This window comes from Anaerospora hongkongensis (genome assembly GCF_004339805.1).
Lineage (GTDB): Bacteria > Bacillota > Negativicutes > Sporomusales > DSM-15969 > Anaerospora > Anaerospora hongkongensis.
The window spans coordinates 1-57,671 of record NZ_SLUI01000020.1 but is presented as its reverse complement, the minus strand read 5'-3'; the positions used below and the strand labels follow the sequence as shown (position 1 = coordinate 57,671).

Annotated in this window: 48 protein-coding genes and 1 other annotated feature (1 of these 49 running past the window's edge); of the genes, 36 read left to right on the top strand and 12 right to left on the bottom strand. The window is 45.0% G+C overall.

Translation table 11 applies throughout. From position 1 onward, the window contains the following. From EV210_RS20935 to EV210_RS20880, 12 genes are all read left to right on the top strand, one after another. Positions 1–660, top strand: partial view of an iron-containing alcohol dehydrogenase gene (locus tag EV210_RS20935; protein WP_132083311.1) — the 3' portion only. 495 nt of this gene lie to the left of the window's left edge; the window shows 660 of its 1,155 coding nt (coding positions 496–1,155); its start codon lies off the left edge, out of view; its stop codon occupies positions 658–660. Between the two features lie 24 nt (positions 661–684). Next, a complete protein-coding gene (locus tag EV210_RS20930) occupies positions 685–1,545 on the top strand; it encodes a class II fructose-bisphosphate aldolase (protein WP_132083310.1) in 861 nt (286 codons plus the stop codon). Next, positions 1,546–2,565 carry a 5-dehydro-2-deoxygluconokinase gene (gene iolC, locus EV210_RS20925; protein ID WP_132083309.1) on the top strand — a complete coding sequence of 340 codons (1,020 nt, stop codon included), beginning with the start codon at positions 1,546–1,548 and terminating at the stop codon, positions 2,563–2,565. Between the two features lie 23 nt (positions 2,566–2,588). Then, positions 2,589–3,398, top strand: a complete 810-nt coding sequence (locus EV210_RS20920) for a 5-deoxy-glucuronate isomerase (RefSeq protein ID WP_132083308.1) — start codon at positions 2,589–2,591, stop codon at positions 3,396–3,398. 14 nt (positions 3,399–3,412) lie between these two features. After that, positions 3,413–5,278 (top strand): 3D-(3,5/4)-trihydroxycyclohexane-1,2-dione acylhydrolase (decyclizing), encoded by a 1,866-nt coding sequence (gene iolD, locus EV210_RS20915; RefSeq protein WP_243650661.1) that lies wholly within the window; start codon positions 3,413–3,415, stop codon positions 5,276–5,278. A 16-nt stretch (positions 5,279–5,294) separates the two neighbouring features. Beyond that, positions 5,295–6,191, top strand: coding sequence for a myo-inosose-2 dehydratase (gene iolE, locus EV210_RS20910; protein WP_132083307.1), 897 nt, complete (start codon positions 5,295–5,297; stop codon positions 6,189–6,191). A 169-nt stretch (positions 6,192–6,360) separates the two neighbouring features. After that, positions 6,361–7,365 (top strand): inositol 2-dehydrogenase, encoded by a 1,005-nt coding sequence (iolG, locus tag EV210_RS20905; protein WP_132083306.1) that lies wholly within the window; start codon positions 6,361–6,363, stop codon positions 7,363–7,365. 310 nt (positions 7,366–7,675) lie between these two features. Continuing rightward, positions 7,676–9,058 (top strand): MFS transporter, encoded by a 1,383-nt coding sequence (locus tag EV210_RS20900; protein ID WP_132083305.1) that lies wholly within the window; start codon positions 7,676–7,678, stop codon positions 9,056–9,058. 136 nt (positions 9,059–9,194) lie between these two features. Beyond that, entirely contained in the window at positions 9,195–12,098 is a 2,904-nt protein-coding gene (locus EV210_RS20895; protein WP_132083304.1) for a metallophosphoesterase, read from the top strand. Positions 12,099–12,190: 92 nt separating this feature from the next. Beyond that, a complete protein-coding gene (locus tag EV210_RS20890) occupies positions 12,191–13,150 on the top strand; it encodes a protein-tyrosine phosphatase family protein (RefSeq protein ID WP_132083303.1) in 960 nt (319 codons plus the stop codon). 148 nt (positions 13,151–13,298) lie between these two features. Next, complete coding sequence (locus EV210_RS20885; protein WP_132083302.1) at positions 13,299–14,252, top strand: phosphatase domain-containing putative toxin; 954 nt, start codon at positions 13,299–13,301, stop codon at positions 14,250–14,252. Positions 14,253–14,396: 144 nt separating this feature from the next. Next, positions 14,397–16,400, top strand: coding sequence for a methyl-accepting chemotaxis protein (locus EV210_RS20880; RefSeq protein ID WP_243650660.1), 2,004 nt, complete (start codon positions 14,397–14,399; stop codon positions 16,398–16,400). A 119-nt stretch (positions 16,401–16,519) separates the two neighbouring features. Here EV210_RS20880 and EV210_RS20875 read toward each other — a convergent pair whose 3' ends face one another. From EV210_RS20875 to EV210_RS20865, 3 genes are all read right to left on the bottom strand, one after another. After that, positions 16,520–17,647, bottom strand: coding sequence for a phytase (locus EV210_RS20875; protein WP_132083301.1), 1,128 nt, complete (start codon positions 17,645–17,647; stop codon positions 16,520–16,522). A 63-nt stretch (positions 17,648–17,710) separates the two neighbouring features. Next, positions 17,711–18,667 carry a protein-tyrosine phosphatase family protein gene (locus EV210_RS20870; RefSeq protein WP_132083300.1) on the bottom strand — a complete coding sequence of 319 codons (957 nt, stop codon included), beginning with the start codon at positions 18,665–18,667 and terminating at the stop codon, positions 17,711–17,713. 57 nt (positions 18,668–18,724) lie between these two features. Next, on the bottom strand, positions 18,725–19,762 hold the full coding sequence (locus EV210_RS20865; protein WP_132083299.1) for a hypothetical protein: 1,038 nt from the start codon (positions 19,760–19,762) through the stop codon (positions 18,725–18,727). 601 nt (positions 19,763–20,363) lie between these two features. Between EV210_RS20865 and EV210_RS20860 the strand changes: the two genes are divergently transcribed. Beyond that, the gene (locus tag EV210_RS20860) at positions 20,364–21,902 is read left to right on the top strand and encodes a class I adenylate-forming enzyme family protein (protein ID WP_207900798.1); all 1,539 of its coding nucleotides are present in this window, start codon (positions 20,364–20,366) and stop codon (positions 21,900–21,902) included. Positions 21,903–21,970: 68 nt separating this feature from the next. On the opposite strand, the gene EV210_RS20855 is transcribed toward EV210_RS20860, so the two are convergent. After that, complete coding sequence (locus tag EV210_RS20855) at positions 21,971–22,459, bottom strand: methyltransferase domain-containing protein (protein WP_207900797.1); 489 nt, start codon at positions 22,457–22,459, stop codon at positions 21,971–21,973. 302 nt (positions 22,460–22,761) lie between these two features. On the opposite strand from EV210_RS20855, the gene EV210_RS20850 reads away from it, so the two are divergent. The 6 genes from EV210_RS20850 (at position 22,762) to EV210_RS20825 (ending at position 31,161) form a co-directional block, all read left to right on the top strand. After that, complete coding sequence (locus EV210_RS20850) at positions 22,762–25,761, top strand: BclA C-terminal domain-containing protein (RefSeq protein WP_132083340.1); 3,000 nt, start codon at positions 22,762–22,764, stop codon at positions 25,759–25,761. A gap of 163 nt (positions 25,762–25,924) precedes the next feature. Beyond that, positions 25,925–26,599, top strand: a complete 675-nt coding sequence (locus EV210_RS20845) for a response regulator transcription factor (protein WP_132083297.1) — start codon at positions 25,925–25,927, stop codon at positions 26,597–26,599. A 2-nt stretch (positions 26,600–26,601) separates the two neighbouring features. Beyond that, a complete protein-coding gene (locus EV210_RS20840; RefSeq protein ID WP_132083296.1) occupies positions 26,602–27,867 on the top strand; it encodes a sensor histidine kinase in 1,266 nt (421 codons plus the stop codon). A 246-nt stretch (positions 27,868–28,113) separates the two neighbouring features. Continuing rightward, the gene (locus EV210_RS20835; RefSeq protein ID WP_243650659.1) at positions 28,114–29,052 is read left to right on the top strand and encodes a substrate-binding domain-containing protein; all 939 of its coding nucleotides are present in this window, start codon (positions 28,114–28,116) and stop codon (positions 29,050–29,052) included. Beyond that, positions 29,049–30,497 carry a HAMP domain-containing sensor histidine kinase gene (locus EV210_RS20830; RefSeq protein WP_132083295.1) on the top strand — a complete coding sequence of 483 codons (1,449 nt, stop codon included), beginning with the start codon at positions 29,049–29,051 and terminating at the stop codon, positions 30,495–30,497. Before EV210_RS20835 ends, EV210_RS20830 begins: the two co-directional genes overlap by 4 nt. 4 nt (positions 30,498–30,501) lie before the next feature. Beyond that, positions 30,502–31,161 carry a response regulator gene (locus EV210_RS20825; RefSeq protein ID WP_132083294.1) on the top strand — a complete coding sequence of 220 codons (660 nt, stop codon included), beginning with the start codon at positions 30,502–30,504 and terminating at the stop codon, positions 31,159–31,161. A gap of 66 nt (positions 31,162–31,227) precedes the next feature. On the opposite strand, the gene EV210_RS20820 is transcribed toward EV210_RS20825, so the two are convergent. Next, complete coding sequence (locus EV210_RS20820; RefSeq protein ID WP_132083293.1) at positions 31,228–32,130, bottom strand: RluA family pseudouridine synthase; 903 nt, start codon at positions 32,128–32,130, stop codon at positions 31,228–31,230. Positions 32,131–32,349: 219 nt separating this feature from the next. Between EV210_RS20820 and EV210_RS20815 the strand changes: the two genes are divergently transcribed. Further along, on the top strand, positions 32,350–35,211 hold the full coding sequence (locus EV210_RS20815; protein WP_132083292.1) for an FAD-binding and (Fe-S)-binding domain-containing protein: 2,862 nt from the start codon (positions 32,350–32,352) through the stop codon (positions 35,209–35,211). Between the two features lie 71 nt (positions 35,212–35,282). Here EV210_RS20815 and EV210_RS20810 read toward each other — a convergent pair whose 3' ends face one another. The 4 genes from EV210_RS20810 to EV210_RS20795 all read right to left on the bottom strand — a co-directional run bounded on the left by EV210_RS20810 (position 35,283) and on the right by EV210_RS20795 (position 38,310). Further along, positions 35,283–36,200 carry a metal ABC transporter solute-binding protein, Zn/Mn family gene (locus EV210_RS20810; RefSeq protein ID WP_132083291.1) on the bottom strand — a complete coding sequence of 306 codons (918 nt, stop codon included), beginning with the start codon at positions 36,198–36,200 and terminating at the stop codon, positions 35,283–35,285. A 103-nt stretch (positions 36,201–36,303) separates the two neighbouring features. Then, entirely contained in the window at positions 36,304–37,152 is an 849-nt protein-coding gene (locus EV210_RS20805; RefSeq protein WP_132083290.1) for a metal ABC transporter permease, read from the bottom strand. A gap of 18 nt (positions 37,153–37,170) precedes the next feature. Continuing rightward, positions 37,171–37,872: a metal ABC transporter ATP-binding protein gene (locus EV210_RS20800; protein ID WP_132083289.1), complete on the bottom strand. Its 702-nt coding sequence runs from the start codon at positions 37,870–37,872 to the stop codon at positions 37,171–37,173. Between the two features lie 12 nt (positions 37,873–37,884). Further along, positions 37,885–38,310, bottom strand: a complete 426-nt coding sequence (locus EV210_RS20795; RefSeq protein WP_132083288.1) for a Fur family transcriptional regulator — start codon at positions 38,308–38,310, stop codon at positions 37,885–37,887. 344 nt (positions 38,311–38,654) lie between these two features. Here EV210_RS20795 and EV210_RS20790 point away from each other — a divergent pair, with 344 nt between their 5' ends. The 9 genes from EV210_RS20790 (at position 38,655) to EV210_RS20755 (ending at position 47,392) form a co-directional block, all read left to right on the top strand. Beyond that, positions 38,655–38,888, top strand: a complete 234-nt coding sequence (locus EV210_RS20790) for a FeoA family protein (RefSeq protein ID WP_132083287.1) — start codon at positions 38,655–38,657, stop codon at positions 38,886–38,888. A 28-nt stretch (positions 38,889–38,916) separates the two neighbouring features. Continuing rightward, entirely contained in the window at positions 38,917–41,262 is a 2,346-nt protein-coding gene (feoB, locus tag EV210_RS20785) for a ferrous iron transport protein B (RefSeq protein ID WP_132083286.1), read from the top strand. Positions 41,263–41,495: 233 nt separating this feature from the next. Then, on the top strand, positions 41,496–41,657 hold the full coding sequence (locus EV210_RS22785; RefSeq protein WP_165898986.1) for a hypothetical protein: 162 nt from the start codon (positions 41,496–41,498) through the stop codon (positions 41,655–41,657). Between the two features lie 21 nt (positions 41,658–41,678). After that, the gene (locus EV210_RS20780) at positions 41,679–42,647 is read left to right on the top strand and encodes a hypothetical protein (protein WP_132083285.1); all 969 of its coding nucleotides are present in this window, start codon (positions 41,679–41,681) and stop codon (positions 42,645–42,647) included. Between the two features lie 147 nt (positions 42,648–42,794). Beyond that, positions 42,795–43,061 (top strand) — a binding site (T-box leader). Between the two features lie 79 nt (positions 43,062–43,140). After that, entirely contained in the window at positions 43,141–44,844 is a 1,704-nt protein-coding gene (gene ilvB, locus EV210_RS20775; RefSeq protein WP_132083284.1) for a biosynthetic-type acetolactate synthase large subunit, read from the top strand. Further along, on the top strand, positions 44,841–45,341 hold the full coding sequence (gene ilvN / locus EV210_RS20770; RefSeq protein ID WP_132083283.1) for an acetolactate synthase small subunit: 501 nt from the start codon (positions 44,841–44,843) through the stop codon (positions 45,339–45,341). Before ilvB ends, ilvN begins: the two co-directional genes overlap by 4 nt. After that, entirely contained in the window at positions 45,341–46,339 is a 999-nt protein-coding gene (gene ilvA / locus EV210_RS20765; protein ID WP_132083282.1) for a threonine ammonia-lyase, read from the top strand. The genes ilvN and ilvA overlap by 1 nt, the downstream gene beginning before the upstream one ends. Positions 46,340–46,479: 140 nt before the next feature. Further along, the gene (locus tag EV210_RS20760) at positions 46,480–46,773 is read left to right on the top strand and encodes a DUF2325 domain-containing protein (RefSeq protein WP_132083281.1); all 294 of its coding nucleotides are present in this window, start codon (positions 46,480–46,482) and stop codon (positions 46,771–46,773) included. After that, entirely contained in the window at positions 46,766–47,392 is a 627-nt protein-coding gene (locus tag EV210_RS20755) for a DUF3793 family protein (RefSeq protein ID WP_132083280.1), read from the top strand. Before EV210_RS20760 ends, EV210_RS20755 begins: the two co-directional genes overlap by 8 nt. 163 nt (positions 47,393–47,555) lie before the next feature. Here the strand turns inward: EV210_RS20755 and EV210_RS20750 are convergent, their stop codons facing one another. Continuing rightward, a complete protein-coding gene (locus EV210_RS20750; RefSeq protein ID WP_132083279.1) occupies positions 47,556–48,743 on the bottom strand; it encodes an MFS transporter in 1,188 nt (395 codons plus the stop codon). Positions 48,744–48,967: 224 nt separating this feature from the next. Between EV210_RS20750 and pyrF the strand changes: the two genes are divergently transcribed. The 5 genes from pyrF (at position 48,968) to EV210_RS20725 (ending at position 54,085) form a co-directional block, all read left to right on the top strand. Beyond that, on the top strand, positions 48,968–49,708 hold the full coding sequence (gene pyrF / locus EV210_RS20745; protein WP_243650658.1) for an orotidine-5'-phosphate decarboxylase: 741 nt from the start codon (positions 48,968–48,970) through the stop codon (positions 49,706–49,708). A gap of 17 nt (positions 49,709–49,725) precedes the next feature. Next, on the top strand, positions 49,726–50,967 hold the full coding sequence (locus EV210_RS20740) for a dihydroorotase (RefSeq protein ID WP_165898985.1): 1,242 nt from the start codon (positions 49,726–49,728) through the stop codon (positions 50,965–50,967). A gap of 216 nt (positions 50,968–51,183) precedes the next feature. After that, positions 51,184–51,693, top strand: coding sequence for a hypothetical protein (locus EV210_RS23185; protein ID WP_243650657.1), 510 nt, complete (start codon positions 51,184–51,186; stop codon positions 51,691–51,693). Positions 51,694–51,826: 133 nt separating this feature from the next. Beyond that, on the top strand, positions 51,827–52,960 hold the full coding sequence (locus EV210_RS20730; RefSeq protein ID WP_132083277.1) for a glycosyltransferase: 1,134 nt from the start codon (positions 51,827–51,829) through the stop codon (positions 52,958–52,960). Further along, entirely contained in the window at positions 52,961–54,085 is a 1,125-nt protein-coding gene (locus tag EV210_RS20725) for a mannosyltransferase family protein (RefSeq protein ID WP_132083276.1), read from the top strand. Here EV210_RS20725 and EV210_RS20720 read toward each other — a convergent pair. After that, positions 54,060–55,046 carry a bile acid:sodium symporter family protein gene (locus EV210_RS20720; protein WP_132083275.1) on the bottom strand — a complete coding sequence of 329 codons (987 nt, stop codon included), beginning with the start codon at positions 55,044–55,046 and terminating at the stop codon, positions 54,060–54,062. The genes EV210_RS20725 and EV210_RS20720 overlap by 26 nt on opposite strands. Positions 55,047–55,133: 87 nt before the next feature. Then, the gene (locus EV210_RS20715) at positions 55,134–55,625 is read right to left on the bottom strand and encodes a rubrerythrin family protein (RefSeq protein WP_132083274.1); all 492 of its coding nucleotides are present in this window, start codon (positions 55,623–55,625) and stop codon (positions 55,134–55,136) included. A gap of 85 nt (positions 55,626–55,710) precedes the next feature. Between EV210_RS20715 and EV210_RS20710 the strand changes: the two genes are divergently transcribed. Next, complete coding sequence (locus tag EV210_RS20710; RefSeq protein ID WP_132083273.1) at positions 55,711–56,943, top strand: aminopeptidase; 1,233 nt, start codon at positions 55,711–55,713, stop codon at positions 56,941–56,943. A 30-nt stretch (positions 56,944–56,973) separates the two neighbouring features. Further along, positions 56,974–57,429: a hypothetical protein gene (locus EV210_RS20705; protein ID WP_132083272.1), complete on the top strand. Its 456-nt coding sequence runs from the start codon at positions 56,974–56,976 to the stop codon at positions 57,427–57,429. Positions 57,430–57,671: the final 242 nt, after the last annotated feature.

Genomic DNA, 57,671 nt, shown 5'->3' with positions numbered 1-57,671 from the left:
ATACCTGCCTTAGCTATCGTAGATCCCATACTTACAGTTTCTGCTCCCCCTAACGTTGTTGCAGCTACGGGCCTTGATGCATTAACGCATGCAATCGAAGCTTATACATCAAAAAAAGCCCAGCCGCTGTCTGATACATTTGCACTTTCTGCATGCCAAAGAATTTTTGAAAATTTGCGCAAATCTTATTATGATAGCGAAGATCTAAGTGCAAAAGAACAAATGTCACTGGCCTCTTTGGAAGCGGGGATTGCCTTTAATAATGCATCAGTTACCCTAGTCCACGGGATGAGTCGACCGATTGGTGCATTATTTCATGTTCCTCATGGAATTTCCAATGCAATTTTGTTAAAAGACTGCCTTGCTTTTGCAAAGGAGGGAGCGCCGCGGAGATTTGCCGATATTGCTAGAGCAGCAGGCTTTAGCCGCGGGAACGATGATGACCAGCAGGCAGCAGAGCAAGTGGTAACAGAGGTTGAAAAACTTTGCAAAGATTTGCGCATTCCAAATCTGGAGGAATTCGGTGTTGACAGACAGGAGTTTTTTCAAAATATTAATAAAATGACTGCCGATGCTTTGCAAAGTGGCAGCCCTCAGAATACCAGGCGGGGAGTAGATACAGCAGAAATTATTGCGATTTATAAGAAGTTATGGGCGTAAAAAGTTGCTCTAGGGGGAATCGATGTGCCGTTAGTAACAATGAAAGAAATTGTAGCCGAAGCGGATCGGGCTGGCTACGGAGTCGGGTCTTTTAATGTGGTAAGCATGCAAACGATAATGGGAGCCATAAAAGCGGCCGAAGATACCCAGTCACCAATTATTCTGCAGGCTGCAGAAGTCAGGTTAAAGCATTCTCCGTTGCATCTACTAGGGCCAATGATGATTACAGCAGCTCAGCAAGCTAGAGTACCGGTTGCGGTGCATTTGGATCATGGTTCAAAGCTGGAAACCATTAAAGAAGCGTTGTCAATGGGATTTACTTCTGTTATGTATGATGGTTCTCATTTGCCGATTGAACAAAATATTAAAAACACACTTGCGGTCATGCAGTTAGCCAAAGACTACGGCGCATCTACAGAAGGTGAAATTGGCAGGGTAGGAGGAAGTGAGGACAGTTCGAAAGACATTGAAATGGTTATTACGCAAGTAAAGGATGCTCGTAGTTTTTATCAGCAAACAGGTGTTGATGCTTTAGCAGTTGCAATTGGCAATGTTCATGGAATTTATAAAAACGAGCCCAAATTGCAATTCCAAAGATTGGAGGAAATAAAAAAGTCGGTAGGAATACCTCTGGTATTACATGGCGGTTCTGGATTAACATGCAGTGATTTCCGTAAATGTATCCAGTACGGTATAAAAAAAATTAACGTACAGACCGCAACTTTAACGAATGTAGTGAAAAGAGTCAGAAGCTTATTGGATTTAAATAAAAATGTTGACTATTTTACTTTTCACCAATGTGTAATTGATGCGACTTATGAAAGTGTAAGAAGTCATATTGAAGCGTTTCAAAGTGATAACCGAATTGAAGCGGGGGTCGATTAAATGAACATTATTCAATTCGATCAGTCAAAAAGTAAAGATATTGTGCCTATTGGCAGGATTGCAATAGATTTTAACCCAGTCGATTTTAATAAACCCTTGGATGAGTGTACTACATTTAAAAAGTATCTTGGTGGATCACCGGCTAATATTGCGGTTGGCATGGCCAGACTAGGTAAAAATGTAGGCTTTATCGGTAAAGTTTCTGATGATCAATTTGGCAGATTTGTTACAAATTACTTTCGCCGTGAAGGAATTGATACATCAAATATAGCGGTTGCCCGGCAGGGTGAATCATTAGGTCTCACGTTTACCGAAATATTGAGCCCTAGTGATAGCAGCATTCTGATGTATAGAAACGGCATAGCCGATTTATCACTAACAACCGGTGATATTAATGAGCAATACATACAGGATGCTAAAGCTATCATTATATCGGGAACGGCTTTGGCAGCCAGTCCTTCCCGGGAAGCAGCATTACTGGCAGTGGAATATGCAAAAAAACACAATACAATCGTTATATTTGATGTTGATTATCGTAGTTACACCTGGAGATCACAAGCGGAATTAGCCATTTATTATTCAAGTGTGGCGCGGCGAAGCGATATCATTTTGGGATCAAGAGAAGAGTTTAATTTGATGGAGAGCATAATTTCCCCGAAGGGCAGTGGTGACAGAGAGACTGCTGACAGGTGGATGGCTTATGGCAATAAAATTGTTGTCATTAAGCACGGCAAGGCTGGCTCAACTGCTTATACAAATGATGGAGGAGTCTATAAGATCAAGCCTTTTCCTGTACAGTCATTAAAATCCTTTGGCGGCGGCGATGCCTACGCGTCAGCGTTTCTTTATGGGTTAATGGAAGGCTGGGATATTGTTGATTGCCTCGAGTTTGGCAGCGGTGCCGCATCCATGCTGGTTTCCGCTCACAGCTGCTCTGATGCCATGCCGCAAGTAGAAGAAATCCGTGAATTTATTCGCAAGAAAAAAGAAGAATTTGGTGAAATGGTGGCCCGCGGCTAATCAACTATTTGAGGAGGCAAAAAATGCTTAGAATCAGGCAGGAAGGGCCATTTCAGTATGGCTATAATCCCATTACTGAAATGGAAGACACGGAGGACAACACATTGATGGATTTCGGAATATTGCGACTTGCCGCCGGGCAGACAGAGCAAATTCTTGATACCGGCAAGGAAAGTGCTATTCTGCTTATCTACGGTGAAATTACCTTAGGCTGGACCGATCAGGAAAGAACAATCAGGCGGTTGTCCTGTTTTGATGAGAATCCCTGGGTTTTGCATGTGCCCAAAAATGTGGCAGTAAGAATTCAAGGTGTAGCAGACGATTCCGAAATCAGCATAACTAAAACCACTCACGAGACCATGTTTGAACCGAAGCTGTATACGCAAGCCGAATGCCAGGCGGAAGAACGGGGGAAAGGAACGCTAAAAGAGACATCGACGCGAATTGTGCGTACTGTTTTTGACTACACGAATGCACCTTATTCGAATCTGGTGGTAGGTGAAGTCATCGATTTTCCTGGCAAATGGTCAAGTTATCCACCGCATCACCATCCTCAGCCGGAAATATATTTTTATAAATTTTATCCAGAACAGGGCTATGGATTTTCCGAGTTAGGCGAAGATGTCGTTAAGCTTCGTAATAATGATACGGTGAAAATACTGGATGATGTCACTCATCCCCAGACTACCGCCCCAGGCTATGCGATGTATTATAGCTGGGTAATCAGGCATCTTGCCGGCAATTCGTATAAAAGTCCGGAATATCCCGTGTTTAATCCGGAACATCTCTGGGTTACTGACAAAAATGCAAAAATATGGCCCGATAAAGAATGAGCTGAAAGGAGTACATGATGAAAACGATACGGCTTACCATGGGGCAAGCCCTACTCCGGTTTCTTGATAATCAATATGTGGAATTTGACGGCTTGGAAAACAAGTTCGTTAAGGGCGTATTCACAATCTTTGGTCATGGTATAGTAGTTGGTTTTGGTGAAGCCCTGGAACGGTATCAGGGCGATATTATCGCTTATCAGGGGAAAAACGAGCAAGGCATGGCCCATGCGGCAATTGGTTATGCCAAACAAAAAAATAGGCGAGAAATAATTGCCTGCACCTCCTCGATCGGACCGGGTGCCCTTAACATGATTACCGCCGCCGGGACTGCGACGGTAAACCGGATTCCGCTGCTACTTTTGCCGGGAGACACTTTCGCCTGCCGGCAGCCTGACCCCGTTCTACAGCAGTTGGAGAATCCCACTAGTATATCTATTACAGCCAATGATGCCTTTAAACCTGTTTCAAGGTATTGGGACAGAGTAGTGCGCCCTGAACAGCTGATGACAGCGATGATCAATGCTATGCGGGTATTGACTGACCCGGCCGATACCGGGGCAGTTACTATCTGCTTGCCTCAGGATGTCGAAGGCGAAGCGTATGAATATCCGGTAGAATTTTTCGCTAAGCGCGTTCATCATATAATCCGGCGAATTGCTTCACAGGGAGAAATTGAAAGGGCGGCAGCTGCAATTATAACTAAAAAGAAACCTATTATCATTTGCGGCGGTGGAGTGGTGTATTCGGAAGCGGGAAAACAGCTAAGCGACTTTGCCGAAAAATTTGGCATACCAATTGGGGAAACACAGGCTGGCAAAGGCGCTATTTCCTGGAACCATGCTTTGAATTTGGGGGGCATCGGTGTTACTGGCGGATATGCAGCCAATAAAATTGCAGCCCAGGCTGATTTGGTCATTGCAGTAGGTACAAGGCTTTCTGATTTTACCACAGCGTCCAAATGGCTATTCCAACATGCCGATGTTGAGTTCCTGTCGATTAATGTTAATTCTTTTGATGCTTATAAAATGAATTCGATGACGGTAATCGCCGATGCGAAGGAGGCGCTGCAGGCACTAACGGTTGTTTTAGAAAAAGCTGGCTATCAATCGCAGTATACGGATGAAATTTCCCGGGAAAAGGCTGTCTGGGATGAAGAAGTTGATCAGTTATTTGCCGCTGAATCAGCACAGGGGATTTCACAGACCCGGGCTCTGGGCGAGATAGCAAAACAAGTTGATCAAGATGCGGTTATTGTTGGCTCTTCAGGAAGCTTACCGGGGGATTTGCAAAGACTATGGCGTCCGGTTCATCCCAAAACGTACCATATGGAATACGGCTTTTCCTGCATGGGCTATGAAGTCAATGCCGCACTTGGCGTAAAAATGGCCGAGCCGCAGAAAGAAGTATATGCAATGGTCGGTGACGGCAGTTTCCAAATGCTGCATTCTGAATTAGTGACAAGTATTCAGGAGGGCTGCAAAATCAATGTACTGCTCTTTGATAATTGTGGCTTTGGCTGTATCGAGAATCTACAGAACTCTCAGGGAATACCGTCTTTCTGTACGCAAACGAAATTTCGTGATCCTCAAACAGGTCGGTTAACCGGTAAGAATGTGCCGGTTGATTATGCTAAATGCGCCAGAGGATATGGTGCCGAGGCTTATACCGTAACGACAGTTAAAGAATTGGCGGCAGCGCTGGAAAGTGCAAAAAAGGCGGTTGTATCTACACTTATTGATATAAAAGTGCTTCCCAAGACAATGACAGGCGGATATGAGTCCTGGTGGCGAGTCGGCGTTCCGGAAGTATCGGAGAATAGCCAGGTTATGAAGGCTTACGGACAGCTTGTAAAGGAAGTTGGTAAAGCGAAAAAATTCTAGCTCCGGAGGTTTGGATATGTTTGATAAAAATAAAGTATCTTTGGGGATAGCCCCTATAGCCTGGACAAATGATGATCTGCCTGAACTTGGTGGTGAAAATACCTTTGAACAATGTATAAGTGAAATGGCGCTTGCCGGCTTTATCGGCAGTGAAGTCGGCAATAAATATCCCCGTGATACAAACATTTTAAAAAGAGCCCTGTCTCTGCGCGGTATTTCAATAGCCAGTGCCTGGTTCAGTTCATTTCTAACTACCCGACCCTATGAGGAGACGGCTGAAGCGTTTATCGGCCACAGGGATTTTCTGCATGAAATGGGAGCTAAAGTTATTGTTGTTGCTGAGCAGGGCCATAGTATTCAGGGAATTACCGATGCCCCGGTCTTTGAAAAAAAACCATTTTTCACAGAAAGAGAATGGGAACAGCTGGCCAGGGGCCTGGAGAGTCTGGGAAAACTTGCCGCCGAGAAAAGAATGAAGCTTGTCTATCATCATCATATGGGGACCGGTGTCCAAACGGCAGCGGAAATTAACAAGCTGATGGATATGACAGATCCTAGCCTGGTATATCTGTTATTTGATACGGGTCACCTGACATTTTCCGGGGAAAACCCGGAAGAAGTTTTGCTTACCCATGCAGGACGGATCAAACATGTTCATTTAAAAGATATACGCCGCGATATTTTACAAAAGGTAAGCAAAGAGCAGCTTAGTTTCCTGCAAGCGGTAAAAGCAGGTGCGTTCACTGTGCCGGGAGATGGCATGATTGATTTTGAACCGTTATTTAACCTGCTCAGCAAAGCCAATTACCAGGGGTGGCTTATCGTTGAAGCAGAGCAAGACCCGGCTCTTGCCAATCCACTGGAGTATGCGATAAAGGCAAGAAAATATATCCGTGAGAAAACAGGCCTGTAAGCTGGAGCTACTATTGCCGCTAAGCAGTGGCCGATTTAGGTGACAAGCCTGTTGCCACATGAATAGCGAGTTGTATATAAATATCGAAGCTAGGAAATGGACAATTAGGAAGCTTGTTTTAAATACAGCGGCCACTCGAAGGTAAAGCAAATATTTAGGAGGTCACGAGATGGGACATAAGATTAAAGTAGGGGTTATTGGTGCGGGAAGGATTGGTAAGATTCACGCAAGCAATATTATTAAAAATTTTGCCGATGTTGAAGTGAAGGCAGTAGCGGATATTAATGCCGATACTATAAGGGATTGGGCAGCAGAGTTAGGCATTCAGCATGTATATGCCGATTATAAAAAAGTTATTGAAGATCAGGATATTGACGCTGTAATCATCTGTTCGTCAACTGATACACATTCGCAAATCACAATTGAAGCCGCTCAGGCCGGCAAGCACATATTCTGTGAAAAGCCAATTGATTATGATATTGACCGCATCCACCAGGCACTGGAAGCGGTAAACGTAGCTGGTGTTAAGTTTCAGGTTGGCTTTAACAGGCGTTTTGACCATAACTTTAAGAAAGTTAGAGAATTAATACAAAAAGGATCGATCGGTGATGTGCAGATTGTTAAAGTTATCTCCCGCGATCCCACTCCGCCGCCTGCAGAATATGTAAAAGTATCAGGTGGCATGTTTCTGGATATGACCATTCATGATTTTGATATGGTAAGATACCTGACTGGCAGCGAAGTAATTGAAGTATACGCTAATGCCGCAGTTCTTGTAGACAAAGCAATAGGCGAAGCAGGCGATGTTGACACTGCGCTTATCAGCCTGAAATTTGCCAACGGCGCTATTGGGATGATTGATAATTGTCGGCAGGCTGTATACGGTTATGATCAGCGGGTAGAGATACTTGGTACAAAAGGCAGTATCTCCGTAGCTAACGATACTCCTACGACAGTCATAGTAAGCACTGAGCGTTTTGTTTCGTCAGATAAACCTAAATATTTCTTCCTGGAAAGATACATGGAATCCTTTGAGGCAGAGCTTAAAGCATTTTTTAACTGTATAGTAAATGATACCGATCCTATAGTTACAGGTATTGATGGCTTGAAGCCTGTCCTGATCGGTTTGGCGGCTAAACAATCCTACCAGAAGGGAACTCCGATTCGCCTTTAGTACGTAATTAACCCAAATTACAACCGGTGCAGATTTACCGAATGGTAGCAAACCATCCGGCAGAACCGGTCACAGTTCAAATGAATTACATAACAACTTTTCATAATTTAAAAATAACAAAGATATGCGGTAATTGTACTCGAGGGTGGCTATATAAAATTAATTTTCCGAATCGTCAAATTAAAGCGAAGGCTAATTTTATATTTGTTAGCGGCAAAATTCTAAGAAGGAACTTATTTTAAAGCACAAGCAAATTCCTCATGGTCAGGGCGCACTAGTGTGCGGATACGATAAAGAAGGAGTGCGGAATATGAAGCTCTTAAAATGGTTTTTGACTGGTGAAGAAAAACCTCGAATTCAAGATCCTGAAACAATAAAACGAATGTTTACAAAAGCAAGATGGCAAGGTCTTAGTGCGATGATAATTGGCTATGGAATGTATTATGTAGTTCGTATGACACTGGGAGTCGTAAAAAAGCCAATGATCACGGAAGCCGGTTTTACCGCCTCCCAATTAGGAACGATTGGCGCATGTATGCTGATTGCAATCGCTTTTGGAAAATGCTTCAACGGTTTTATAGCAGACCGGTGCAATGTGAAAAAAATAGTACCTCTTGGGCTGCTGGGAGCAGCAGTAGTCAATATTATTTTAGGTTTTACGCCTTATTTCTGGGTATTTGCATTTTTATGGTTCGTTAATGGCTGGTTTCAATCCATGGGTTCAGCACCGTGTATTGTATCGCTGACCCAATGGTTTTCCAAACGCGAGGTAGCCACGCAATACGGTGTCTTCAGTATCGCCCATTATCTTGGAGAAGGTGCAACTTTTGTCGGTACTGCGCTGCTGGTTGTCCATTTTGGCTGGCGTTCTGCTTTTTTAATTCCCGGTCTGGTTTGTTTGTTCTTGGCATTTATTATGTATAAATTTATGTATGATCGCCCGGAAGCTTATGGATTACCATCTGCTAATGAATATAAAGGCGAAGCAATTGAAGTAAAAAAAGAAAAAACGAAGACTACAAGAGAGGCTCAGCTGGAGGTAATTAAAAACCCTTATATATGGCTAATTGCCTTAAGCGCCACCTTCCTGGGAATTGCCCGTTACTCGATGAATAGCTGGGGCGTAATCTTCCTGCAGGAAGCAAAATCGTATGATCTGGTAGCAGCGGGCAGCGTATTAGCAATAACGCCATTAATGGGAGGACTGGGGTCCTTTGTGTCGGGTTTTATTTCTGATAGACTTTTCAAGTCAAATCACGCTCTCACTACAATTGTTTTTGGATTGATGATGCTGGCGGGGATAGTTGGTTTTTGCTATACTCCCCCGGGACACCAGATTATAGATACAATCTGGGCAGCTGTTTTTGGTTTCGGCTTAGGCGTTATCTTATGCTTTATTGGTGGAATGTTGGCGGTTGACCTTTGCTCACAGAAAGCAGCCGGTGCTGCAATGGGGACGGTCGGTTTGTTATCCTATGGTGGTGCTGCTGCACAAGATTTTATCAACGGTTGGATGATGGACGCCAGTATTAAGGTAATAAACGGTAAGACAATTTATAATTTCGATAACATTATTCTGTTCTGGATGGGATCTGTTGCACTTATGGTGGTGCTGATTATACCTACTTTGTGGGCTAAAAAAGCAAGTGCCAAGCCCCTTGAAAAAGACGCATCGGTTAGCAATAACGGTTAATCACTGAGTATTCTGTTTTAGCATGAATTTTGCATGGATCTCACTTCGCTATCTCCCAATAGGTACGTTACATCGGTTGTGAGATCCTCATTTTTTCTAGATAAGCAATAGTTTTACATGACAGGAGGAACTCACTTTGATCGGTCCTTATTTGCTTGCACCTACATCAACGGGAATAACAATATGCTGGGAAACGGAACTGCCTGTTCAGGCTAAGGTCTGCTATGGAAGCCACAATATTTTGGCAGAAACTTTACTAGTACAATGTGTGCGGGGGGCTTCCTGGCAAACTAATACCGAGGGGATTTGTATCTATCGTGCTGTTCTTGCCAATCTGCAGTCAAATACTTTATATAATTACCGGGTGGAACTTGAGACCGGGGAATTTGAAGAAGGAACCTTTCGAACTCTCAAAGTGCAGCCTGAAGCAATCCACCTTTATACAATCAGCGACTCCCATGCTTTTGAAACCACCAATTATCTTACTGCAAGCGTACTGGCATCCCGTCCTGATTTTATTATCCACTCCGGCGATATCCCAATTGGTACAGGTTACCAAAAAGAAACATTTGACTCTCTGTGGTTTTATCCGGGAGCACAATTATTAAAGCATATTCCCGTCGTCTATATTGATGGTAATCATGATTCAGGCCCCTATTTTAACGATTATTTTATGGTAGCTCAGCGGAACATGTATAATGCATCGCCTGATGGGCTTCATTATTCCTTTCGATATGGCAATGTCCATATTGTTATGATGAATAGCAATCCTTGGGGGCTGGAGGAAATGAATGCTGTCATGTCCAACTTACCGGTAGAAGAAACGACTCGGATAAAAGTTAAAGAATCCCTGCAATGGCTTGACCATGAATTAAAATCAGCAGATGCAACACAGGCAAAATGGCGAATTGTGGTTATGCATCATCCTTATACAGATAATTTTTCCAATAAACATGTGACACAAATCGTTGAAAGTAACCACGTCCATCTTCTACTGGGAGGGCATCTTCATTTTTATCAGAAGGGTGTCTCAATTAATCCGGAAGTGGGCGCGAAGACACTCTATATAACGCAGGGAAGTGCTCAGGATTTGGCTGGTGAAATAGATTATGGTACACCTAAAGAGCGAATATTATCTGAGTATCCGGAAATAGTCGCGATGGGCAAAGCAATGTACAGCACGCTGGATATTACTGATGAAATGCTGGTTTATAAGGCTTATGGTATAGAAAAAGGAGAAGCATGGCCCAAGGTGATTGATGAAGCTACGCTGGTACAGGAAGAAAGTACTATTTTATTGTCCGACGTGGCTATACAGCCTGGAAGTGATCACATGACGATCCCTTTTACCGGAAGGGTTACGAATACCGGGAAAGGCTTAGCTGTTGTTACCGTAAAATTCAGAGATAACCATCAGGAGCGAATCATTAATTTGTTTGGGGCATTGGGCAAGGAGCGGGTAATCACATTAAATGCGGGAGAGGAGAAAGCAATTACAGGGACTATTATACTGGATACCGCCGGAAAACATATGATTCAAATTGGTAATATAACGAAAACTATCGAAGTGCCCGATAGTGCCGCTGATTTCCAGCTGAAGCATATGGCTGTCAGTACAGGGCAGGGAGAAAACAGTAATGTTATATTTGCGACGATAGAAGTGTACAATCTGCGAGCTGAACAACAAACAATTCAGCTTGATTTCTATATAAATGAGGCCAGCGTCAATTCGCAGCGAATCAGTCTGGATGCTTATGAGAATAAACTGGCGAATTTTGCTCATCGGGTTAGGGAAGCCGGAGAATATCAGGTAAGAATAAGCGATGAAATTAGCAAAAAAGTTCAGGTTGAAGGCAATATGAAGGTTACTCCGCTAGTTAAAGATATGTCCGGTAAGGGCAATCACGGTATTGTCAGAGGAAATCCCCGCTTCACAGTCAGAACGGATGGGACGATCGCAGTGGTTTTGGAACAATATGGCGATTATATAGAGATACCTGATCATCCCAGCCTGCATGTTTGTGATGGATTTACCGGGATGGTCTGGGCAAAAATGAATCATTTAGCGCGCGGTGAGGAAAGGGATCATAATCCACTCATGGTTAAAGGGCCTGCTGTTGGCTGGGGGGTTAACTATTTACTACGCATGGTTGTTAAAAAAATTGGTGTAGCAGCCTGGGGAACTTGTCATGGCATTACTGAATATGCCTGGGATGGAGGCAAGGTGCCGGTGGGGGAATGGGCGCAGTATACTTCAGGCTTTGACCGGAGAAGCGGTGGAACATCTTATATCAATAATGAGATAGTTGCAGAAATTGCTGGTATTGATACTACGGCTAAGCTGCGCTGCTGGGAAGGGTATCCGCTATTTGTTGGTTATGCAGGAATGGGACATGTAATTAAAGAGCTAAAGCGGCCTAAATATTTTACTCATTTTCCCGGCGAGGTGAGCCAGGTACGTTTCTATGCCTCTAAACTTTCGGCTGAAGAGAACGCATATGTTAATGAGCACCCGGCAGAGACGGGACCCAGGTCTGATGATCTTGTAGTTTGGCTCAATTTCAAAGAAGTTGAAACAAAGGGGATACATTGTACAGAATGGCGCCGGCCGGCTTATTTCACTCCTGCGTACCGGGCGGATAAACAAGTGTGGAGTTTCGTAACGTTGTTGGTTAGTACACAGATACCAGGTGCTTCATCCATAACAGCGACCATTGAAGTATCGGATGATCAGGAAATAATAAAGGGATTCAAGCAAGTGATACTAACTGACGGAGAGGCAAGCTTCGAACTTTCTGATCTGCCATCAGCCCAGTTTTTACGGATTACCAGTGAATTGGAGGCCGCCATTGGTCAAAATGGTTTGGATATACCTCAATTGCATTTGTATAAGGTACAGGCAATCTGTGGAAAAGAGAGAGTTCAATTGTATTGGGGAACCCGTGCCGATTGGGAAAAGGGGCAATTTACTGGCGCCATCGGATTTGAGCCCTTAAACCGCACAAAGGTGATTGAAGAGTATACCGATGTAATTCACTAGCACGCCCTTAAGGTAAACAGAAATGGCAAGGAGGGGGTAGATACAGCAGCGAGGGCTTTCCCGGGATACTCACTAAAATGAGGAGGAGTCTTATGCAAAGGATTTTATTGCGGAAAAAAGCCGGTCTTACCCTGTTTTTAACATTGCTGTTACTTTGTCAGATCTCATTCTTAGTAATGGCCAACGAAGCTCATAAAGGGCCGGTATTAAAGGTTGACCGGCAGGATATTTCCCAATTGCCAAGAAACTTTAGAATCTCCAATGATCCGTTTAAAGCAACCTTAAAAGATGGCAGCATACCATCACGCGTTGGCATGGATAAAGTCAGGGCATCTGCAAGCAGCATCTTTTCAGAAAAAGAATTTGAACAGATTTTGGCAAAACTCCCTGTCGCTAGTAATAAGGTTATTGTTGTAGATTTGCGTCAGGAATCGCATGGTTATCTGAACGGCACGGCAGTAAGCTGGTATGCCCCGAATAACTGGGGCAATGATGGTAAAACTCTTGCACAGGTAGAACCAATTGAAAGGGAACTGCTTAAGCATGCGTTAGCTAATTCACCGGTTACGCTCTATAATTTTGACGATGATAAAAATGTGCTTACTACGAGCTTCCAGATGACGGTTAATAGCGCACGTACGGAAGAGGAAATGGTTAGATCTCATGGCGCCAGTTATTACCGGCTGGCCTTATCGGACCATTTCCGCCCGGAAGATCAATATGTAGATGAGTTCGTTGAGTGGTACAAACAACTGCCAAAGGATGCCTGGCTGCACATTCACTGTTTTGCCGGAATGGGCCGGACCACTATCTTTATGGCAATGGTTGATATATTGCAGAATGCCAAAAAAGTCAGCTTTGACGATATTGTTGGACGGCAGGCCCTGATTGGTATTGTGGATCTTCGAGATATCGGAAATAAACAGAACTGGAAGCGCAAGGCATATATCGAACGTTTGCAGTTTACCAAGCATTTTTATGAATACGTGAAACAAAGTCCTAAAGAATTTCCGGTGAAATACTCGGAATGGGCTAAAAAGCACGACTATTAACCTAAAAATAAACTTCGTACAAGGTTGTCGCTTAGCGGATAAAAGTGGCGGAACTCTTTTGCTCAAGGAGTATCGCCATTTTTGTTCCATTAGGCTTAGGATCGCACTGTGTAAGGCCAGAGAAATAAAAAGGTAAGGGATGAATGGTATGAAAAAAGCAGTATTCAGTAAAAGATTAGGCGTGGTGATCCTGTTTGTTGTGCTGTTGCTTTGCCAGACTTCGCTGACAGTACTGGCTGACGAGCCGCAAAACGGTGAAGTTATTTTAAAACTCGATAGACCAGATGTTTTGCAGCTGCCCAAAGATTTTAGAACTTCCCATGATGCCTTTGCTAAGCCGGGAAAAGGAAAGATACCTGAACTGATACCCTCACGAGCAGGTATGGATAATTTAAATATTTCAGGAAGCAGTACCTTTTCGCAGCTGGAACTTGCCAAAATGCTTACGCAGCTACCGGCAGACCGCTTAATTATCGTAGACTTACGTCTGGAATCTCATGGCTATTTAGATGGCATGGCAGTTAGCTGGTATGGTGCATTTAACCGGGCTAATGTCGGCAAAAGTCCAGCCGAAGTAGAAACAATCGAAAGAGAACTATTAGATCAGACTTTGCTTGGTCCTGCTAAAGTAGCCCGGCTTAATCCGGATAAATCAATCGGTTCAACTATAGAGCTAAACGTTACCCATGCCTTAACTGAGGCAGAATTAACCAATATCTTTGGTGTAAAATATTTCCGGGTTCAATCGCCGGATTATGTGAAGCCGACAGATGAGAATGTAGACCAGTTTCTTGCTTTTTATAAAAAGCTGCCCAAAGATGCCTGGCTGCATTTTCACTGTCATGCGGGAGAAGGGCGGACCACTGTGTTCATGGCAATGATCGACATGCTGCGCAATGCCCGGCAAGTGAGCTACGACGATATTATGGCACGCCAATGGTTAATTGGCGGCCAGGATATTCGCACGGCAACGTCTGCTGATCCCTGGAAACAAGTTGTTTATGCGGAACGTGCTCAATTCACGAAGGATTTTTATACTTACGTAACACAAAGAGATAATGAGGCAATAACCTGGACGGAATGGAACAAGCAACATAAATAGCATGCCAACTGATCGCGAGTTATTGTGCAATAGTGACAGCAGAATAGCTCAGCAGCTTGCTTTTCTTGAATCAGGCATTGGAATTAGGCAGAATCCAATGCCTGATTTATTTGAAGAATTTAAATAAATTAAGTGGAGAAGGATATGATGACAAAATCATTACGGTTACGCACCAAGCTGTTACTTATGCTTATAGTTCCCATGCTGCTTATTCTTGGGGCGATGAGTTTTTATGCCTTTTATGGTTCGCGCAATATACTTAATGAGCAAATTGTTCAGACAGCAAGTTATATGGTTGAGAGTAAGAGCAGTACTATTAACGCTTCTTTAAAAGAAAAAGAAGCGTTAGTTGCTACAATTGCTAAAGTATTAGGGGAAAGATCAATGACGCAGGTCGAGGAAATTGCTTTTTTAAAACAGGTAAAAGCTTCACGCCCGGGAATTCAGTCGGCATATACAGGCTATGAAGATAAAAGCTGCGCCGATTCCCAGGGGGTTACGGAAAAGGAAAAACCAGCAGGTTATGATCCCCGTACAAGAGAGTGGTATAAGACCGCATTGCGAACCAGTGAAGTCGACTATACCGAAATCTATGAGTCCACCGCCAAACAACTGTCAGCCGGAGTTGTCAAGAAAATTGTACGGGATGGGAAGGCTATCGGTGTTGCCGGAATTGGCATAGATATTCAACCTATCCATCAACTAGCTAAAGAGTTTACAATAGGTAAAACCGGCTATGCCGCCATACTGGATGAAAAAGGGAATTTCGTCTATCATCCTAATTTCGGGCTAAAAGACAATATCCTAAAAGTTGAAAATGGTGCTATTGCCGAATATGGCAGAAGCCTGATGAAGCGAACGACAACGGTCCAAACTGGCAACATAAGCGGCGTGGAAATGCTGCTAGCATCTTCACCAATTGGCGATACGGGCTGGACATTTGCCGTTTTTGTTCCTAAGGCAGAAATGCTTGAACAGGTGTATGCGCTGGGAATGCATTCACTGGTTTCCGGTGTAGTTGGCCTTGTTTTATTAGGGAGCATTATTCTGCTCATCACCCTGCAAATTGTACGGCGGATCAAAGGGGTGGAGGATATGGCTGAAAAGGTGGCCCAAGGTGACTTGACGATGGATACGCAAAACACCGCCGGAATAATAGACGGAGATGAAATTGATAATTTAAAGCATAGCTTTCTTCGTATGACCGTAAATTTGCGCAATCTCATTGCACATGTCCATTCGTCGGCTGGTCAGGTCACTACTTCGGCGGAACAATTTAGTGAAAGCTCCCGCCAGTCTGCCGAAGCAGCCAGTACGATGGCAGCAGCAATCAGTACGGTGACGCAGGGCTCAGAAGCGCAGGTACATGTATTAGATCAGGTTTCTACTGTTGTTGCAGAAATGTCGGCAAATATGGAAGAGCTTGCCACAACAGCTAATCGTATGGCTAAAGTCGCAGAAAAAGCTACTTTGGCAACCGATGCCGGGCAGCAGGCGATCGGTAATGCTGCAAAACAGATGGATAGTATGGTTAGAGCGGCCGGCAAGGCGAAGGCTGCTTCCGGTGAGCTTGAAGACAGTTCCAAGCAGATTGGCGAGATTGTCCAACTCATTTCCAGTATTGCCGGGCAAACAAATCTGCTGGCACTGAATGCTGCTATTGAAGCAGCCCGGGCGGGAGCGCATGGCCGGGGCTTTGCTGTTGTGGCGGAAGAGGTAAGAAAACTGGCCGAACAATCGGAGCGGGCAGCGCAGCAAATTACCGGGCTTATTCAAAGAAATCATCATAATATAAACAATGTAGTTGAATCAATTGAAACAGCCATTGCTAATGTCGACCAAGGAGTTACTGTAGTGGGGGCGGCAGGTGTCGAATTCCAGCAAATCGCCTATTTTGTCAAAGAAGTGGTCAGTCAGGTACGGAGTATTTCTGGTTCGTTAGCCCAGTTGGCCGCAGGCAGTCAGCAGATTGTAGCTTCGGTAAATGAGGTTGAAAAAACTTGTCAGGAGGCCACCGGTGAATTGCAGACTGTTTCGGCAGCAGTACAGGAGCAATCCGCCTTCACTGAGGAAATTGCCTCAGCCTGCACGATGCTTTCACGTCTGGCAGAACAGCTGAAGGCGCAGGTAAGCATTTTCAGAATATAAACTAGCGGTTTTAAAGGAGGGCGGCAAGCTCATGAGTCTGCCGCCTGCTGTTTGTGTGAGGCTGCTTGTCAAAAAATAGTAAGCTCTCCTGAAGTACCTTCAGAAGAGCTTACTATTTTTTAGTGTTTCTTCAATTTGCGCGGATTAACGGTATTGTCCATTTCGAGGTTAAGGGCTTTGGCGATCTTGTCCCAGCGCACTATTTTGAAGTTTTGGTTTAGCTTTTTAGCGCCGTCCATGTTTTCACCGTCCTGGGCAATAAACAGCCCGTAAGGAAAGTCCTTGCCGAGATTAAGGCCAATCACGTCAATGCCATCAGTATCGTTGGTTCCGTCAATCAGGCCGTCGTCAATGGAAAATCTGCCAATAAAGGCATTGTTTCCACCCCGTTCATAAACGGTGTAGCTGTTGTTGCCCTGGCTGGAGGCCAGTAAGTAGCCCTTCCCGTTCTTAGCATAGTAAATTGTCAAACCTTCAACATCAGCAATTAAATTTCCTGGTCCGACAGAATCAATCAGGATACGGTTGGTGCCGGCAGTTGGTTCGGCACCATACTTCCAAATGCCCACATTTTCTTCCGATACATAGAAATTACCTAATTCATCATCTGCCACCATACCTTCGGAAATACTGCCGATTTCAAAGGAGCGTACCAGCTTGGCATCAATTTTGCCGCTGCCGTTATCGAAAAGCTCATATTGCTCAAATTCTCCCTTATGTCCGGAAACAAGAGCGTAAAATTTATCATTAATCAAACTGTGATATAAAGAGAAGCCGTAGACTACTTTCATCTTGGCGAAGATGTCCCGAGCCGCGATATTGGTCAGCTCTCCCGTGTCACGGTTAATGGCATAGATGAGAATACCATTGTTCTTGGCTCTGTCGGTAGCGGCTGCTATGTCAACTTTTTCCTTGCCAAGCAGAAAGTTGTAGCGTACATCGACGTTGTTGGGTTTGCCGACTTTGACGGAAGATAATTCTTTACCCTTCAAGTCATAAACCAGCAGACCGCCTTGCTTGTTGGTGGCAATGATCTTGCTCTGGGCAACATCCTTGGGATGGACCCAGAGTGCTGGATCATCGGCGGCATCTTTACCTGACACCACAACATCGGTTTCGTAATCAGCCTGAACGGCAACATCGTGATAGTGTTTAGCTGCTTCTGACAGCGAATAGCTTGCTGTCCAGCCGGCAGTTAAGAAAGATACCGTCAAAAAAGCTGCACATAGTTTTTTTGTCGATTTCATGAATGCAATCACCTCATAACAAATTTTACTGACTTTCACCGATTTGGTCAGCCTTTTTTGCTGTTAATCTTTATGCTCTTTCACCCATTGTGACCATTTAACAGGCAGATCATCGGGGCTCGTGGTTACATATTCATAAAATTTAGTTAGCAGCTTGGCTTTTTCTTTATATAGAGGAACTTTATAAGCGTCTTTTTCCTTAGAAGCAGTGACTTTCATAGCATCATTGCCGCCAAGCAAATATTGGCGTTTGACGATATCTTCAAAGCTGACCTTTTTCCCATTGCGGAGAATGTCATACATAACCATGGCCTGAGTGGTGCGGCCTTCGCCAGCGAAACAGTGAAAATGAAGCCAAGCGTTTTGAGGCAGATTTTTATAAAGCTTGACGAAATCATCTACCGCGTCATTGTCGAAAGAAGAGTGGTCGGTCCCTTGCATACGGAAGTAATTCACACCGCGGGAAGTAACAAATTCCAGTTCGGTAAGGGCGGTATCCACCATAATTTTATAGGTTTCAGAAGCCTTTTTATTGTCGTCAAGCACAGAAATCTCAATAGGGGCCTGTAATGCGGTCCGCAGCCAGGCTTTTTCATCTTTTTCAACCTGCGCAGTCGATTTGCCCTTGTTAATCCAGTTGCGATCAATATAGGAGCTGACTGCGATGCCATTTACAAAGCCGTGTGATTCCTGACGCAAGTCCAGTATATAAATGGGACCGGAAGTTAAGGTTTTGATCTGGGCAATCATTTTATCAAACTGGGCAGCTCCGAACATACCGCTGCCTGATATTTGTAACGTATCTAAACCCTCCCGGGAGGGTAAATCGCCTTTAAATTTCTTGTTTTGGAAGGGGTCTAGCGATGTTCTAAAGCTTGCAGGAAATTCGTTAATGTTTTTACCGTCAATTCGCCATACGGGTTCTTCCTGATTGGCTTGTGGTGAGACAGCAGCAAAAAGGCTTGTCTGACAGATCAGTACAATAGATAAGATCAAGAGCAACGATATTGCTTTTCTCATTATATGTCCTCCTTTAAAATTTAAATGTAAACATTATAAGTCAATATGCTTTATAAATTAAAATTTAGAAGTGACTTTAATTCCAGTGTTCTGCCAGCTTTCGCCGGTGGCTTTAAACTCGCCCCAGAAATGCTCCAGCTGAAGTACAACCGATTTACTGATTCGGTGATTTATAGTAGCGCCAATTCCCTTGAAACCAGTTTCTTCATTATAATTATCATCCCAGGCAGTATAGTCGGCTGATACGAAAACTCCAGGGTCGGAGTTCAGATAGGTTGCCACGAATTGTGTGTCGCCTGTTTTTTTGGTCTTGCCAAGTTTAAGCTCAGCAACTTTGGCCGTTGTATCTTTGCCATTGTAGGTAACGCCAATATTTTTTACATATTCAGTAGTGAATACTAAGTTTTTTGCGAGCGCATATGAGGCAAATGCTCCGCGGTATTTGCTGATATCTTGCCTGCCGATATAAAGACCGTAATTTCCTTTGCTGTATTCGTGTTCCCAGGCATAGGCCTGAAAATTAGAGGTGGAGCCTTCTGTTTCATAATTAAGTTTTGTTCCTGTAACTTTATCCGGGTTAGTCGGGTCACCGTAGACAGGTGATACTGATTTAATATTTTTCACAGTGTCTTCCTGACTGTCTTTACCTGCTACTACGTAGAAGGTATTTGACTGATCAGGTTTCCAGGTTGCCCCAAGGCCCGCTAAGCCGTCACCGTCCAGCCAAAGACCAGGCCCTATCGTTAAAGGCATGCTGCCTACACGGGCAGTAAGTGTATTACTCAAATTTCGCTCTAGCCACACATCTTCCAGCGTAATTTTATTTGATTCTGTACTCTTCTCGCGGTTATTGGATTGTTTAAATTTAAGTTGCATGCCAAACATAGTCTCTGGATCAGGCCTTGCCGTAATAAGCGTTTTGACTTCGGTTTTGCTTTTAGATTCATTCTCTTCAGTCCACTCATATTTTGTTTTTGTTGACCAGGTGACGTCAAAGATGTCATCTTTGATTTTAGCGGCGGACACATCAATCGCTGACAGGTTTACTACTGCAAAAGCAGCGGCCGCGATGGCAATGGTTTTCTTCTTCTTCACTTTCATTCCTCCAATATTTTATGACTTACTATGCTATTGCCAATAAATCTGGCTTGGCCATGGTTGGCTTGGCAATATACACCCCAGGAAGAGTATAATGAGAAAAAACTTCGTAGAATACCTGTTTATGGCACTTCGCGTGAATAAATACACAAATTATGATTAGGTTTTGATTATGTTTTAGTTAGTATTGTTAACTTATGGTCACATTATAATATGAAGATTAGAATTATTCAACAGAATATTGGTGATTTTAAAAATATTAGTAATATTTTGATAATATTCGAAGGGTTTGATGGTTAAGTCTTTGTGTTGTAGTTGTTATAGTGCTCCGAAAGTGATAGGAAAATAAAATGAGCAAATAAAAAAGCTATTGCATAAACCAGATCTATTTCTTCATCTAATACGCAGTAGGAAAAAAACTTGCCAGAGTAAACATTTTGATATATGATAAACCTATCATGAGCAATGGTGCTCCATAAACAACTGTTTATGGAGCTTTTGTTTAATTTTACATCGGGAAGCAAAGAAGCTTCGCAAACCTCTATTTAGGTATGCGGAGCTTCTTTTTTGGTTATAGAAAGGACTGATGATTTTGTTAATGCATCAATTATTGTTACACGGCGCCATGAAACAGCCTGATAAAACGGCTTTTCGCTGGGTAGATCGCAATACTGAATTAACCTATAGCCAGGCAGTAGAGAGAATGGAGCGCTTTGCCGGTGTACTTCATTATTTAGGAGTTGCTAAACGGGAAAGGGTAACTATTTTTGCGCAAAATAGTTTGGATTATCTGCTGGCAATGTTTGCTTGCTGGCGTATTGGTGCAATTGCTGCATTGGTTGATGTGCAGTTTGCCGATCAATTAGAATATTATTTAGATGATCATCAACCCAGTGTGGTGATCTATGGCCAGGAATGGGCTGAGCAGGTGAGCAGGTCTGCAGCTGAGGTGCGTAGTATACGCCATCTAGTTTGTATGGAGGGAGCTCAGATCGGCTCTGAAAGCCTGCCTGCGTTATTGGCAGCGGGATTCCCTACGCCGATTGATCCCGGCAATGAACTGGCAATTGCTCATCTATCCTATACCGCCGGAACAAGTGGTCAGCCTAAAGGGGTATGTCTGATGCACGAGCCGACGATGAAGGCTGCCAACTGCATTGCGGAGAGGCTGCAATTAACGTTAGATGATAGCTCATTGGGTGTGACTAATTTTGCCAGTTGGTATCAGTTGATTGGCAATTTGCTGCCGATGCTGCATCGCATGGCGACTATTAATATCATATCCGGCTGGACACCGAAGCTGGGCTGGCAAGCAATTGAAGATACAAAAGCGACGGTTTTGGTTGCTAACCCAGGCATATTATCGGATATAGCGGAAGAAGCAAAAGTACGCGGCCGGACACCCGGTGCATTACGAATGGGCCTTTCCGGCGGCTGGCCAGCTGCCAAGCAATTAAAAATAGCCTGGCGGGATGAACTGAAAGTACCACTGCTGGAAAGTTATGGGCAAAGTGAGCTAGGCGGTTTTGCCGCGATGGGCTATCCTCAATTCGAGCCCGATCGCCGCCTTAGTGCAATTGGGCCGGTTCAACCTGATAAAGAAGTGAGGATTCTGGATGCTGCAGGCAAGGAAGTTCCTGTCGGGCACATTGGGGAAATCTGCCTGCGCGGCGGCTATATGTATGGATATTGGGGAAAAGCGGATAAAACTGCAGAAGTTATGCGTGGCGAATGGCTGCATACCGGAGATGCCGGATGGATTGATCATGAGGGGTATATTACGGTCAGAGGACGCTTCACGGAAATCATTACTGTAGGAAATAAAACATGGTTCCCACGGGACATTGAAGAAGCTATTACCGTATTGCCGGAGATTAAGCAAGCTGCAGTTATCGGAATACCTGATCCGCAATTAGGGGAACGGCCGATTGCATATGTTGTATTACTGCAGCCTAAAGCAGATCTTTCTGCTATCAAAGCAGCGCTTAAAACAAGGGTAGATTATGACATATCTGTTTTGCGTATTGAAAAAATTGACCAGCTGCCTATAACTCCTAATGGTAATGTTGCGAAGGCACAGCTAAAAGCTTTGGCAATTCGAAAGCAAGCTTTATCAAATGTGGATAACAATAATTAAATTTTCTACTACGCTTGGAACTAAAGAAGTCTCTAACTTGGCACGAAGTTAGAGACTTCTTTTTTTAGTTAGACAAAGTTATACAGGATTTGGGGCGCCGTTTGCAACTCTATTTTTGCTTCCCGAGCCGGTTTGACAGCTGTCAATTCTACAGCCATTTCAAAGACAACATTTCGTAGAGTCATAATATCGGACATAATATCCTGGGTTAGGCGGCCGCTATGTTGACTGGCCGAGATGCTTAAAAAAATGGTATCAACCCGCCAATCACCACGATAACCATAATCAGCCCGCCAATAATAAGGTTGGGAAAAGTAGCCAAAGGAATTCAAAAAGTAGGGACGGACATGTGTTGGGTCTTCAAAAGCATCGTCACTTGATCCATAAGGCAGAAAGAAAGTTAGTTTCGCCTCCGGCTTAGCAACCCGATAGAGTTCCTGCAACATGGGCAAGGGATTTACAATGTGCTCCAGCAAATGGCTGGCCAAGATTTCTTCAATACTATTGTCTGGTAGAGGCAAGGGATTTGTACTGCATTTATCCAGATCAAATACCAAATCTACCCCAGGAGAGCTTACGCAATCAACATTTATCCAATCCGGTAATATTGTTTTACCGCAACCTAGGTGTAATTTATCAGATGTAGTAACGATTAGAATCACTCCCTTATACACGCACAATTTCAATACTCTATTCTATTCGCCAGTTCGTAGCTTTGTGTCAAAAAATAGACTGAAGCTGAGGCAAAAAAAAGCAACGAATTAACCTATCGGCAGTTCCCTCTTGCTAGGCAGCTACATATTCTATTATGTAATACTCCACGCAAAAAAGCGTACAATGGGGAGGTGTGGAAGCTTTAATGGATCGAACGGAATTAGATAATTCGAAGGATATAAAAAGATCGAAAAGAAGGCACCGGAGCCGTCGTTATCATCGCAGGCCTAAATATACATTTAAAGATATTTCCATTGAAGAACCGCAAAGTACAGGCTGGTCAGGAACAAACTGCTCCAATAAGGACTGGAAGGAAAAGGATTGTTCGCCGAAAGACTGGTCACAAAAAGAATGCGGTGATAAAGGCTGGAAGGGGACATCTTGCAAAAACAAGTGGATCGATAAAAAATGTGATAAATGGCCAGAAAAAGAATGCGAAGATAAGTGGCAGAATAAGAAATGCGACCATAAGTGGCCGGAAAAAGAATGCGAAGACAAGTGGCATTGTAAGAAGTGCGACCATAAGTGGCCGGAAAAAGAATGCGAAGACAAGTGGCATGATAAGAAATGCGACCATAAGTGGCCGGAAAAAGAATGCGAAGACAAGTGGCATGATAAGAAATGCGACCATAAGTGGCCTGAAAAGGAATGCGAAGACAAGTGGCATGATAAGAAGTGCGACCATAAGTGGCCGGAAAAAGAATGCGAAGACAAGTGGCATGATAAGAAGTGCGGCCATAAGTGGCCTGAAAAGGAATGCGAAGATAAGTGGCATGATAAAAAGTGCGGCCATAAGTGGCCTGAAAAAGAATATGAAGATAAGTGGCAGGAAAAGAAATGCGACCATAAGTGGCCTGAAAAGGAATGCAATCACAAGTGGCCGGAAAAGGAATGCAACTACAAGTGGCCTGAAAAGAAATGCAATCATAAGTGGCACGAAAAAGAATGTGGCCATAAGTGGCCCAAAAAGGAATGCAATCACAAGTGGCCTGAAAAAGAGTGTGATCATAACTGGCAGGACCAGGAGTGCTGCTGCGAACCTAACTGGCAGAAGCAGGAATGCTGCTGCGACCATAACTGGCAGGACCAGGAATGCTGCTGCGACCATAACTGGCAGAAGCAGGAATGCTGCTGCGACCATAACTGGCAGGACCAGGAATGCTGCTGCGACCATAACTGGCAGGACCAGGAATGCTGCTGCGACCATAACTGGCAGAAGCAGGAATGCTGCTGCGAACCTAACTGGCAGAAGCAGGAATGCTGCTGCGACCATAACTGGCAGGACCAGGAATGCTGCTGCGAACCTAACTGGCAGGACCAGGAATGCTGCTGCGACCATAACTGGCAGGACCAGGAATGCTGCTGTGACCACAGCTGTAATCATTCCTGCCAAACGGTTAGTGTCTGTATAGTTGGTCCGACCGGTGCGGTTGGCCCAACGGGAATAACCGGTACAACTGGAGCTACTGGCCTTCCTGGACCTACCGGACCAACAGGTGTGACAGGTGCAACCGGTCTAACAGGAATAACCGGAACTACAGGAGCTACTGGACCTACTGGACCTACTGGACCTACCGGAGCCACGGGGGCTTTGATTCCTGGAGAAGCACTGTTTAATGTGATTGGTCCTACTGGCAGTGCGACAGTTGGTTTTGGGGATAATTTAATATTCCAATCAACAACTCTGGATATTACGGTTACGCCGGGGTCGGCAATAGTAACGATAGAGGATCCTGAGGTGGGTGGCCCGACGGGAGCAACAGGAGCCACCGGAGCTACGGGGGCCACAGGAGCTACGGGAGCCGGAGCGACAGGCGCAACCGGAGACGCGGGAGCCACAGGAGCAACAGGAGCCACCGGAGCTACGGGGGCCACAGGAGCTACGGGAGCCGGAGCGACAGGCGCACCCGGAGACGCGGGAGCCACAGGAGCCACAGGAGCCACCGGAAATACGGGGGCCACAGGAGCCACGGGAGCGGGAGCGACAGGCGCAACCGGAGACGCGGGAGCCACAGGAGCAACGGGAGCCACAGGAGCGACAGGCGCAACCGGAGACGCGGGAGCCACAGGAGCAACCGGCGACACGGGAGCCATAGGAGCAACTGGCGATACGGGAGCCACGGGAGCAACCGGCGACGCGGGAGCCACGGGAGCAACCGGCGACGCGGGAGCGACAGGAGCGACAGGAGCAACCGGCGACGCGGGAGCTACAGGAGCGACAGGAGCCACCGGAGATACGGGAGCTACAGGAGCCACCGGAGCAACCGGAGCTACAGGAGCAACCGGAGATACGGGAGCCACAGGAGCAACGGGAGCAATCGGAGATACGGGAGCCACCGGAGACACGGGAGCCACAGGAGCGACAGGAGCAACCGGAGATACAGGGGCCACCGGAGACACGGGAGCCACAGGAGCGACAGGAGCCACCGGAGATACAGGGGCCACAGGAGCGACAGGAGCCACAGGAGCCACAGGAGCGACAGGAGCCACCGGAGATACGGGAGCCACAGGAGCGACAGGAGCCACCGGAGATACGGGAGCTACAGGAGCAACCGGAGCTACAGGGGCCACCGGAGCAACGGGAGATACTGGGGCTACAGGGGCCACGGGAGCTACAGGAGATACTGGGGCTACAGGGGCCACGGGAGCTACAGGAGATACAGGAGCAACCGGAGCTACAGGGGCCACCGGAGCAACGGGAGATACAGGGGCCACCGGAGCCACCGGAGAGGGTTTAGCTGCATTTGGTTATGTTTATGAGTTAGCTACTTTAGCAGATGCAACGGTAGTTGGAGGCGCGGATGTTCCGTTTTCGAATAACGGTCCACTTACCGATATAACCCATACAGCTGGTGCAACTCCTGTAACGGTTGGTCTCGCCGGCGTTTATCAGATTGAGTATAGTGTCAGCATTACTGCAGGCGTAGGGTCACAAATTGCTATTGCCATAAATGGAACTGTTGATCCGTCTACACCGGTATCAGCCTTGGTTGCTACAGGCATTATTTCCGGGCAGACAATGATTTCGCTGGCTGCCGGCGATGTAATCACTTTGCGTAATAACTCTGCTATTCCCCTTACCTTAACATTAGCGCCTGGTGTTGGCGCACAACTGACATTAGAAAGAGTGGGAACGGGACCCTAATAGCCTCTTGTTAAATGAAGAAAAAGCCTTTGCTGCTGCAAAGGCTTTTCTTTTTCATTATAGGCTTACAGATTATGGGGGGAGGGTTTTATAATAAAAAAACGAATGATACTAAGAATATGGCATTGTTATTATTAAAATCTCGCGCACCAGGAGGGATATCATGCGAATCCTAGTTGTAGAAGATGATACCGTTTTAAGAGAAGCTGTTGTTGCTCTTCTGTTGGAAGAAAAGTATATGATAGATGAGGCTGCAGCCGGTGATGAAGGGTTGTACATGGCTGAGCAAGGGATATATGACTTGCTGGTACTGGATATTATGCTGCCTGGAATATCCGGACTGGAAATAGTAAAAGCATTGCGCAGCAAAAGTTATCCTGTGCCCATATTGCTGCTCACTGCACGGGACAGCATTGATGACCGGGTGATTGGCCTGGAAACAGGTGCTGATGATTATTTGGTAAAACCGTTCGCACTCAGAGAACTGTTAGCGAGAGTCAAAGCGTTGACGCGGCGCAGGGGCAATGTTGGGCTAGAAGGCGAATTAAATTATGGTTCTATTATCCTCAATAATAAAGTAAGGGATGGCTTTGTGGATAACACGGCCCTTGGTTTGACGACAAAAGAGTTTGAGGTTTTGGAATTCTTTATACTGAATCAAGGTCAGATTTTAACCAGAGAACAGATTTTTGACCGGATCTGGGGGTTTGATTCGGACACGGTATTAAGTATTGTTGATTTGTATGTTCATTACTTGCGCAAGAAACTTTCCCCTTATAAATTGGATACGATTATCCAAACTGTACGCGGTGCGGGCTTTATGTTAAAGGAGAAGTAAGAATGTTTACAAGTACGCTCCGTAAATTGACGGCATTAATTTCACTCGTCTTTTTGCTTATTTTTATCATATTTACTTCCATTTTTTATGGCTATATCTCTTATAACTTATTCGATAAGATTGACGATGCAATGCGCCTCCAGGCTGGTTCTTTTCAGTTCGTCAATGGGCGTGCTCAATTTCCGCGGCCGCGGCCGCTGTTTGATCCGCGTATTTTCTTATTATTGCGGAGCACAGAAGGGCAGATTGTTAATATTTCGCCTTTTCGTATAGAAGAAAATAACTATCTTGCGGAAATTGTTCCCAAAACCAACATAGAAGAGCCTGAAACCAGAGAGTATGAAAATCATGTATACCGTATTGTAGCCGTACCCTATCGGTATGAGAATAAGCTTTTTAATGAAGAGTTTGTAATCCGGGAAGTTATCGCAATCAGCATTGTTGATCCTGAGGTAGGATTACTTAATAACCTGCTTTGGATTATTATCGGAGGCTTAATTGTCGGTATGGTCAGCATTATTGTGGCCAGTTATTTTTTAGCCAGGCGGGCTATGATTCCTATCCAGGCTGCTTGGGAAAAGCAGCAGCAATTTGTTGCGGACGCATCCCATGAATTGCGTTCGCCGATTACCGGAATTTATAGCAATGCAGAATTAATGCTGAGGCATCCGCAACTGACCATTCAGGAACAAAGTCATAGAATCAATACGATTATGAAGGAATCTTCGCGTATGACTAAGCTGATTGCCAGCCTGCTTACATTAGCCAGATCGGATGCAGATAAGGCGGAATTGCAAGTGGCTCCTGTTGATTTCAGTGAAATGGTTGAAATGGTCGCCGAGCATTTTAAGCCGTTAGAGGAGCTCAATAAGGTTAGCCTGACAGTGCAGATTAAACCGGCAATAGAATTAATGGCTGACCGGGAAAGGCTGCATCAGCTTGTGGTTATTTTGCTGGATAATGCATTTAAGTACACTAGCGAAGGCGGAAAGATTCTACTTTCCTGTGATAAAGATGACAAATCTGCAATAGTAGTTGTGCAAGATACCGGATGCGGTATAGCCGCAGAACATTTGCCGCACATCTTTGACCGTTTTTTTCGCGGGGATAAGGCACGCTCCCGTGATAAAGGCGGTACGGGCCTTGGTTTGGCCATTGCTAAGTGGATTGTGGAGAAACATGGAGGAAAGATTGCCGTCGAAAGCTCGGGCAAAGGAACCACTTTTCAGGTGTCACTTCCGATTGGCAAGATTCGTAAAGACCGGTAAAGCTGAAGGCAAAGCAGGAGTCTTAGGCCATATTAGCGAATCAATCATAAAGAATAGTCTGCTAATTTCAGATTTACGGACGGGAGAATCAGAAAGTCCAATTACAACTGTGTGCAAAAGCACGGAAGTGTAATTGGACTTTTTGTTAGCAGAAACTCCATTTATGGAAGGCGTGGTTCGAATGGTAGAAGGTGTAGGTCGATGGATCGCAAGCAATACTTATTTTGTCCGCCTAGGAGGTAAGCAGTGAAGGTAGACCGCCAACAATTAGCCTTATGGGGAAGTATACTGCTAATGGCTTTTCTTATAGCCGGCTGCTATGGTAAAAACACTGTCCCTTATGTTAATTTTGAACAGCCTGTATCTGTTCCTAAGATTACCGCAGAAGAAGAGATTTCTCAGCGCCCGATTTTAATTGCTCTTGCCACTGTTTTGTCTCCTCATGAAACAATTTATTATTACCGGCAGATTGCTGCGCATGTATCACAAAAAACCGGTCGTCCGGCAGTATTGGTTCAACGGAAAACCTATGAGGAAGTAAATATTTTACTTGCTAACGGTGATGTAGATATTGCTTTTATGTCTACCGGTGCGTACAGTTCTTATCGGGGAATGAATGAAATTGAACTTTTGGTGATGGCAGAATATGAAGGCACAACGCTGTACAATGCGGAAATCATTGTACACCGGGACAGCGATTTCCGCCATATTGATGATTTGCAGGGAAGAACATTTGCCTTTACTGATCCTTTAAGTTATTCAGGTCATATGGTGATTGAAGATTATTTACGAAAAAGAAGAACATTGCCTGAATTGTACTTTAAACGGTATTTTTATACGTACAGTCATGACAAATCACTATGGGCAGTGGCCAACCGGGTAGCTGATGGGGCTAGTCTGGACAGTCAGATTCTGGACTATGCGAGAGCAAAAAATCCGGAATTACTGGAAAAGGTGCGAATTATTGCCACAATTGGTCCAGCGCCAACGGGGCCGATTGCCATCAAAAAACAGATGAATCCGGAATTGAAGGAGCAGCTGCGCGAAATATTTCTTACCATGCATCAGGATGCTGCTGCCAATGCGGTGTTAAAAAAATTGATCATACACCGTTTTGTCAATCCTTCGCCTGAATTGTATCGGCCCTTGCAAAAACTCTATGACCGGTCAGGTATCACAATATGAAGTGGTTTCGTCATTTGAGCATTTATTACAAATTCAATACCATTATTGTGAGTATGCTGGTGCTGAACTTGATTATGGGAGCGGTTATGATCCAAACCGCATCCAATCTTATCGAGGATCAAATGGAGAAAAGAGGGGCAGAACTGGCGTCTTATATTGGTGTATTAAGCAGCAATGATATCTTGCTGGATGACCGGTATGCACTATCAGACCGCATTAACAAAACAAAACGGAATACAGACGATGTCCGCTATATTATTGTTGCCGATTCAGCGGGGCGAATTTTGGCACACACATTCGACGATCAGTTTCCGTCAGGACTTCCGGTGCTGCTGGCAAAAAACAGTAATTCTGTTCAAACTGTGGAGCTGCCGGGAAGTGGCAGGTATCGTGTTGACAAATACGACAGCAATGAAGGCCTCATCAGAGAGGTTGTATGGTCGGTTGAAAACGGTGATATCGGGTACATTCGTGTTGGCTTATCGGAAAGGCAGACGGAACAAGTTCTGAATAGGAGGGTTAATGACTTTATCATTGCCATTTTATTGCTTTCCTTGTTATCGGCAATAGGAGCGACTTATATGGCCTTTGTTATGGTACGGCCTCTCCGTTCTTTAACACAGGCAGCAGAGCAGATCGGACATGGAAATTTCGCAGTAAAGGCTGTAGTGGTTAGCCAGGATGAGGTAGGAAAATTAGCACTGGTATTTAATGATATGGTGCGAAAGCTGCAGGAAAAGCAAGTAGAGAATGTTCGCTTAGTGGAAGAGCTGAAATTGAAAGAGGCCTTGCGGGCTGACTTAATCAGAAAGCTGTTTGTTATTCAGGAAGACGAGCGCAAGCATTTATCACGCGAGCTCCATGATGAAACAGGGCAGCTATTAGCCTCGCTATTAGCTTATATGAAATTGCTGCTTTCTAAATTGAAAGAGGAAGCACAGAAGGACCTGCTGCAAAAAGCGCGGGATGTTGCCATTCATGCTCTTGGCAGTCTGCGGAAAATTGCGGTTGATCTCAGGCCTCCGGTACTTGATGATCTTGGTTTAGCTGCGGCAATGCTTAAATATATTCAAACGTTTAGTGAACAGCAGGGAATTCGTGTACATATTGAAATGCCTGAAGGTAAGACGGATTTAGGCTCGGAAATATCGTTGGCGCTGTACCGGATTTTACAGGAAAGCTTAACGAATATAGCAAGACATGCCGATGCGGAGAATGTCTATATTTCCTTGCTTGACTCAAGTGAGACGATAAGTCTGATTATTAAGGATGATGGGATTGGTATTTGCAATGCTGCTGAGCAGGAAACAAAACGACAGAAAAACGGCTTGGGTATTTATGGAATGACAGAGCGGGCGGAATTGCTTGGTGGTACAATGAAATTAGAGTCAATTTATGGCACAGGAACGACCGTTTATGTAACCTTGCCAAAAAAGTTGGGGTGATGAAATGGTAAAGATAAAAATTATCCTTGCGGATGATCATTCAATACTGCGAACAGGCTTGAAGCTGCTGCTAAATAATGAGTCGGATTTACTTGTCGTAGGAGAGGCGGCAGATGGAAGAGAAGTATTGCATCTGCTGGACAGAGTTATGGCTGATGTTCTCATTGTTGATCTTTCTATGCCGAACATGAGCGGTTTAGAATGTATTAAAGAAATACGAAGCAGGGGAAATACTATCAAAATTTTAGTGCTGACGATGTACGAGAATGAGGATTATTTACGGGAAGCTATGCAGTCGGGGGCTTTGGGATATGTAGAAAAAAATGCGGTTGATACCGAGCTGTTTGAAGCTGTGCGGACAATCGCAAAAGGCCAGCGCTATTTAAGCCCTCAAAAAGCCCAGACACTCCTCAACTCGTTGTTAACGAACGTACATACAGCCCGTGTAAAAGATCCATATACAATTTTGAGCTACCGGGAACGGGAAGTGCTGAAATATATAGCCAGAGGCCATTCGATGAGCCAAATTGCCCAATTGCTGTGTATCAGCGTAAAGACGGTAGATACCCATAAGACCAGGATGATGGATAAGTTAGGGTATACGGAAAAAACAGAACTGGTGAAGTATGCTTTGGAAAATGGGATGCTATCCACCGAACTGTAGCATAGAAAACCGGATAGGCAAATGAAGTTCAAATGAAAAAGGCAGCTGAAAAGCTGCCTTTTTTATTTAATTTGCAGTGTAGCTGCTAAGGACCTGGGAAAAATCGGCAGGCAATGGCGCCTGTACCGTGATTTCCTGATTATTTTTTATGTGATAAAATGTTACGGAATGGGCATGCAGGGCTTGACGGCTGATTAGCGGCGACCGTACCCCATACATACCGTCACCAATAATCGGATATCCCAGATGTGCCAGATGGAGCCGGATTTGATGGGTTCTGCCGGTTTCCAGCTGTAACTCCAGCAGGGAAGCGGCCGCAGGCAAAAAAGCCTTAAGCGTTTGATAATGGGTAATGGCTCTTTCTCCCTGGATATGAATAGCCCGTCTGTTTGGCATAGTGGGGTGCGTACCAATTGGCAGATCGATTGTGTCTGCAGGAGGAACGGGAATTCCCTTGACTAATGCCCAATAAGTGCGTTTCAATTCATTAGCAGCCAACTGCTGTTCCAGGATAAATTGGCTGCGGCCGTCTTTGGCAAATAATACGCAGCCGGAAGTATCTCTGTCCAGGCGATGGATCGGCCGGACTGTACTTACAATGCCCTGTTCCTTAAAATGATAAGCTAAATGATTAGCCAGCGTGCCGGAAGTGGTTTGCCCTGTAGGGTGAACAAGCTGACGGGGGGGTTTATTTAATACTAATAGGTATTCATCTTCATACAGAATTTCGATACTGCCTTGTTCAGGGGGAACGCCATAAGCGGTGTCTTCTGATACAAGTACCCGTATCGTGTCAGCTGTGCTGATTTTTTTTTGGAGAAAAACGGATTTTCCATTGAGAAAAATTCCTTTTTGCCTGGTTAATTTTTGAATTTTTCTGCCCGAGTATTGCAGGATTTCTTTAAGATAAATTTCTAATGTTAATCCGTTATGCTCTTGTGCTACTTTATAGGAAGCAAATGATCGCAACGCAAGACCTTCTTTCCTGAATAGTATATAGATACTGGTAATAAAATGATTCTATTATAGCAAAAGCTGCCAGGATGGAGCAAGCAGGAATGAAAAAAGGAATGTTCAGACTAGTGAAAAAATAAAAAAGGTTTTTGTCAAAAAATACCGAAATAGTAGTTGAATTTTATTCATAATCATATCTAAGAACAAATGAATTGCGTATGGGTGGGTGAAAAAATGGAGAAAGAATTGCTAGAACACAATGTCAGAAATCTTCCGGAAAAGTACCGTCAATTTTACTCAGAAGTCGCTCAGTTTATTCCCGCTAAGCGGATGTTCGCCGACCCAATCCGGACACTGGCTTATGGTGCGGACGCCAGCTTATACCGCATCATCCCCAAAATAGTTATAAAAGTACGCACAGCGGCAGAAGTAACGAAAATCTTAAAAATCTGCAATACGTTTAAGATCGCCGCCACATTCCGGGCCGCTGGAACTAGTCTTTCCGGTCAGGCCCTGAGCAACTCCGTTCTCCTTGTTCTGGCTGGCGGCTGGAGCCGTTACAGCGTAGGCGACAGAGGAGAAACCATTATGCTAGAGCCTGGCATTATCGGGGCACAGGCTAATCAGTATCTAAAGAGTTTTTCGCGGAAAATAGGGCCTGATCCGGCATCGATTAATCATGCGATGATCGGCGGCATAGCTGCAAATAATGCCAGCGGTATGTGCTGTGGTACAGCAGATAACAGTTACAAAACCATCGCCGATATGAAGCTTATTTTTGCCGATGGCAGTGAACTTGATACGGCAGACCACACTTCCTGTCAGCAGTTTATCACAAGTCACGCTCCATTAATTGCCGAACTGCAGCGTATTCATGATGAAATTAATGGAGATGAACAACTCACACAACTGATTAAACATAAGTTTAAAATAAAAAATACTACCGGCTACAGTTTAAATGCATTTGTCGACTACCACGATCCCATCGACATCCTTAAGCATGTCATGATTGGTTCCGAAGGAACTCTCAGCTTTATTACGTCCGTAACCTATCACACTGTGTTTGAACATCCTTATAAGGCATCGGCCTTAATTCTTTTTCCAGATCTAAAGCAGGCATGCATTGCGGTGATGAAGCTAGATCGCCCATTGACTGCCGCAGCGGAATTGCTGGACCGCACTTCACTTCGTTCCGTAGAAGGGAATGCCGGCATGCCTCCTTATTTAAAGGAGCTTGATGAGCAGGCAACAGCCTTGCTAATTGAAACGAGGGCGCTTGATCAGGAAACATTGGCAGAAAATATTAAGCTGCTGATTCGGGATCTGGAGGGCATACCAGTTTTATTTCCGATTACGTTTACTGATGTTAAAGCGGAATATGAGCTGTTATGGAAAATCCGGGCCGGAATATTTCCTGCTGTAGGCGGTATCCGGCGGCAGGGCACTTCGGTAATTATTGAGGATGTTGCCTTCCCTAAAGAATATCTGGCAGAAGCAGTATTGGCTCTCAGGGAATGCATGAACCGCTATGGATATGAAGATGGCGTTATTTATGGGCATGCCCTGGACGGCAATGTGCATTTTGTTTTCACTCAGAATTTTGATACAGCAGACGACAGTAAGCGGTATCAGGACTTTATCAACGAAGTATGCCATATGGTAGTTGAGCGCTTTGAGGGGTCACTGAAGGCTGAACACGGCACAGGCCGTAATATGGCTCCTTTTGTGGAACTGGAGTGGGGTCAGAAAGCCTACAGCTATATGAAGCAGTTGAAGACGGCTTTCGATCCGGATAATTTGCTTAATCCTGACGTGGTAATTACCAATAACCCTGCAGTTTATTTGGAGAATCTTAAGTTTATGCCGCCTGTCCATGAAATTGTTGATAAATGTATGGAATGCGGTTTTTGTGAGGTGAACTGTCCGTCCCGCAATTTAACCAGCAGTCCCCGCCAGCGTATTGTTATTCAGCGCGAGATTGCCCGGTTGCAGGAGTCGGGTGAAGATTATGACCGTCAAAAGCAATTAGAAGCTGATTATGCCTATTTTGGCGAAGAAACCTGTGCAGCTGACGGCTTGTGCGAAACCACATGCCCGCTGGCTATTAATACAGGCAGCTATACAAAATACCTGCGTTCTAAAAAGGTGACAGCAAGAGGCCGAAACGTTGCCCTTTTCATGACGCGCAATTTCAGCGGAATAACATCGCTTGCTAAGCTTGGCCTGGCTGGTGCCCACTTGGCTCATGTTGCTTTGGGGACCTGTGCTGTCGGAAGCTTGGCGGGGGCGGCCCGCTCTGTCACACTTAAAGTTCCCAAATGGTCTAGATGGCTGCCCAAAGCCGGTTCCAGGCCGTCACCGCAGCCAATGCACGACAGTGAAAAACCAAAAATTGTTTATTTCCCCAGTTGTGTGAGCCGTACGATGGGGCCAGCGAAAGAAGATCATGATCAACGGCCTTTGCATGAGGCAATGCTGGCATTGTTTGCTAAAGCGGGCTATGCGGTAATTTTGCCACCTGAATTGGATAAATTATGCTGTGGTATGCCCTTTGAAAGCAAAGGGTACTTTGAGGCAGCTGATGAGATGAGTGCGCAACTGGAGAAGGCTTTGCTTGCCTGTACCAATAATGGCGCATATCCGGTGGTTTGTGATACCAGCCCCTGTGTTTACCGGATGAAGCGGGTAATGAAAAGTCCCTTGAAAATACTGGAGACAGTCGAATTTATTCATGATCACCTGCTCGAACGGTTGGATTTTGTCAAAGTACCTGATACCGTAGCCGTACATGTGACTTGCAGTTCGATTAAAATGGGACTTACTGATAAATTCCGGGTTATTGCCGAAACCTGTGCGTCAAAGGTCATTATGCCGGAAAAGGTGAAATGCTGCGGCTTTGCCGGTGATAAGGGCTTTTACGTTCCTGAATTGAATGAATCAGCTTTAGAACATTTAAAGGACGCGCTCCCAGCAGATTGCCAATGTGGTTACTCCAATAGCCGCACCTGTGAGATCGGGCTAGCTGATCACAGTGGGATCAGTTACCAGTCCATTGCTTACCTGGTGGATCGCTGCAGTATGGCAAAGAAAAAATAGATAACCATCAAAAGAGATAATAAGTGCTTTATTCCGGCGGTTACGGAATAAAGCACTTATTGTTTTGCTGTTTATTCGCCTAGTGCGTATTGCAAATTAGTTAAATTCATGCGCATAATGCTAAGATAGTTTTCGCCATTGGCCATTTCGTTTTCTGACAAGCCTTCCAGCGGATTGAGTACCAAGGTTTGTGCACCTGTCTCACTGGCAATAATTTCGGATAACTTGGGGTTAACTAAGGTTTCAAAAAATATATACCTGATTCCATTGCTTCGCACATGGCGAATGATTTGCGCCATTCGTTCAGGCGTTGGTTCCGCGTCCGGGGATAAACCCATAATTGCAATTTGATTTAAATGATAGCGGGCTGCTAGATAGCCAAAGGCAGCATGAGAGGTGATGATGTCGCGGCGGGCTGCCCCCGCTAATGCCTGCCGGTATTCATTGTCAAGTTCGGTGAGCTGGGAAGTATAAGCTGCGCTGTTGGTATAATAGTAATTACTATTGGCCGGATCGATTTCAGCGGCAGCTGAGGCAATAGCTGCTACAATAGCCTGGGCATTGACAGGGTCAAGCCAAACATGAGGATCCATTACGCCTGCTGCGGCTGGTTCGCCTTCTTCATCATATTGAGCCTGGAGCAAGGTGACTAGATCGGCAGCACTAACTGACTTTTTACCTGCTAACGTGGAGCTGTTGAGTTTTTCTACCCATGGCTCTAAGCCTGCACCATTAAAAATAACAAGATCAGCTTTTTTGACTTTGAGTAAATCAGATGGCGACGGCTCCCAGTCATGGGGCTCGGCGCCATTGGGGACTAAAAGCACAACATCCGCTTTGTCACCAACCACTTGTTTAGTGAATTCATATAACGGATAAATGGTAGTAACGATGGTTGGTTTATTCCACCAGGCGGCAAAGCTTACACTGGTGCATAACAGCATCGTCATGAGGGTGAAGCATAACAAACCTACTAGTTGCTTTCTCATCCAATCTCCTCCTAAAAAACAAATAAACAGTAATATTCTTATTTAAGAATATTACTGTTTATAGTATAAACGCCAATATTTACCTAGTCAAGAAAATACCTATTTAAGAGTGAGGATGGGAATGGGTAATCTCAGCTTTATTTACCCGTTCGGCATAAAACTGCTTATAGGCAAAGGCACCGGCGAAAATGGCGGAAGCCACGATAACAATCGTTCCCCCTGAGGCAAAATTCAAATAGAAGGAAGCAACTAACCCGCTCAGAACAGACAGCTCAGAAATGATTACCGCATTGTACAGGGTGCTTTTGAAGCTTTTCGAAATCTGCAGGCTGGCCGCTACAGGAATAACCATTAGAGCAGACACCATTAAAATGCCAACAACGCGCATGGCAATGGAAACCGTCAAAGCAGTTAATACTGCCAGCAGCAAGTTGATTTTTCTTACCGGCAGTCCGTTTATTCTGGCAACATCTTCGTCAAACGTCACAAAAAGCAGCTGTTTAAACATAATTTTAATGGTAAGTAAGACGCCTGCCGTTAATAGTGCGGTAATTTGAAGATCTTGCAGAGTAACCGTGACTATGCTGCCAAATAAATAGCCAATTAAGCTTACGTTGTTTATTTTGGCCATGCTGCTGAATAACACGGCACAGGCGACACCGGTGTAAAGAAAAATGGCAAGGATCATATCGCCGAAAGCGGGCCGGCGTGACCGCATTTCTTCAATGCCTACTGCAGCAAGTACGGTCAGAACCATGGCACTAATAACCGGATAAATGCCTAACAGCCAGCCGGTAGCTACGCCGGCGAAGGCCACATGCCCCAGTCCATCGCCAATGAGCGACTGCTTGCGCAGTAAAAGGAAAACACCAATAGTAGGGCAAATCAACCCCACCAGCAATCCGGCTAAAATCGCCCGCTGCATAAAATCAAACTCCAGAATTTCCAACATGAGAAAAACGTCCTCTCCTTATGAAAGTGTTGCCGCCTTAAGCCGGAAGGGCTCGGCCGGTCCATAATAACTCAAACCCTGGTCGAGGCGGAGCACTTTGCCAGCATAGGGGGCCACTTTATCAATATCGTGTGTAACTAACAGGATCGTTATATTCGCTTCTTGATTGAGCTTGCAGAGCAGCTCGTAAAATTCCTGAGAACCTTTGGCATCAATACCGGCTGTGGGTTCATCCAGTATCAGTGTTTCGGGCTCGGCGGCAAGCGCACGTGCCACCATGACCCGCTGCTGCTGTCCGCCGGAGAGATTGCCAATCAGTTTATGTTGAAAGGTCTCTACGCCGGTCAGCTTGATTGCTTTTTGAATCGCCTGCCGATCAAGCTGTCCTAAGGAGCGGCCAAGGGGAAGTCCCGGTATGCGTCCCATGGCAATTACCTCGGCTACCGTGATTGGAAAAGCACGGTCTCGAAGCGGGTTTTGCGGGACATAGCCAATTTTATGCCAGTTGGGAAATGATTTGACTAAATCACCGAAAATGCGGATTTCCCCGGCGTCAGGAGAAAGGGCACCGACACAAAGCTTGAGAAAGGTAGATTTACCAGCGCCATTACCACCTACGACGGCAACAAAGTCCCCCGCCTGAATTGCCAGGTTCAGATTTGTAAAAATAGGGTGACAGGGATAAGAAAAAGATACATTGGTAAACTCAAAAGCATTCATTGTTATCTCCGATCAGGCCAGTTGTTGGCATTGACGGCAATAGCCGTAAATTTCCAGGGAATGACCTACAATTTTAAACTCAGGACCAGCTGATTGCTGTAAATCCTGTTCATTAACAGGACAATAATCGAGGCAGTTAGCTTTTCCACAGCTCAAACAAACTAAGTGATGATGGTGATTATTTTTTACTAGTTCAAAGACTTTCGTATCCTTACCGGACAAGCCTATTTGGTTAACTACGCCCATAGCGACTAAAAGGTTAAGATTGCGGTAAATGGTATCAAGGCCAACATCAGGATAGGTTGCTTTAATGCTATGATGAAGCTCTTGGACAGTAGGGAATTTTTCAAACTGCAGCAGCGCTTTAATAATAGCGCGGCGTTGCGGTGTAATCTTACAGCCTTTGTCCTTGAGCAGGGCAATTAATTGTTCCTCCACGGTAAGTATCCTCCTAGTTAATAAAATTATTATTAACACAATTTTACTATGGATATACAAATTCGACAAGATAAATCAAATGAAACTGAAAGTCAATTTTGATCAACAAGTCTTTTTATCGTTATTAAAGAGACTTTATTGCTGCTTATTTAATAATAAGAAACTTATAGTATTCAATAGAAAAAGGGGGAGTTAGTGCCGTAAATCAAAGAGATCATGCATGAATTAGAATATGCATGGCGTTTTCCAATCTGTTATATCTTGACAAATGAATGAATGTGATCTATCATTTTTTTATGAGAATGAATTTCATTACCTTGAATATTGAATGGGGGTTGAGAGGAATGACGAAAACACTGAACGAGCTACTACCTGGAGAAACGGGTGTAGTTACAAAAGTGACAGGTTTCGGACCTATTAAGCGCCGCATCGTTGATATGGGACTTGTGGCTGGCACTAAAATTTTGGTGCAAAAGTTTGCACCGCTTGGGGATCCGATGGAAATAAAAGTGAAGAACTTTAATCTTTCCCTGCGGAAATCGGAAGCTGCTTTAATAGAATGCAGAGTGGCCGAATAATTTTTAAAAAATACGAGGATGTTAAATAATGACACAAACTAGTTTAACTATCGCTCTTGCCGGCAATCCGAACTCCGGTAAGACTACTATATTTAATAATATTACCGGTGCACGGCAGCATGTTGGTAATTATCCTGGCGTAACTGTAGAAAGAAGAGAAGGTTTTCGCAAATTTCAAAATCAAGAATTGCTGATTGTAGATTTACCTGGGACCTATAGCCTAACAGCTCATTCCTTGGATGAGGTTGTAGCCCGCGATGTTATTATTACGGAAAAACCGGATATTCTTGTTAATGTTTTGGATTCCTCTAATGTAGAGCGCAACTTGTATTTGGCGGCTCAGCTTCTGGAACTGGAAAGACCGGTAGTGCTTGCCCTGAATATGACCGACGTAGCTGCTACCATGGGGATGCCGGTAGATGCAGCTGCATTAAGCAGTAAACTGGGCATTCCGGTTGTCAATATGGTGGGCAACCGCAATATCGGTACAGACGAACTCTTAAAAACAGTAATTGAAACGGCAGCTAATAACCGGCAGCAGGCTTTTACAATTGATTATGGACCGCAGGTCGAAGCAAAAATCAAGCAGCTGCAAGAACTGCTGGCTGTTGTTCCCGAAGTCAAATATCCGATTCGCTGGCTGGCCGTAAAGCTGCTGGAAGACGATCAGGATATTCGCGCAGCTGTAAGCAATATGCCGGGTGGCTTAGAAATCGTAAATTGTGCTGCGACGGCGAGACGTGAGTTGAAGGAAATATTTGGTGATGATACCGAGCTGACGATCGCTGAATACCGCTATCGGTTTGCCGGTGAGATTTACCGGTCGGTCGTTGCTGACGGCAATAGGCACATTCAAACGGCTTCAGACAAAATTGATAATATTTTAACGCACCGGATCTTTGGTCTGCCAATCTTTTTCGGTATTATGTGGTTGTTGTTCAACGTCGTATTTACGCTGGGAGCGTACCCGCAAGACTGGATTGAAGCAGGCATTTCAAGTTTTGGCGACTTACTGGCTGCTCATATGGTTGACGGTGATCTTAAATCATTAATTGTTGATGGAATTATTGGCGGCGTTGGCAGTGTTCTCGTTTTTCTGCCGCAGATTTTATTGCTGTTTTTAGGAATTTCTTTATTGGAAGATACCGGCTATATGGCCCGGGCCGCTTTTGTTATGGACCGCGTTATGCGGGCAGTAGGACTTCATGGTAAATCATTTATTCCATTGTTGCTCGGTTTTGGCTGTAGCGTACCGGCTATTATGGGCTCCCGGACATTGGAGAATCCCCGTGACCGGATGGTGACAATTTTGGTTGCTCCGTTAATGAGCTGCAGTGCCCGTTTACCGGTATATACATTATTAGCAGCAGCCTTTTTCTCTGAGCAAATAGCTGGTACTGTGTTATTTTCAATTTATCTGCTAGGTATTTTGCTGGCTGTTGGGATGGCGATGGTTTTCCGTAAATATCTGTTCCCGGGATCTACCGAGGCTTTTGTGATGGAAATGCCGCCGTACCATATGCCAACCATGCGCAGCATTGTCACGCATATGTGGGAAAGAAGCGCTTTGTATCTGAAAAAGGCCGGTACCTTAATTCTTGCCGCCTCTATTCTGGTATGGTTTATGACTAATTATCCTACGGAAGTATCATACAGCAAGGATTATGATCAGGCAAAAGAGCAGGTGGAAGAGCAATTCACCGCAAAAACAACGCAGGATGTTTTATTGCCCTTGCACATAGAGAAATTGGAAGATCATGCGGCGCTGCAAGCCACTGTTGATGAATTACACGCGTTGGATGAAGAAATAGAAGAAGCAGAGGCCGAACAGGCTGATGCTCGCAAAGAGGCCAAATTAGCAGAGCTTGAACAAACACAGCCGGAGATTTATCCATATGCCGTACGCTACCAGGAATTAGACCAGGAGCGTGGTGAAGAACTGGCGAAGCTGGAGAAGGAAGAAGCCGGTGAGAAATTGGCACAAAGCTATGCCGGTCAATTCGGCCATATGCTGGAGCCGGTGATCAAACCGCTTGGTTTTGACTGGAAAATCGGCGTTGGCTTGTTTACGGCAGTAGCGGCTAAGGAAGTTTTGGTCAGCACATTAGGAACAATTTATAGTGTAGGCGAATCGGAAGACGATGCGACCGCCTTACAGGACGCTTTAGCGGCTGACCCTGCATTCAATCCGTTAGTAGCCGTTGTACTGATGATATTTACGCTGATTTATTCCCCCTGCCTGGCAGCACTTGCTGTCATGCGCCGCGAAACGAATTCCTGGAAATGGCCTGCCTTTAGTTTCGTGTATCAGACCGTACTAGCCTGGGTAATTGCTTTTGCAGTCTATCAGGTTGGCGGCATGCTAGGCTTCTAACGAATAAATATCGGGCAAGCCGAGGCAAAATGCCGGCAGTTTCCCTGGTGCCTGCTTTGGAACTGCCTGGCTGACCGTGACTGGCTGGCGGGGAAGCAGAATGCGGCCTCGCCAGTTTTGTTTTCAGACACGCTGATCGGGCGTTATAGGAATCCAAATATAACGGGCGCAACCGTATTTTGTTCTATGACCTGGTACTCAAAGGGTTGACGTCCATTCGAGGAGGACTTACAATGGAAAAGTTGATTGTAGGTGCAATTGGTGTAGTAGCGTTGGGGTATATTTGCTATGTTGTTTGGCGCAATATTGCCGGCAAGAATGCCTGCAATTGCAGTAATAGTGATTCATGCTCAAAAGGCAGTTGCTGCTCAAAACCAGATAAGGACACCAAATAAAAATACATAGGGAGTGTTTGTATGAAAGCGAAAAAGGTAGTTGCAATGCTGCTCGCAGGGGCGACACTGACCATGACTACGGCAGCATTTGCCGAAGTTAAATTCAGCGGAGATGTATCGGTAAAGTATGAAAAAGATACATTTGATGGTGATGATCCCGATTTGTCAGGTAATGTTACTACACTGAAAGTATTGGGCGAAGCTGATCTTGGTTCTAACTGGTCCTTCTATACCCGTTTGGGTGGGCAGCGTGTTTCTAATGCTGAAGTAGGCGCTGATTTTAATCAAGATGTATACAGCAAAAGATCTGTTTTGGCCTTTGACCAATTTGGTTTTACTCATACCGGCAAGGATTTCAATTATAAAATCGGCCGACAGGACCTTACGATTGGACAAACTGCACTGCTGTACAGCCGTTCAGACTCCAATATTGGTAAACATAACTTTGTAGATGGTATTACTGCTAACGGCAAGTCTGGTATTGTAGATTTGTCCCTGGTAGCGGTGCAGGAAGATAATGCAGCCGACAATGCGGATAACCGCATATATGCCCTCCGCGCTGGTTACAGCCCTTCGGAGAAATTCAACTATGGTGTGACGCTCGGACGCTATCAAGATAGAAGTGACGGTGGCGAAAGCACTAACCACTGGGCTGTTGACAGCACCTATACACTTGGTAAAAGCAGCCTGACAGGCGAGTATACCAAATCTAACAGCGACAGTGAAAACAAAGCGTATGCTGCAACATTAGGCTATGACTTTGACGGTAAAAATGCCGTTTCATTTACCTACTTCCGTGTCGAGGCAAATGGCGATATGGGTAAATCTACTGACTTTGAAAACGGTCAAAAAGGCATTCACTACGGTGTAACGCACCAGTTTGATGCTACTACTGGTTTGGAACTCGTATATAAAGACCGGAAATACATTCATTCCGCAGACGGCCCTAACAACACTGCCTTTGAAGCAACTGTAACGTACTCATTCTAGATTCTACAAGAATTAAGCAGAAGAAGCGTATCACACGATACGATTCTTCTGTTTTTTTAATCCTGTAAACTATTTTAGTCCTTCATGAAAACAAAAGTGTTGACAGCAGGGAGAATGTTTTGTATCATTAATACAAATTACAGATGAAAAATGACGATGAACGGAAGAGTAGTTATAGTTTAGGATGTTTTCAGCGAGCCGGGATTGGTGTGAGCCGGTAATGTCGATTATAATGAAAATCATCCGTGAGTTGCGCGCTGAACGAATGAGTAAGCCGTGCCGGGCCTCTGTGGAGGAAACGCCACCCGTTATTGTGGGCGAGGTATCGAGTAATTTTATACTCCGTACCTGTTGAGAGACTATGGGCAACCATAGTAATTTGGGTGGTAGCGCGGATTAACCTCCGTCCCTTTTTATAGGGGACGGAGGTTTTTTGACGTTTAAAAACAATTCAATTGCACAATATGAGATGAGCAATGAGGAGGCGGTTTTGTTGAAATTATTAGGTGCGGAAGTAGTAATTGAAGCCTTGAAAAGAGAAGGCGTTGAGCTGGTTTTTGGCTATCCCGGCGGAGCGGTATTAACTCTTTATGATGCCTTATATAAAACAAATTTTCCCCATATTCTCACTCGCCACGAGCAGGGAGCAGTGCATGCCGCTGATGGCTATGCTCGGGCCACTGGTAAAGTAGGCGTTTGCTTTGCTACATCCGGGCCGGGCGGAACAAACTTAATTACGGGTATTGCCACGGCTTATATGGATTCTGTTCCGTTAGTGGCTATTACCGGTCAGGTGGGCGTGTCGCTGATTGGCAAAGATTCTTTTCAGGAAGCAGACATGTGCGGAATTACCACACCGATAACCAAACATAATTATCTTGTCAAAAAAGCCCAGGAACTCCCCCGGGTTTTAAAAGAAGCTTTTCATATTGCTCGCACAGGCCGGCCGGGGCCGGTAGTCATTGATATATCGAAAGATGTTTTTAACTCGATCATTGAGTTTGATTACCCGGACAGCGTTGCGCTGCGCGGCTACCGTCCGCTTTTTGCCGGTGAGGAGGCCGCAATTGATGCAGTAGTTACCGCACTGCAGCAGGCTAAAAAACCGCTGCTGTTTGTTGGCGGCGGGGTTAATCTTTCTGATACGGCTGAGCAGCTGCGCGAGCTTACGGCCCTTACAGGCGTGCCGGTTACGGCCAGTCTGATGGGGTTAGGCTGTGTTGCCAGTGATGCGCCGGAGCACTTGGGAATGCTGGGGATGCACGGCACCTATGCCGCTAATATGGCTACAGTAGAATGTGATTTGCTGATTGCGCTGGGAGCACGCTTTGATGACCGTGTAACCAGCCTGGTAAAAGATTTTGCTCCACAGGCTAAGATTGTGCATTTTGATATTGATCCAGCGGAGGTCAATAAGAATGTACGCTGTGATTTACGGGTGGTTGGCGATTTACGCTGGTCTTTACCACTGTTTGTTGACAAATTCAGGCAAGCTGCGCTGCCGCAGGCCTACCAGGAGACAATTGGTGCATGGCGGCTGCAGGTTGAGGCCTGGAAAGAAGAAAATCCCTTAACGTACAATCGGGCCAGTGAGGCTGTGATGCCGCAGGAGCTTATTGAATGTGTAAGCAAGCTGACACAGGGCAAAGCCGTTATTGTCACCGATGTGGGCCAGCACCAAATGTGGACCGCACAATACTATACGTTTACTAAACCGCGGTCGCTGCTGACGTCCGGCGGCTTAGGGACAATGGGCTATGGCTTACCGGCGGCTATGGGGGCCCAATTAGGCTTGCCGGAAAAACCTGTCGTTTTGTTTACCGGTGACGGCAGCATCATGATGAATTGCCAGGAGTTGGCCACAACTGCCGACAATGGTTTGCCGCTTAAGATCATCGTATTCAATAACCAGGTGCTGGGGATGGTAAACCAGTGGCAGCGGACATTTTACGGCCAGCGTTATTCTCACTCTACGACAAAGGGCGCCACTGATTTTGTTAAGCTGGCAGAGGCAATGGGAGTCACTGGAATCCGTGTGGCCTGCAGAGAGGAGTTAGCACCTGCTTTACAGCAAGCATTCGAGCTGGAGGGACCGGTCCTTGTTGAGGTGCTGTTACCGGCAGCGGAAGATGTTGTACCGATGGTGCCGCCTGGCGGCAGGCTGGATCAAATGATATTAGGAGGTCTGGAATCGTGAAATATACCTTAGCCGTCTTAGTAGAAAACCGACCGGGTGTACTGACACATATTTCAGGTCTAATCAGCCGCAGGGCTTTTAATATAGAAAGTATTGCCGCAAGTCATACGGAAGAGCCGGATACGACCCGGATTACGCTTGATGTGGAAGCGGGCGATGAAATTGAGCTGGAGCAGGTTGTCAATCAATTATCAAAACTGATCGATGTGATCAAAATAGTAAACTTGACGCATGTTGATTCTATTCAGCGCGAATTGGCACTGATTAAAGTGAAGGCAAGCAAAGTCAATCGCCCGGATCTGGTCGATATCGTAGAAATCTTCCGTGCTAAAATTGTCGATATTAACAGGGAAACAATGGTGATTGAGCTCACGGGGGAACAGAGCAAAATTGATGCGTTGTGCGAAGTGCTTGCCGACTTCGGCATTATAGAAATCGTCCGTACCGGTAAAATTGCGCTGTCCCGGGGCGCAATGCCAGCAAAGGAAACTGAGTAATGATGAATACTTTATCGTACGAGTTAACACTAGCACAAATTAAAGAGGCTTTGCTCCGGATCCGTCCGTATGTTCATAAAACGCCGCTGCAAAGCTGCCGTACCTTAAGCGAGATAGCCGGCAGGAATGTTTATCTGAAATTGGAAAACATGCAGAAAACCGGCTCGTTCAAGCTGCGTGGTGCTGCGAATATGATTTATGGATTACACCTCCAGGATGCTGAACGGGGAATTATTTGCGCCTCGGCAGGCAATCATGCCCAGGGAGTGGCCTGGGCGGCAAAAGCCCGCAATATCCCTGCTGTTGTCGTAATGCCAAGTCATGCTCCTGCTGCGAAAGTAAAAGCTACTGAAGCATATGGTGCTAAAGTTTTTCTCCACGGTGCAAGCTACGATGATGCCTACGCCTTTGCCCGTCAATTGCAGCAGGAAGAGAACATGAAATTTATTCACGCCTTTGATGATGAGGCTGTTATGGCAGGGCAAGGCACCATTGCGTTGGAAATTATGGCAAAGTTATTCGATGTGGATGCTATCGTAGTTCCGGTTGGCGGCGGTGGATTACTGGCGGGAATTGCTGTGGCCGTTAAAGAACATAATCCTAAAGTAAAAGTGATCGGTGTCCAGGCGGCAGGTGCTGCCGCTATGGCTCAATCATTTAAACAGGGGAATATTACCGGGCTGAGTGAGGTACAGACCATTGCTGACGGCATTGCCGTGAAACATCCGGGAGAATTGACGTTTCACTATATCAGGCAATATGTAGATGATATTGTTACGGTAACGGATGAAGAAATCCAGGAAGGAATGCTGTTCCTGCTTGAGAGGGGAAAGCTTACGGCAGAAGGAGCCGGTGCGGTAGGCGTAGCTGCGCTGCTGGCCCAGAAGCTTCAGATGAATGCAAAGAACCTGGCAGTCGTTGTCAGTGGCGGAAATGTTGATCCGTTGCTGTTGTCCAGGGTTATTACAGGAAAGCACAGGCAAACTACAAGTGCCTAAAATAGGGTAAACAAGGAACCTTCAGCTGTCTAGGGTTCCTTGTTTTTGGTTTCCCCGGCAAATTATACTTGACAACTGTCCAAAAATTGCCTATCATTAGTGATAATGATAATCAATATCACTAATGGAGGGAAGCTGTTATGTCAGTTGTTATAGTAGGTGGAGACCATTTAGGTAATATAGAGCAAAAACTGCGGTTAATGGGCGTGACTGAATTGATTCATGTTACTGGCCGTAAAGTAAAGCATAAAAAGAATATTCGATTACCTCAGGAAGCGGCTTTTGTGTTGATCTTCACTGACTATATTAACCACATGACGGCATTGATGGTAAAGGACGCCGCTAAATCCCTTTCTATCCCGACTGTATTTGCGAAACGGAGCTGGAGCTCCATTGAATCCTGTCTGAAGGTAGGTGGATTAGTGAATGCATAACTCACTCAGCCATCTGGATGAAGAACAACATAAAGCCGTCAGTGCTTTTTCCGAGTGGCTTGTCAGCAGTCTATCCCCAACAATATGCGGCAGCAAGCCGTCAACAGTACTTACGATGACGGATATACGGTTCCAGCCATTGCTTGCTTTGTGGCGTACTTATGGGAAACAGATTCTAACCGGCAGTGTTATTCAGTTTACAGTACTGTATACGTCGAAAGACAGGGAAACGGTCCTTTTTTACAGGCCGTCGATCCTGGAGCAGTGCTTAATTCATAATTTACACAGAAAATTTCTTCTGCAATTTGGATATCCCATTAGTAGTGGGCTTGAACCTTGTCTTAAGGTGCTGCAAAACCGCTTTCAGCAATGCTGTCCTCATGAAGTGGGAGTACTGCTGGGAATTCCGCTAAAAGATGTTTTAGGGTTTATGGGATTGGAAAATTTACCATTAACATGCCGGGGCGAATGGTGTGTATACGGTAATCCTGATGAATCACTGGCTGCAATGAAGCAATATGCTGATGACCGGATATATGTAGACAAACTGCTGGCTAATGGTATTGCTCCGCAGGAAATTTTAGGTGGTAAGTTGGCAGAACTGGCTCTTGCAATATAAAGAGTAAAAAATTCCGGCGATGGTCCGGAATTTTTTACTTATGTGTAATTGAATCAATATACAAATCAAGAACGGATGATAGGGAAGATAAAAGTCTGAATCCATTTTTAGGGTGCTAATAAAGCAAAAGCTCCATGACGAAAATGCCATGGAGCTTTTGCCTTTATAGATTATCCGTGCAGGGAGTGGAAGGAGCTGTCTGTCCGTAAAATAGTGCTATCGGAATGATGACTAACAATGCGCAAACCAGATACATAGTAGCGAGACCTGCATAGTCGGACAGCAGGCCCAGCAATATGGAGCCGAGGCCTACACCCAGATCAAAGGCTGTAAAGATGGTTCCATTGGCAGCTCCCCGTCGCAATGGTTCTACCCGGTTAATAGCTAAAGCCAGTGTTGTGGGTTGAACAATACCAAAGCCGATACCCAGGCATAGACCGGATAAGATAAAACCGACATAACCAGCGGCAAAAAAAAGCAGGAGAAAGGATGACGCTAAAGCGGCGAAGCCGATCGCCATAATCGTTTTCGGACCACTCGAATCAAGCGCTTTTCCGGCATAGGGACGGCTGAGGATTAATGTGCTGGCATAAGCCAGAAAATAACTGCCTGGATTGGCAATAGCAAGCTCTTTACCCAGTAAAGTAACGAAAGAAATGATGCTGCTGTATAGAATCGCAATAAAAAAAGTGATGACAGCGTAAATCAAAACTCTAGTTTCAAAAAGCGTAGTCAGGCGTATTTCTACCGGCTGTTGCGTATGCGCAGCTGCAGTTTCTTTAAAAGTAATGGCAAGCACGCAAATCAGTGCGGCTGCTGCTAGTAACGAACTGCCGGCAAATAAAACTGTAAAGCTTGTATGGCTCACGATTACTAATCCCAGGGCAGGACCAGCTGCCATGGCAAAAGTATTTGATAAACCGTAGTATCCAATACCTTCTCCCCGCCTTGCTGCCGGAACGATATCAGTAGCTACCGTGCCGGCGGCTGTTGTGGCAAAGCCCCAGCAAAGGCCATGGAACATTCTGATAATAAATAAAACCAATACAGTAGTGGCAATATTGTAAATTGCAATTGCTGCGGCCAATAAGAGCAACGAGATAAACAGCACCACTTTGCGCCCGGTCGTATCAACTGCAAATCCCGCAAGAGGCCGGGCAATAACAGCTGCTAAGGCAAAAAAGCCAAAGATATAGCCAACTGCACTGACATCGCTGCCTAAATAATCGGTAACAAAGAGTGGTAATGTGGGTAATAAGCAATAAAAGCTGATAAATACCAGCAGATTTGCTGTAAAAATCAGTAGGAAATCTTTTGTCCATAAAGGCTGCTGCGGCGTAGTAGTATTCATAGTATGACTCCTCATTTTAAGTTAGTAAGTTATCATTCGAATAAGGGTGGAGATTTCCCTGCCTGCTATGCATCGTCAGAATGTTTGCTCCAATCCGAGCGCATATTGTTGTCTATGTGCTAAAAAGCTGGACGCTGTAATTAAACCGCAGTAAGATAACAATATCGAAACACGGTCCATAAGGAAAATTTGCGTCTAGGAAGACATAAGAGGGGGAGACAGTAGTGGTCAGACAGCATCATCGTTTGATTCTTGCCCTGGATGTGCCGACAATGGAGGAGGTAAACCAGATTGTCGATTCGGTGGGTGATTTAGTTGATTGTTATAAAGTCGGCATGGAAGCATTTTATAGTATGGGACATACGGTGCTTGCCCAGTTGGCAAGCCGCAATAAACAAGTATTTGTTGATTTGAAGCTTCATGATATACCAACAACTGTCGGCAAGACCGTTAAAGCCCTTTGTCAGTTTTCTCCCGCTTTTATTACACTCCATGCGGCAGGCGGGATAAAAATGCTGAAAGCTGCTAAAGAAGAGGTTGAGCTTTGGGAGAGCAGGACACAGCGGCCCCGGCCTAAGCTGCTGGCAATCACGGTGCTAACGAGTCTAGGGGAGCGGGATTGGGTGGAAATTGGCTATCAAAGTCCGATTAGAGAATCGGTTCTGCGAATGGCGGTTATGTGTAAAGAAGCCGGTATGGATGGTGTGGTTGCTGCTCCGCAGGAGGCTGCAGCAATTCGGGCTCTATGCGGCTCTGACTTTTTAATTGCTACGCCCGGCATCCGGCTTCAGCCGGAACGTGATGGCGATCAAACGAGAACAGCAACACCTGCACAGGCGATTAAGGCGGGAGCCCATTATCTGATCGTAGGAAGGCCCGTCCTGGCGGCAGGCAGTCCGCGCGAGGAAGTAAAGCATATACTGCAGGATATGGACGAATATATGGCACAAACGAAAGCTAGATAGCAATGGGGGTGGGATATGTGTCTGCGCAACTGCTGAAAAACGGTAGAGTGATTGATCCCGGGCAAAATATTGACGGCATTCAGGACGTGTTGATTAAAGAAGGGAAAATAGCGGCAATTGCTGCCGATATTCATTGCGAAGACAGTGAGCAGGTAGATTGCAGCGGGTTATGGATTACTCCAGGACTGGTAGATGGACATTGCCATTTGCGCGAACCGGGTGCAGTGCATAAGGAGACGATCGCCTCCGGCACCCGGGCAGCGGCTAAGGGCGGATTTACAACCGTTCTGGCGATGGCTAATGTTACTCCTGTTCCGGCAACTCTGAAGGACTATCGAAAAATCCAGAGCATAATCGAGCAAACAGCGGCGGTACATGTAGTTCAGGCTGCCAGCGTAACCAAAGATTTGAAAGGCCGTGATCTTTGCGACATGGCTACCTTGGCTGCTGCCGGTGTTAAAGTTTTTTCCGACGACGGATACTTTATTGACCGGGCAGCCGTTCTCTATCAGGCCTTGAAGCTTGCTGCCAAACTGGATGTTACATTAGCTCTGCATGAAGAGGATACATCATTAAAGCTGTATTGGCCTACGGCCTATGAGCCTTTAAATGAAATTGTGGCTATCGCTCGCGACTTGGAGATATTACGGGTAACTGGCGGAAAGGTTCATTTTCAGCACGTTAGTACAGCCCGGGGAGTGGAACTAATCCGCAAAGCTAAGCGGGAAAAACTGAGTATTACTGCCGAGGTGTGCCCTCATCACCTTATGTTGACACAAGAAGCAATTTATACCCACGGGACGAATGCCAAAATGGCGCCGCCGTTAAGAACAGTGGAGGATATTGCGGAACTCATCAAAGGCCTGGACGATGGTACGATAGATCTAATTGCTACTGATCACGCACCTCATGCTGAAGATGATAAGAATACAGTCTTTGACCTTGCTGCCAATGGTATTATTGGTTTTGAGACAGCCTTGCCGCTAATGCTGAGTGAATTGGTACAGCGGCGCGGCTTTTCTCCCTCCTGGTTAATTGAGCGGATGAGTACTATTCCGGCACGGGTTTTTTCTTTGCCGGGTGGCAGCCTGGCCGAGGGAGCGCCTGCTGATATTTGTGTTATTGATCCCAATAGGCAATGGGTGATTGATAGGCAGCAAATGGCATCCATGAGCCGTAATACTCCTTTTCACGGCACCGAAGTCAAGGGAGCGGTTATGCAGACATTCGTTGGCGGTAAGCTGATTTATCAACTATGATAACAAAGAATTATTCTTGTATACTTGCATTGAAAAATAACAAACTAATAGCACGAGTAAATTGTTCAGTGGCTTAGCGATAAAGGGGAAAGGAACTTTTTTACAATTAAAATACAGAACTTTACTTGTCATTGAAAAATGTTCCGGGTATGCTCGGACGCTTAAAATTGCAAAATAAAGATGGATTCCAATAAACATTAAAAGGGGGATTCATCTATGGAAAACAAACAACAAAAGAACAGTAAACAAACAGGTACTCTTACTTCCCAGTATGATCTCAACAGCGGCACTTCCAGCATGAGCAGCAATAGTACCTCCGGGATGGGCGCTAGTTCTTACAATGCAGGAACTAGCTCCAGTACGCAGGCCAGCAAAGCTCAATATGGTACAATGACTGCTACCCAGGATGCCAACAACGACTACAGCAGCAGTGCAATGTCTACTGGCTCCGCAGGTGCAAGCTCCAGTACGCAGGCCAGCAAAGCTCAATATGGTACAATGACTGCTACCCAGGATGCTAACAACGATTACAGCAGCAGCGCTATGTCTTCTGGTGCAAGCTCCAGCGCCAGCACACAGTCCAGCAAGGCTCAGTATGGCACAATGACTGCCACTCAGGATGCTAATAATGATTACAGCAGCAGCACCAGCAGCTATAGCAGCAAAAATGCTACTAATAAAACTACTGGCGCTACGCTTACCGAAAAATACGACATTAACGAGTAATCATCATAACAGGACAAACCTTTTGGTTTGTCCTGTTTTTGTTTTGGGAAGTGTATGTTTTTTCAATAACTAAAGCAATCTATCTATGAGAGCCGATTGCATTATGAGAAAAACATCTGAAAGGATGACTTCCATGCATATAACAATTGTAATTCCTACCTATAATGAACGGGAAAATGTTTGCTTAATTACCACGCGTATTCGCAATGTTCTGGAAGGCAAGGGGTATAGTTATGAGATTTTGTTTATTGATGACAGCTCGGACGACACCCCTAGTGTACTACAGGAATTAGCAGGCCGGTTTACGGAGGTACGTTATATACACCGCTGCGGAATAAAAGGGCTGGCATCCGCTGTAGTAGAGGGCTTTAATCAGGCCAGGGGCGATTACATTATTGTAATGGATGCCGATCTGCAGCATCCACCCGAATTAATACCGCTAATGATAACCCGTTTGCAAGCATCGGATGTTGTTATACCCAGCCGGTTTATTAGTGGTGGTTCCGATGGTGGTTTAAATTGGGTTCGCAAGCTGATTTCCTGGAGTGCCCGCGCAATAGGCCGTTTTTCTATTAAAAGACTCCGGAGTATTTCTGATTGTACCAGCGGGTATTTCGGTATTAACCGGGCCGTTGTTGAGCAAGTAAAACTGGAGCCAATTGGCTGGAAGATTCTAATGGAAGTCCTGGTTAAGGGGAAATATTCCTCCGTCCATGAAGTACCGTATGCGTTTGAAGCCAGGGATGCAGGCCAGTCCAAAATGAGTTTTAATGAGCAAGTTAATTATATTAAGCACATTGTGCGCTTAATTCACTATAGTCCGGAAGATTCCCGGTTTTACTTATTTTGTATGATTGGAACATTAGGGGTTTTTGTTAATCTGTTTATTTTGAGTCTGTTTCTGACAATTTTTCGCTTTGATGATCTAACGGCGTCTATTGCCGCATCTATTATTGCAATGACGCATAATTTTGTTTGGAATGACAACCTAACCTGGAGAGGGCATCAAAATCCTATTGTATGGCGACGTGCATTGCAGTTTCCCCAGTTTGCCCTGATCTGCGGTTTCGGCATTGGCATTACAGCTTTTTGTGCCCGCTTGTTTGTAGCTCTCGGCTATAATATTTATGCAGGTCAATTTATCGGGATATTATTAGCAACTTTTTGGAGTTTTTCGGCTAACAATAGATGGACATGGGCGAGCAGCCCGGCTGATAAAGAGGAGATCTGTAAAGCAAAGTTAACAGTAACGCAGGAGAGAGTTTAAATGCACCGGTATGATGCTCTTGTAAAAGCAGTTGGTTACCCTGTCTTGCTGCACAGCATCATTGTTGCTGCAGCGGCTCTGTTGTCGCTGCAAGTACCAGAGCAGGTGCCTGCCGGCTTTATTAATCCTTTGTTAACTCCAACGTACCCCTTTGTGGAAAAGTTTGTAAAATGGGATGCCCATTGGTATACTTATGCTGCGCAGCAAGGCTATGACCAGCAGAGTATCGTCTTTTTTCCGGCAATTATCCTTTTGCTCAGGGGCGTCTGGCAGCTTGGCATACCTGTTAGTTTAGGTGGATTTGTTATTTGTAATTTATTTGCAATAGCCAGTTTTTTTATGCTGTATTTGCTATTGCGCAAAGATTTTTCCGAGCGTATCACACAGCGGGCATTATACGCGTATGCCGTTATGCCCACATCCTTTTTTCTAAACAGCATTTATACGGAATCACTTTTTCTGACATTTTCCCTAGCTTGCATCTATTTCACCAGACAAAGACAATGGTGGCTGGCAGGACTTTTTGCAGCATTGGCGGCACTCACGAGAAACCTCGGTATTTTTCTTATGCTGGTAATGATTTGCGAATATATTGCGCAGTATTGGCGCCGGCGGAGGCCGGAGTTTTCCCTGCTGGCCTTCGCATTACCTCCATTAGGCATACTTGCATTTATGGGCTATAATTTGTGGCGAGTAGGCAGTGCGGTTGCTTTTATCAACGGACAGAAGGCATGGGGAAGGCAATTTGAATATCCATGGGTGAACATTTGGAATAACATTCGCCTGCTAGACAATACCTTTCCCCAGGTTCAGCCTGGTGTACTGCTGGATACTGTTCTTGTTGCCGGCTGCCTGGTAACGCTGCTGAGCCTAACGTTTATGACCCGTTTCAAAATCCGCTTATCTTACTTGCTGGTGGGGTGGCTGTGGTTTTTAATTCCGTTGTTTTCCACATCCGCATGGTTTCCTCTTTATAGTATGTCCCGGTTTATTTTGGTCATCTTTCCTGTTTATGTGTGGATAGGGCAATTGCCTAATCTGTTTTTTTATAGTTATATGGTAGTCAATATGTTGCTGCTACTCTTGTGTACATTCTGGTTTACCGGTTGGCGCTGGCTTGGCTAACGGAAGTTTCTTTTTGCGGAGGCTGTTGCTTATAGATATAAGGAATAATTGCTGCAATCGGCTGCTGAAACAGCATACCTAATGTGATTGGCAAGGCAGCAGCTGCAGGAAAATAGGTAAGGGCTAATACGAGGCCAAAGCTTAGATTGCGCAGTCCAACATTATAAATCATGGCGATTGTTGTATCATAGCGTTGTTCTTTTGTTATAAACGACCCCAGATAGCCGAGAAAATAACCGGCAGTAACAATGAACAGTGTAACGAGCAAGGTTTTCAGCAGACCGCTGCTCCAATGAACTTCCGGCGCAACCAGTCCGGCGCTGATAAGAATTACGCCAAAAAAGCCGATTTTTGATGTGAAACCGCCAATATGCTTGGCAAAATGTACTGCCTTTCCTTTCGTCCAATCATGGACAGCCATTCCCAGCAGACTGGGAAGAGTAATCATGGCCAGAAGCTCCACGATCATAGCAGTGTAGTTTATCTGCAGGCTTTGACCAAGAATCAGCTTAAAATACAGCGGCAGGAGAAGGGGAACAAGCAGCGTATCAAGTGTTACTGTTACGAGAGAAATAGCAGTATTGCCTTTTGATAATTCCGTCCAGATAACAGAGGTTACTCCGACCGGTATGCAAGCGCATATTAAATAGCCAATACGGATTAAAAAATCATCAGGATATAATAGCCTGCCTACCAGCCAAGCGGCAAGCGGTGTGATAAAATGAATTAAGGAAAGTGTCCATAAGGGAATCCAAGGCTGCCGCAGAACTTCAATAAATTTCGTGAAACTAATTGACAGAGAAGTTATAAAAGTCATATAACCAAATAATGCGATAACCAGAAAACGCGTTACGGGCGAAGCGGGCAGCTGAAGAAAAAAACCCATGAATAAAGCGAATAAGACGACTAGAAACATATGGCTTGACAGCCAGTCATTCCAAAGACGTAGTTTTTGTTGCATGTCATCCTCCTCAAGGTCAGCATTTTACCAATCACTTGCTATTATATACAATAATCGCCCTGCAAGGTGCAGGGCGATGAAAGAAATTTAATATTTTTTGTAAGCGCTCGATTTAGCGCCGCATATGGGACATTTATCAGGGGCGTCATGCTCGGCAACATGTCCGCACACCGTACAGAGATAGACATCATAGACTTCCTTATTGCCAAGGTTGTCCAAGGCTTTCTTAAACAGTTCGGCGTGAACCTTTTCGCTTTCATTGGCAAATTTAAAACCGCGGGTAGCTGCGGTCATACCTTCTTCTTCCGCTTTGGCAATGAACGGCGGGTACATCTTGGTGAACTCATAGGTTTCGCCGTTGATAGCGGCCTGAAGGTTTTCCGCAGTTGAACGTATGCCGCCATTGTTGCGAAAGTGGGTGTGGGCATGGATGGTTTCTGCTTCTGCGATTGCTTCAAAAAGTTTGGCCACTTGCGTATAACCGTCGGCGGTCGCTTGTTTGGCGTAGGCCAGATATTTACGGTTTGCCTGAGATTCTCCTTCAAAGGCGGCAGCTAAGTTTTCTTCCGTTTTAGACATGTTTTGCACCTCTCGTTTGTAAATCATACATATAGTATGATCATATAAAATTAAGGTATTCAAAAATTGGAAAAGGAGCTAAAAAATGGATAGAACATTACAGGAAAGATATGCCCGGCTCATTATCAAGACAGGAATCAACATTCAGCCTAATCAAACACTTGTTATTACCTCCCCGATTGAGTGCGCAGAATTTACGAGAATCATTACTAAAATTGCGTATCAGGAAGGGGCTAGAGAAGTCGTAATCAGCTGGAAAGATGAGCTTTCCTCCCAAATCCGGTTTCTTGAAGCGCCGGAGGAAATCTTCGAAGAATTCCCAGATTGGCAGAAGGATTTTTATCTAAGTTATTTACATAAAGGTGCGGCATTTTTACGAATTTCTGCTGAGGATCCGGAACTAATGAAGGATGTGAATCCCGAAAGAGTGATGAAGGCTCAAAAAGCAAGCAGTAGCGCTCTAAAGGAATACCGGGAAAACTTAATGAGCAATAAAAATGTTTGGTCAATCGCTTCTATGCCAACAAAAGCCTGGGCAAAAAAAGTGTTTCCCAAGCTAGCTGAGGAAGAAGCGGTCGAAGAGCTGGGTAAAGCTATCTGCAAAACGGTGAGAGCCGACCAGGAGGATCCTGTTGCGGCCTGGAAGAAGCATGTGCAAACCTTGAAGAAAAGTATGGACTTCATGAATTCGCATAAGTTTAAGACCCTTGAGTATAACAACTCTTTAGGAACAAACCTTACGATTGAATTGCCAGAAGAGCATATTTGGCTTGGCGGCTCCGAATATTCGGCCAGTGGAGTAGAGTTTATTGCTAATATGCCGACAGAAGAAATATTTACATTGCCCAAAAAGACCGGTGTTAATGGAACTGCTGTTAGTTCTAAGCCATTAAACTATAATGGCAATTTAATCGAAGAGTTTACACTGACCTTTAAAGACGGCAAAGTTGTGGATTGTAGTGCCAAGAAGGGCGAGGAAATTCTAAAGAAGCTGATTGCAACAGATGAAGGTTCTTGTTATCTTGGTGAAGTAGCCTTAGTTCCGCATGAATCGCCGATTTCACAGTCCAATATCTTATTTTATAATACTCTTTTTGATGAAAATGCATCCTGTCACCTTGCTTTGGGTAAAGCATACTCTGTTTGTATTGAAGGCAGTGACAACAAAAGTAAGGAAGAATTACAGAAACTAGGCATGAATGATTCTCTCATTCATGAAGATTTCATGATTGGCACGGCTGATTTAGCTATCGTTGGCATTACTGCCACCGGCGAAAAAATACCGGTATTTAAAGATGGCAATTTTGTTTTTAAATGAAGATGAAATAACAGCGGGAGTGGAAAGGATATGAAACGTTTTAGTGTTTATCCAATTGGCATGCCCAATATGCCGAACACTTGGCTGGATACAGGTTTTAGCCTGTATCCAGCTGAGCAGGACGGTTCTGAACGGCCGGATGTACTCCTTATTGGCAAAGAAACTACTTGCAGCAAGCTTCTCGAAAGCATACAAGTGTATATGCCCAAAGTGGTTATTGGCGCTGGTTATGAAAGTCTGGAGCTAACAGCAGCACTCAAAGAAGTCTATCAACTGCATACTTGGCAAGCACAAGGCCTGTGCTATTGCATAGCAACAAGTATTGAAGCCGAGCTTGATTTGCCTCAGTGGCATTTATATAGCGCAGAAAGTGGAGAGCGGCACAAGGCAGTCAGTGATAGCATCTATCGTCATTTGCTGTACGAAGTGTTTCGGGAAACACGGGAATGGTGTGGACATACATTTTCAGTGGTTACCGGATTATGATTATTCATAAATACGTGGCAAGTAATCAAATGAAATTGTACTGATGCAAACGAATTAGACTTATTTTATAAAAAGCTTAAAATGTTGTTGACATGCTATATTAAATATAGTATTCTATATAAGTCGCTGAACGAAATGCGACAAAACGAAAAAAACATGTTGACAGAACAAAACAGTTATGTTAACATAAATAAGCTGTCACCGCGACAAGCGATGACAACGAAAACAAAGTGTTCCTTGAA

Coding starts and splice junctions, on each gene's coding strand:
- EV210_RS22785 (WP_165898986.1), top strand. CDS start 41,496: ATGGAAAAGTTGATTGTAGGTGCAATTGGTGTAGTAGCGTTGGGGTAT.
- EV210_RS20850 (WP_132083340.1), top strand. CDS start 22,762: ATGGATCGAACGGAATTAGATAATTCGAAGGATATAAAAAGATCGAAA.
- EV210_RS20880 (WP_243650660.1), top strand. CDS start 14,397: ATGATGACAAAATCATTACGGTTACGCACCAAGCTGTTACTTATGCTT.
- iolD (WP_243650661.1), top strand. CDS start 3,413: ATGATGAAAACGATACGGCTTACCATGGGGCAAGCCCTACTCCGGTTT.
- EV210_RS20885 (WP_132083302.1), top strand. CDS start 13,299: ATGAAAAAAGCAGTATTCAGTAAAAGATTAGGCGTGGTGATCCTGTTT.
- ilvA (WP_132083282.1), top strand. CDS start 45,341: ATGATGAATACTTTATCGTACGAGTTAACACTAGCACAAATTAAAGAG.
- EV210_RS20755 (WP_132083280.1), top strand. CDS start 46,766: ATGCATAACTCACTCAGCCATCTGGATGAAGAACAACATAAAGCCGTC.
- iolG (WP_132083306.1), top strand. CDS start 6,361: ATGGGACATAAGATTAAAGTAGGGGTTATTGGTGCGGGAAGGATTGGT.
- EV210_RS20705 (WP_132083272.1), top strand. CDS start 56,974: ATGAAACGTTTTAGTGTTTATCCAATTGGCATGCCCAATATGCCGAAC.
- EV210_RS20870 (WP_132083300.1), bottom strand. CDS start 18,667: ATGAGAAAAGCAATATCGTTGCTCTTGATCTTATCTATTGTACTGATC.
- EV210_RS20845 (WP_132083297.1), top strand. CDS start 25,925: ATGCGAATCCTAGTTGTAGAAGATGATACCGTTTTAAGAGAAGCTGTT.
- EV210_RS20715 (WP_132083274.1), bottom strand. CDS start 55,625: ATGTCTAAAACGGAAGAAAACTTAGCTGCCGCCTTTGAAGGAGAATCT.
- iolE (WP_132083307.1), top strand. CDS start 5,295: ATGTTTGATAAAAATAAAGTATCTTTGGGGATAGCCCCTATAGCCTGG.
- EV210_RS20840 (WP_132083296.1), top strand. CDS start 26,602: ATGTTTACAAGTACGCTCCGTAAATTGACGGCATTAATTTCACTCGTC.
- EV210_RS20810 (WP_132083291.1), bottom strand. CDS start 36,200: ATGAGAAAGCAACTAGTAGGTTTGTTATGCTTCACCCTCATGACGATG.
- EV210_RS20720 (WP_132083275.1), bottom strand. CDS start 55,046: ATGCAACAAAAACTACGTCTTTGGAATGACTGGCTGTCAAGCCATATG.
- EV210_RS20725 (WP_132083276.1), top strand. CDS start 52,961: ATGCACCGGTATGATGCTCTTGTAAAAGCAGTTGGTTACCCTGTCTTG.
- EV210_RS20710 (WP_132083273.1), top strand. CDS start 55,711: ATGGATAGAACATTACAGGAAAGATATGCCCGGCTCATTATCAAGACA.
- EV210_RS20900 (WP_132083305.1), top strand. CDS start 7,676: ATGAAGCTCTTAAAATGGTTTTTGACTGGTGAAGAAAAACCTCGAATT.
- EV210_RS20790 (WP_132083287.1), top strand. CDS start 38,655: ATGACGAAAACACTGAACGAGCTACTACCTGGAGAAACGGGTGTAGTT.
- EV210_RS20920 (WP_132083308.1), top strand. CDS start 2,589: ATGCTTAGAATCAGGCAGGAAGGGCCATTTCAGTATGGCTATAATCCC.
- feoB (WP_132083286.1), top strand. CDS start 38,917: ATGACACAAACTAGTTTAACTATCGCTCTTGCCGGCAATCCGAACTCC.
- EV210_RS20800 (WP_132083289.1), bottom strand. CDS start 37,872: ATGAATGCTTTTGAGTTTACCAATGTATCTTTTTCTTATCCCTGTCAC.
- EV210_RS20860 (WP_207900798.1), top strand. CDS start 20,364: ATGCATCAATTATTGTTACACGGCGCCATGAAACAGCCTGATAAAACG.
- EV210_RS20875 (WP_132083301.1), bottom strand. CDS start 17,647: ATGAAATCGACAAAAAAACTATGTGCAGCTTTTTTGACGGTATCTTTC.
- EV210_RS20760 (WP_132083281.1), top strand. CDS start 46,480: ATGTCAGTTGTTATAGTAGGTGGAGACCATTTAGGTAATATAGAGCAA.
- EV210_RS20750 (WP_132083279.1), bottom strand. CDS start 48,743: ATGAATACTACTACGCCGCAGCAGCCTTTATGGACAAAAGATTTCCTA.
- EV210_RS20780 (WP_132083285.1), top strand. CDS start 41,679: ATGAAAGCGAAAAAGGTAGTTGCAATGCTGCTCGCAGGGGCGACACTG.
- EV210_RS20815 (WP_132083292.1), top strand. CDS start 32,350: ATGGAGAAAGAATTGCTAGAACACAATGTCAGAAATCTTCCGGAAAAG.
- iolC (WP_132083309.1), top strand. CDS start 1,546: ATGAACATTATTCAATTCGATCAGTCAAAAAGTAAAGATATTGTGCCT.
- EV210_RS20730 (WP_132083277.1), top strand. CDS start 51,827: ATGCATATAACAATTGTAATTCCTACCTATAATGAACGGGAAAATGTT.
- EV210_RS20830 (WP_132083295.1), top strand. CDS start 29,049: ATGAAGTGGTTTCGTCATTTGAGCATTTATTACAAATTCAATACCATT.
- EV210_RS20805 (WP_132083290.1), bottom strand. CDS start 37,152: ATGTTGGAAATTCTGGAGTTTGATTTTATGCAGCGGGCGATTTTAGCC.
- EV210_RS20890 (WP_132083303.1), top strand. CDS start 12,191: ATGCAAAGGATTTTATTGCGGAAAAAAGCCGGTCTTACCCTGTTTTTA.
- EV210_RS23185 (WP_243650657.1), top strand. CDS start 51,184: ATGGAAAACAAACAACAAAAGAACAGTAAACAAACAGGTACTCTTACT.
- EV210_RS20825 (WP_132083294.1), top strand. CDS start 30,502: ATGGTAAAGATAAAAATTATCCTTGCGGATGATCATTCAATACTGCGA.